Source organism: Streptomyces sp. NPDC034670, from assembly GCF_055574875.1.
Genome location: NZ_JBVITR010000015.1, coordinates 1 through 48,628, shown reverse-complemented (window position 1 = coordinate 48,628; position 48,628 = coordinate 1). Strand labels below are relative to the sequence as shown.

The 48,628-nt window shown below is 70.6% G+C and carries 40 protein-coding genes and 1 pseudogene; 24 read left to right on the top strand and 17 right to left on the bottom strand.

Annotation, left to right across the window (positions count from 1 at the left end):
- Window positions 1–110 precede the first annotated feature (110 nt).
- From ACZ56B_RS13460 to ACZ56B_RS13445, 4 genes are all read right to left on the bottom strand, one after another.
- Window positions 111–3,968: a multifunctional oxoglutarate decarboxylase/oxoglutarate dehydrogenase thiamine pyrophosphate-binding subunit/dihydrolipoyllysine-residue succinyltransferase subunit gene (locus ACZ56B_RS13460; protein WP_468789413.1), complete on the bottom strand. Its 3,858-nt coding sequence runs from the start codon at window positions 3,966–3,968 to the stop codon at window positions 111–113.
- A 291-nt stretch (window positions 3,969–4,259) separates the two neighbouring features.
- Window positions 4,260–5,369: a HAMP domain-containing sensor histidine kinase gene (locus ACZ56B_RS13455; protein ID WP_468789411.1), complete on the bottom strand. Its 1,110-nt coding sequence runs from the start codon at window positions 5,367–5,369 to the stop codon at window positions 4,260–4,262.
- Window positions 5,366–6,106: a response regulator transcription factor gene (locus ACZ56B_RS13450; protein WP_006134880.1), complete on the bottom strand. Its 741-nt coding sequence runs from the start codon at window positions 6,104–6,106 to the stop codon at window positions 5,366–5,368. The genes ACZ56B_RS13455 and ACZ56B_RS13450 overlap by 4 nt, the downstream gene beginning before the upstream one ends.
- Window positions 6,107–6,230: 124 nt before the next feature.
- Window positions 6,231–6,944, bottom strand: coding sequence for a spermine/spermidine synthase domain-containing protein (locus ACZ56B_RS13445; protein ID WP_468789409.1), 714 nt, complete (start codon window positions 6,942–6,944; stop codon window positions 6,231–6,233).
- Between the two features lie 198 nt (window positions 6,945–7,142).
- Here ACZ56B_RS13445 and lon point away from each other — a divergent pair, with 198 nt between their 5' ends.
- Window positions 7,143–9,557, top strand: coding sequence for an endopeptidase La (lon, locus tag ACZ56B_RS13440; protein ID WP_468789408.1), 2,415 nt, complete (start codon window positions 7,143–7,145; stop codon window positions 9,555–9,557).
- 107 nt (window positions 9,558–9,664) lie between these two features.
- On the opposite strand, the gene ACZ56B_RS13435 is transcribed toward lon, so the two are convergent.
- Window positions 9,665–10,489 carry a lysozyme gene (locus ACZ56B_RS13435; RefSeq protein WP_468789406.1) on the bottom strand — a complete coding sequence of 275 codons (825 nt, stop codon included), beginning with the start codon at window positions 10,487–10,489 and terminating at the stop codon, window positions 9,665–9,667.
- Window positions 10,490–10,625: 136 nt separating this feature from the next.
- Here ACZ56B_RS13435 and ACZ56B_RS13430 point away from each other — a divergent pair, with 136 nt between their 5' ends.
- The gene (locus ACZ56B_RS13430; RefSeq protein ID WP_468789405.1) at window positions 10,626–11,120 is read left to right on the top strand and encodes a MarR family winged helix-turn-helix transcriptional regulator; all 495 of its coding nucleotides are present in this window, start codon (window positions 10,626–10,628) and stop codon (window positions 11,118–11,120) included.
- Entirely contained in the window at window positions 11,117–11,260 is a 144-nt protein-coding gene (locus tag ACZ56B_RS13425; RefSeq protein ID WP_468789403.1) for a hypothetical protein, read from the top strand. The genes ACZ56B_RS13430 and ACZ56B_RS13425 overlap by 4 nt, the downstream gene beginning before the upstream one ends.
- Window positions 11,261–11,379: 119 nt before the next feature.
- On the opposite strand, the gene ACZ56B_RS13420 is transcribed toward ACZ56B_RS13425, so the two are convergent.
- The gene (locus ACZ56B_RS13420; RefSeq protein ID WP_468789540.1) at window positions 11,380–12,165 is read right to left on the bottom strand and encodes a protein phosphatase 2C domain-containing protein; all 786 of its coding nucleotides are present in this window, start codon (window positions 12,163–12,165) and stop codon (window positions 11,380–11,382) included.
- Between the two features lie 395 nt (window positions 12,166–12,560).
- Here ACZ56B_RS13420 and ACZ56B_RS13415 point away from each other — a divergent pair, with 395 nt between their 5' ends.
- The 5 genes from ACZ56B_RS13415 to ACZ56B_RS13395 are packed head-to-tail and all read left to right on the top strand — an operon-like array spanning window position 12,561 to window position 18,445.
- Window positions 12,561–15,623 carry a sensor histidine kinase gene (locus ACZ56B_RS13415; protein ID WP_468789401.1) on the top strand — a complete coding sequence of 1,021 codons (3,063 nt, stop codon included), beginning with the start codon at window positions 12,561–12,563 and terminating at the stop codon, window positions 15,621–15,623.
- The gene (locus ACZ56B_RS13410) at window positions 15,620–16,123 is read left to right on the top strand and encodes a roadblock/LC7 domain-containing protein (RefSeq protein WP_468789399.1); all 504 of its coding nucleotides are present in this window, start codon (window positions 15,620–15,622) and stop codon (window positions 16,121–16,123) included. The genes ACZ56B_RS13415 and ACZ56B_RS13410 overlap by 4 nt, the downstream gene beginning before the upstream one ends.
- Window positions 16,120–16,548 carry a DUF742 domain-containing protein gene (locus ACZ56B_RS13405; protein ID WP_468789397.1) on the top strand — a complete coding sequence of 143 codons (429 nt, stop codon included), beginning with the start codon at window positions 16,120–16,122 and terminating at the stop codon, window positions 16,546–16,548. Before ACZ56B_RS13410 ends, ACZ56B_RS13405 begins: the two co-directional genes overlap by 4 nt.
- The gene (locus ACZ56B_RS13400) at window positions 16,529–17,167 is read left to right on the top strand and encodes a GTP-binding protein (protein WP_468789395.1); all 639 of its coding nucleotides are present in this window, start codon (window positions 16,529–16,531) and stop codon (window positions 17,165–17,167) included. The genes ACZ56B_RS13405 and ACZ56B_RS13400 overlap by 20 nt, the downstream gene beginning before the upstream one ends.
- A 15-nt stretch (window positions 17,168–17,182) precedes the next feature.
- Complete coding sequence (locus ACZ56B_RS13395; RefSeq protein ID WP_468789393.1) at window positions 17,183–18,445, top strand: styrene monooxygenase/indole monooxygenase family protein; 1,263 nt, start codon at window positions 17,183–17,185, stop codon at window positions 18,443–18,445.
- Between the two features lie 48 nt (window positions 18,446–18,493).
- Here the strand turns inward: ACZ56B_RS13395 and ACZ56B_RS13390 are convergent, their stop codons facing one another.
- The 4 genes from ACZ56B_RS13390 to ACZ56B_RS13375 all read right to left on the bottom strand — a co-directional run bounded on the left by ACZ56B_RS13390 (window position 18,494) and on the right by ACZ56B_RS13375 (window position 21,752).
- Window positions 18,494–19,666, bottom strand: a complete 1,173-nt coding sequence (locus tag ACZ56B_RS13390) for a C40 family peptidase (protein ID WP_468789391.1) — start codon at window positions 19,664–19,666, stop codon at window positions 18,494–18,496.
- A 103-nt stretch (window positions 19,667–19,769) separates the two neighbouring features.
- On the bottom strand, window positions 19,770–20,084 hold the full coding sequence (locus ACZ56B_RS13385; RefSeq protein ID WP_468789389.1) for a hypothetical protein: 315 nt from the start codon (window positions 20,082–20,084) through the stop codon (window positions 19,770–19,772).
- A gap of 40 nt (window positions 20,085–20,124) precedes the next feature.
- A complete protein-coding gene (locus ACZ56B_RS13380; RefSeq protein ID WP_468789387.1) occupies window positions 20,125–20,778 on the bottom strand; it encodes a TetR/AcrR family transcriptional regulator in 654 nt (217 codons plus the stop codon).
- A 35-nt stretch (window positions 20,779–20,813) separates the two neighbouring features.
- A complete protein-coding gene (locus ACZ56B_RS13375; protein WP_468789385.1) occupies window positions 20,814–21,752 on the bottom strand; it encodes an AurF N-oxygenase family protein in 939 nt (312 codons plus the stop codon).
- 35 nt (window positions 21,753–21,787) lie between these two features.
- Here ACZ56B_RS13375 and ACZ56B_RS13370 point away from each other — a divergent pair, with 35 nt between their 5' ends.
- On the top strand, window positions 21,788–22,480 hold the full coding sequence (locus ACZ56B_RS13370) for a Uma2 family endonuclease (protein ID WP_468789383.1): 693 nt from the start codon (window positions 21,788–21,790) through the stop codon (window positions 22,478–22,480).
- A 94-nt stretch (window positions 22,481–22,574) separates the two neighbouring features.
- Here ACZ56B_RS13370 and ACZ56B_RS13365 read toward each other — a convergent pair whose 3' ends face one another.
- The 4 genes from ACZ56B_RS13365 to ACZ56B_RS13350 all read right to left on the bottom strand — a co-directional run bounded on the left by ACZ56B_RS13365 (window position 22,575) and on the right by ACZ56B_RS13350 (window position 26,572).
- On the bottom strand, window positions 22,575–23,084 hold the full coding sequence (locus ACZ56B_RS13365; RefSeq protein WP_468789381.1) for a DUF3291 domain-containing protein: 510 nt from the start codon (window positions 23,082–23,084) through the stop codon (window positions 22,575–22,577).
- 76 nt (window positions 23,085–23,160) lie between these two features.
- Window positions 23,161–24,618 carry a penicillin-binding transpeptidase domain-containing protein gene (locus ACZ56B_RS13360; RefSeq protein ID WP_468789379.1) on the bottom strand — a complete coding sequence of 486 codons (1,458 nt, stop codon included), beginning with the start codon at window positions 24,616–24,618 and terminating at the stop codon, window positions 23,161–23,163.
- Entirely contained in the window at window positions 24,615–25,976 is a 1,362-nt protein-coding gene (locus ACZ56B_RS13355) for an FtsW/RodA/SpoVE family cell cycle protein (RefSeq protein WP_468789377.1), read from the bottom strand. Before ACZ56B_RS13355 ends, ACZ56B_RS13360 begins: the two co-directional genes overlap by 4 nt.
- 89 nt (window positions 25,977–26,065) lie before the next feature.
- On the bottom strand, window positions 26,066–26,572 hold the full coding sequence (locus ACZ56B_RS13350; RefSeq protein ID WP_468789375.1) for a protein-tyrosine phosphatase family protein: 507 nt from the start codon (window positions 26,570–26,572) through the stop codon (window positions 26,066–26,068).
- 116 nt (window positions 26,573–26,688) lie between these two features.
- Here ACZ56B_RS13350 and ACZ56B_RS13345 point away from each other — a divergent pair, with 116 nt between their 5' ends.
- The 8 genes from ACZ56B_RS13345 to ACZ56B_RS13310 all read left to right on the top strand — a co-directional run bounded on the left by ACZ56B_RS13345 (window position 26,689) and on the right by ACZ56B_RS13310 (window position 35,924).
- Window positions 26,689–27,492, top strand: coding sequence for a nuclease-related domain-containing protein (locus tag ACZ56B_RS13345; RefSeq protein ID WP_468789373.1), 804 nt, complete (start codon window positions 26,689–26,691; stop codon window positions 27,490–27,492).
- 105 nt (window positions 27,493–27,597) lie between these two features.
- A complete protein-coding gene (ku, locus tag ACZ56B_RS13340) occupies window positions 27,598–28,602 on the top strand; it encodes a non-homologous end joining protein Ku (RefSeq protein WP_468789371.1) in 1,005 nt (334 codons plus the stop codon).
- A gap of 539 nt (window positions 28,603–29,141) precedes the next feature.
- Entirely contained in the window at window positions 29,142–31,361 is a 2,220-nt protein-coding gene (locus tag ACZ56B_RS13335) for a transglycosylase domain-containing protein (protein ID WP_468789538.1), read from the top strand.
- 54 nt (window positions 31,362–31,415) lie between these two features.
- Window positions 31,416–32,693, top strand: coding sequence for a polysaccharide deacetylase family protein (locus ACZ56B_RS13330; RefSeq protein ID WP_468789369.1), 1,278 nt, complete (start codon window positions 31,416–31,418; stop codon window positions 32,691–32,693).
- A 150-nt stretch (window positions 32,694–32,843) separates the two neighbouring features.
- Window positions 32,844–34,058 (top strand): amidase domain-containing protein, encoded by a 1,215-nt coding sequence (locus ACZ56B_RS13325; protein WP_468789367.1) that lies wholly within the window; start codon window positions 32,844–32,846, stop codon window positions 34,056–34,058.
- Window positions 34,059–34,222: 164 nt separating this feature from the next.
- A complete protein-coding gene (locus ACZ56B_RS13320; RefSeq protein WP_468789365.1) occupies window positions 34,223–34,528 on the top strand; it encodes a hypothetical protein in 306 nt (101 codons plus the stop codon).
- Window positions 34,529–34,543: 15 nt separating this feature from the next.
- Entirely contained in the window at window positions 34,544–34,825 is a 282-nt protein-coding gene (locus tag ACZ56B_RS13315; RefSeq protein ID WP_468789363.1) for a hypothetical protein, read from the top strand.
- Between the two features lie 235 nt (window positions 34,826–35,060).
- Window positions 35,061–35,924 (top strand): class I SAM-dependent methyltransferase, encoded by an 864-nt coding sequence (locus ACZ56B_RS13310; protein WP_468789361.1) that lies wholly within the window; start codon window positions 35,061–35,063, stop codon window positions 35,922–35,924.
- Between the two features lie 584 nt (window positions 35,925–36,508).
- Here the strand turns inward: ACZ56B_RS13310 and ACZ56B_RS13305 are convergent.
- Window positions 36,509–37,078, bottom strand: a complete 570-nt coding sequence (locus ACZ56B_RS13305) for a hypothetical protein (protein ID WP_468789359.1) — start codon at window positions 37,076–37,078, stop codon at window positions 36,509–36,511.
- A 1,630-nt stretch (window positions 37,079–38,708) separates the two neighbouring features.
- Here ACZ56B_RS13305 and ACZ56B_RS13300 point away from each other — a divergent pair.
- From ACZ56B_RS13300 to ACZ56B_RS13275, 6 genes are all read left to right on the top strand, one after another.
- Window positions 38,709–40,691 (top strand): hypothetical protein, encoded by a 1,983-nt coding sequence (locus tag ACZ56B_RS13300; protein ID WP_468789357.1) that lies wholly within the window; start codon window positions 38,709–38,711, stop codon window positions 40,689–40,691.
- Complete coding sequence (locus ACZ56B_RS13295) at window positions 40,691–41,056, top strand: hypothetical protein (protein WP_468789355.1); 366 nt, start codon at window positions 40,691–40,693, stop codon at window positions 41,054–41,056. Before ACZ56B_RS13300 ends, ACZ56B_RS13295 begins: the two co-directional genes overlap by 1 nt.
- A 407-nt stretch (window positions 41,057–41,463) precedes the next feature.
- Window positions 41,464–41,697 carry a hypothetical protein gene (locus ACZ56B_RS13290; protein WP_468789353.1) on the top strand — a complete coding sequence of 78 codons (234 nt, stop codon included), beginning with the start codon at window positions 41,464–41,466 and terminating at the stop codon, window positions 41,695–41,697.
- Window positions 41,698–41,720: 23 nt separating this feature from the next.
- Window positions 41,721–42,674 carry a NaeI family type II restriction endonuclease gene (locus tag ACZ56B_RS13285; protein WP_468789351.1) on the top strand — a complete coding sequence of 318 codons (954 nt, stop codon included), beginning with the start codon at window positions 41,721–41,723 and terminating at the stop codon, window positions 42,672–42,674.
- Between the two features lie 548 nt (window positions 42,675–43,222).
- Window positions 43,223–44,431 (top strand): DUF262 domain-containing protein, encoded by a 1,209-nt coding sequence (locus tag ACZ56B_RS13280; RefSeq protein WP_468789349.1) that lies wholly within the window; start codon window positions 43,223–43,225, stop codon window positions 44,429–44,431.
- 41 nt (window positions 44,432–44,472) lie between these two features.
- Window positions 44,473–44,925 carry a HEPN domain-containing protein gene (locus ACZ56B_RS13275; RefSeq protein WP_468789347.1) on the top strand — a complete coding sequence of 151 codons (453 nt, stop codon included), beginning with the start codon at window positions 44,473–44,475 and terminating at the stop codon, window positions 44,923–44,925.
- A gap of 20 nt (window positions 44,926–44,945) precedes the next feature.
- On the opposite strand, the pseudogene ACZ56B_RS13270 reads toward ACZ56B_RS13275, so the two are convergent.
- Both ACZ56B_RS13270 and ACZ56B_RS13265 read right to left on the bottom strand, forming a co-directional pair.
- Window positions 44,946–45,155 (bottom strand): annotated as a pseudogene (locus ACZ56B_RS13270) (transposase); the annotation flags it as partial.
- Window positions 45,156–45,254: 99 nt separating this feature from the next.
- Entirely contained in the window at window positions 45,255–46,310 is a 1,056-nt protein-coding gene (locus ACZ56B_RS13265) for an HNH endonuclease (RefSeq protein WP_468789345.1), read from the bottom strand.
- A gap of 457 nt (window positions 46,311–46,767) precedes the next feature.
- Between ACZ56B_RS13265 and ACZ56B_RS13260 the strand changes: the two genes are divergently transcribed.
- Window positions 46,768–48,204, top strand: a complete 1,437-nt coding sequence (locus ACZ56B_RS13260) for a hypothetical protein (RefSeq protein WP_468789343.1) — start codon at window positions 46,768–46,770, stop codon at window positions 48,202–48,204.
- Window positions 48,205–48,628: the final 424 nt, after the last annotated feature.

The window sequence follows — 48,628 nt, the reverse complement described above, 5'->3', positions numbered from 1 at the left end:
GACCGCGGGCAAGCAAAGGAAGAACACGGCAAACAACACAACCCCCCCCCCCCCCCCCCCCCCCCCCCCCCCCCCCCCCCGGCCGCGTACGGCTCGTGGGGGCGTCGGGACTAGGCCTCGAACACCTCACGCACCAGCTGCTCCTGCTCGGCCTGGTGGCGCTTGGCGGAGCCGACCGCCGGGGACGAGCTGTGCGGGCGCGAGATGCGCCGCAGACGCTCGGCGTGCGGGAGGTCGGCGCCGACCGCCAGGTCGAGGTGGTCGATCAGGTTGAGCGCGATGAACGGCCAGGCACCCTGGTTCGCCGGCTCCTCCTGGGCCCACAGGTACTTCTCGGCGTTCGGGTACTTCTTGATCTCCGCCTGGAGCTCGGCACCCGGCAGCGGGTACAGGCGCTCGATGCGGATGATCGCGGTGTCCGTCGCCTCGCGCTTCCTGCGCTCGGCCTCCAGGTCGTAGTAGACCTTGCCGGAGCAGAAGACGACCTTCCGCACCGCGGCCGGGTCGACCGTGGTGTCGCCGATGACCGGGCGGAACTGGCCCGTGGTGAACTCCTCCGCCTTCGAGGCGGCGGCCTTCAGGCGCAGCATCGACTTCGGGGTGAAGACGACCAGCGGCTTGTGGTGCGGGTTGTGCACCTGCCACCGCAGGAGGTGGAAGTAGTTCGACGGCGAGGTGGGCATCGCGACCGTCATGTTGTTCTGGGCGCAGAGCTGCAGGAACCGCTCCGGGCGGGCCGAGGAGTGGTCCGGGCCCTGGCCCTCGTAGCCGTGCGGGAGGAGCAGGACCACACCGGAGGTCTGGTTCCACTTCTGCTCCGCCGACGAGATGAACTCGTCCACGACCGTCTGCGCGCCGTTGACGAAGTCGCCGAACTGCGCCTCCCACAGCACGAGCGCGTCGGGGCGGGCCAGCGAGTAGCCGTACTCGAAGCCCATCGCCGCGTACTCGGAGAGCAGCGAGTTGTAGACGTTCAGCCGCGCCTGGTCCTCGGAGAGGTACTGCAGCGGCGTGTACTCCTCGCCGGTGCTGCGGTCGATGATGACCGCGTGGCGCTGGCCGAAGGTGCCGCGCTGGGAGTCCTGGCCCGCCAGGCGGACCGGGACGCCCTCCAGGAGCAGCGAGCCGAAGGCGAGGGTCTCGCCCATGCCCCAGTCGATGGTGCCGTCCTCGACCATCGCCGCCCGGCGCTGCAGCTGCGGCAGCAGCCGCGGGTGGACGGTGATGTGGTCGGGGATGTTGACCTGGGACTCGGCGATCCGCTTGACGACCTCCGTGGTCACCGCGGTGTTCACGGCGACCGGGAACTCGGCCTGCGGGTCGGAGGTCTCCACGGCGCCGGGCTGGCTGGTGGCCTCGCGGACCTCGGTGAAGACCTTCTCCAGCTGGCCCTGGTAGTCCTGCAGCGCCTGCTCGGCCTCTTCCAGGGTGATGTCGCCGCGACCGATCAGGGACTCGGTGTAGAGCTTGCGCACCGAGCGCTTCTTGTCGATCAGGTCGTACATCAGCGGCTGGGTGAAGGCCGGGTTGTCCGACTCGTTGTGGCCGCGGCGGCGGTAGCAGATGAGGTCGATCACCACGTCCTTGTTGAACGCCTGGCGGAACTCGAAGGCCAGGCGCGCGACGCGCACGACCGCCTCCGGGTCGTCGCCGTTCACGTGGAAGATCGGGGCCTCGATCATGCGGGCCACGTCCGTCGCGTACATGGAGGAGCGCGAGGACTCGGGGGCCGCGGTGAAGCCGACCTGGTTGTTGATGACGATGTGGACCGTGCCGCCGGTGCGGTAGCCGCGCAGCTGCGACATGTTCAGGGTCTCGGCCACCACGCCCTGGCCCGCGAAGGCCGCGTCGCCGTGGATGGCCACCGGCAGGACGGTGAAGTCCGTGCCGCCCTTGCCGATGATGTCCTGCTTGGCGCGGGCGACGCCCTCCAGGACCGGGTCCACCGCCTCCAGGTGCGAGGGGTTGGCGACCAGGGAGACCTTGATCTGCTCGCCGTCCAGGCCGGTGAAGGTGCCCTCGGCGCCCAGGTGGTACTTCACGTCGCCGGAGCCGTGCATCGACTTCGGGTCGAGGTTGCCCTCGAACTCGCGGAAGATCTGCGCGTACGACTTGCCGACGATGTTGGCGAGCACGTTCAGCCGGCCGCGGTGGGCCATGCCGATGACGACCTCGTCCAGACGGGACTCGGCGGCCGAGTCCAGCACCGCGTCCAGCAGCGGGATGACGGACTCGCCGCCCTCCAGGGAGAAGCGCTTCTGGCCGACGTACTTGGTCTGCAGGAAGGTCTCGAAGGCCTCCGCGGCGTTCAGCCGGCGCAGGATGCGCAGCTGCTCCTCGCGCTCCGGCTTGGAGTGCGAGCGCTCCACGCGGTCCTGGATCCACTTGCGCTGCTTGGGGTCCTGGATGTGCATGAACTCGATGCCGGTGGTGCGGCAGTACGAGTCGCGCAGCACGCCGAGGATGTCGCGCAGCTTCATCATCGACTTGCCGGCGAAGCCGCCGACGGCGAACTCGCGCTCCAGGTCCCACAGGGTGAGGCCGTGCTCGACGATGTCCAGGTCGGGGTGCTTGCGCTGCTTGTACTCCAGCGGGTCGGTGTCGGCCATGACGTGGCCGCGGACCCGGTAGGAGTGGATCAGGTCGAAGACGCGGGCGGCCTTGGTGACGTCGTCGTCGTGGCTGGCGTCGATGTCCTTGAGCCAGCGGACCGGCTCGTAGGGGATGCGCAGCGCCTCGAAGATGTCGTCGTAGAAGTCGTTCTCGCCGAGCAGCAGGTTCGCGACCGCGCGCAGGAACTCGCCGGAGGCGGCGCCCTGGATCACCCGGTGGTCGTAGGTCGACGTGAGCGTCATGACCTTCGAGATGCCGAGCTTGTTGAGGGTGGCCTGGCTGGTGCCCTGGAACTCCGCCGGGTAGTCCATGGAGCCGACGCCGAGGATCACCGACTGGCCGGGCATCAGGCGCGGCACGGAGTGGACGGTGCCGAGGCCGCCGGGGTTGGTCAGGGAGACCGTGACGCCGGTGAAGTCGTCCATCGTCAGCTTGTTGTCGCGAGCACGACGGACGATGTCCTCGTAGGCCTGCCAGAACTCGAAGAAGTTCAGCGTCTCGGCCTTCTTGATCGCCGCGACGACCAGCTGGCGGTCGCCGTTGGGCTTGACCAGGTCGATGGCGAGGCCGAGGTTGACGTGCTCCGGCTTCACCAGGGTCGGCTTGCCGTCCACCTTCGCGTAGGACCAGTTCATCGACGGCATCGCCTTGATGGCCTGGACCATGGCGTACCCGATGATGTGCGTGAAGGAGATCTTCCCGCCGCGGGCCCGCTTGAGGTGGTTGTTGATGACGATGCGGTTGTCGAACAGCAGCTTCACCGGGACCGCGCGCACGGACGTGGCCGTGGGCAGCTCCAGCGAGGCGTCCATGTTCTTCGCGACGGCGGCGGACGGGCCGCGCAGGGTCACCTTCTCGGGACCGGCCTTGACCTCGCCGTCGGGCGCGGCCTTGGCCTTGGCGGCGGGCTTCGCCGCGGCGGGCTTCGCGTCGGCCTGCTTCGCGGCGGGGGCGGCGGCCTTCGCGGGCGCCTGGGCCGGAGCCTGCGGGGCGGGGGCCTGGGCGGCCGGCCGGGCCGGAGCGGCGGGCGCGGACTGCGCGGCGGCCGGGGCGGGCGCCTGGGCCGGGGCGGGCGCAGGCGCGGGGGCCTGGGCCGGAGGGGTGGGCCGGGCCGTGGTGGTCCCCGCGGCCCCCGTGGCCGCGGTACCCGCCGGAGCCGAGGTCGCAGGCGCGCCCGGCTTGTAGTCGGCGAAGAAGTCCCACCAGGCTCGGTCCACCGAGTTCGGGTCCTGGAGGTACTGCTGGTAGATCTCGTCGACGAGCCATTCGTTGGCACCGAAGGCCGCAGCGGGGTTCTTCCCCGCTTGGTCGGTGTCGGTCGAGATGCTCGAGTTACTGGGGGACTGTGGCGACACGGCGTCAACCGCCCTCTTCCGCTTCGCAAGATGATGGACAGCGGGAATCAAGGCTACGCCTCCAGGAGCGAGAAGGTCAGGCCGGGCCCGTTCAACGTCGTGCAAGTCACATCTCGGAGGGTGTTTCGACGCTGGAAATGGCGGGAAACAAGCGTGGTTCCGCTGCTCCGGCCCCCTTCAGGGATCGCTCGGTCGTGACCCGGCGCGCACGGGACGCGGGCCTGTGCCTGATCACACGTGTCCATCAGCACGGACATGGATGGATCTTGTGACTCTGCTTCGAACTGTACGTCAAGCCGATGCGGAAGGCGTTCCCGGAAGAGTGACAAGGATCCGGCAACCCCGCTCGGATTCGGCCACTCCGATCCGGCCGCCGTGCAGGTCGACGGCCCAGCGGGCGATCGCCAGGCCGAGCCCGGTGCCGCCGTCGCTGCCGGGGCCGTGCGGCCGGGTGACGCTGCCGCGGTTGAAGCGCTCGAAGACGCGGTGCCACTCGGTCCGCGGGATGCCGGGCCCCTCGTCCAGCACCTCCAGCTCCAGCGACCCCGGCTGCGGCCCGCGGCGCGCCCTGACCGTCACCCGGCCGTGCGGCGGGCTGTGCTTGACCGCGTTGTCGATGAGGTTGGCGACGACCTGGTGGATGCGTTCCGGGTCGGCGTGCGCGGTCAGCTCGGGCGGCGTCACGTCGAGGTGCAGGTGGACGTCCGTGCGCGTGTGGCTGCCGGAGCCGGTGGCCGCGCACGCGCGGGCGGAGGCGACCATGCCCGCCTCCTTGAGCACGCCGGACAGGTACGGCCACACCTCGAACCGCCGCTTCTTCAGCGGGACGACGCCGTTGTCCAGGCGGGACAGGTCGAGGAGGGTCTCCACGAGGCGTCCCAGGCGCTCGGTCTGCCTCAGGGCCGTGCGCATCGTCTCGGGGTCGGCCTCGGTGACCCCGTCGACGATGTTCTCCAGCACCGCGCGCAGACCCGCGATGGGGGTGCGCAGCTCGTGCGAGACGTTGGCCACCAGCTCCTTGCGCTGACGGTCCTGGGCCTCCAGCTCGTCGGCCATGGCGTTGATGGTCTGGGCCAGGTCGCCCAGCTCGTCGCGGCGGTTCTCGCGCACCCGGCGGGTGTAGTCGCCGTGCGAGATGGACCGGGCCACCGCGTTCATGTCGTCCAGCGGGGCGGTGAGCGAGTGCGCCACGAACTGCGTGATGAGCAGCGTGGCGATCATCGAGAAGACCGTGATGAAGCGCAGCTCCGTCTCGGTGCGCACCGCGATCATCGACAGTCCGGTGGTGATCAGCACCGAGATGACGACCAGCGCGCCCAGCTTGGTCTTGATCGAGAAGGGGCGCGCACCGCCCCAGGGTGGCTTCCCGGGGCTCTTGCGTCGGGCCGGCCCGTCGCTCATGGCGTGGGCGTCTCCAGGGCGTAGCCCACGCCGTGCACGGTGCGGATGCGCTCGGCGCCGATCTTGCGGCGCAGCGCCTTGATGTGGCTGTCGACGGTGCGGGTGCCGGAGGCGTCGGCCCAGTCCCAGACCTCGGCCAGCAGCTGCTCGCGGGAGAGCACCGCGCGGGGGGTGTTCGCCAGGCAGACCAGCAGGTCGAACTCGGTGGGCGTCAGGTGGACGTCCTCGCTGCGCACCCGGACCCGGCGCTGCGCGTGGTCGATCTCCAGTTCGCCCAGGCGCAGGATGCCGCTGCGCGGCGTCGTGGCCGCGAGGGCCGCCCGCTCCATGCGGCGCAGCAGCACGTGCACCCGGGCCGCCAGCTCCCGCATGGAGAAGGGCTTCGTCATGTAGTCGTCGGCTCCGACGCCCAGCCCGACCAGCATGTCGGTCTCGTCGTCGCGCGCGGTGAGCATCAGCACCGGCACGGGCCGCTGGGCCTGCACCCGCCGGCAGACCTCCAGGCCGTCGAAGCCCGGCAGCATGACGTCGAGGATCAGCAGATCGGGCTGCCAGGCCTCCGCCGTGTCGACCGCGGACGGGCCGTCGCCGGCCGTTTGCACGAGGAATCCCTCGGCGCGCAGGCGGGTCGCGATGGCGTCCACGATCGTCGCGTCGTCCTCGACCACCAGGACCCGCCGCTGTGCGCCGGGGGTGGTCGTCGCCGTGCCGTTGTGGGAGGTGTGTGTCTGCTCCATCGCCCGCCCCTGAGGTGTGCTTTTCCGGAATCCGTGGGGTGATCCGTCATCTGCGCATGACTGCGATTGACGCTTGGATGATCCGCGCCAGAGCAGCAGCGTACGGGGAGTTACCGCGTGTCTGCTATCCAGGGCGGACGCCGAGGTGCACGACGTCCGGAACGCCCCGGGCAACGGGGACCTCTTCGGTACGCACGTGCCGGAACCCGGCATTCCGCAAGGTTCCCTCGAATTCCGGGGAGGGCTTGGCCGACCACACGGCGAGCACTCCGCGGGGCCTCAACACCCTTGCGCAGTCCGCCAGTCCGGCCGGCGAGTAGAGCCCGTCGTTGCCCTCGGTGACGGTCCAGTCGGGCCCGTTGTCGATGTCGAGGCACAGCGCGTCGAACGTGTCGGACGTCTCATTGACGTAGGCGACGAGATCCGCCTCGACGATCTCCGCGCGCGGGTCGGCGAGGGCCTCGGCGGAGATCCGGGCCAGGGGGCCCTCGCGGTGCCAGTCGATGACGGCCGGCTCGCGCTCCACCACGGTGATCCGCCCCCAGCGGGGCTGTGCGGCGGCGTGTGCGAGCGAGAAGCCGACGCCGAGCCCGCCGATGAGGGCGTGCGGGCCGGGGCGCGGGTCGCGCCCCCCGTCCGCGTCGGCGGCGTCGAGCGCGGCCAGGGCGGCGTCGACGAGCCGGCGCTCCGAGCGGCCGTCGGAGGTGTCCATCAGGAAGCAGCCGTTCGCGATGATCTGCAGCAGGTCGCCGTGCCGGCGCAGCGCGACCTCGCCGTACGGGCCTTCGCGGCGGTCCAGGACTTCGGGGGGTTCGGGAATGTCGTACGGGGTGGCCATCCGTTCATCTTGGCAGGCCCTCTCCCCGGGCCGCCGGGCCCCCGGATCACCGCATCACCGGATCGCCGGGCCGCCGGTGCGCGGAGGGCGTCCCGCCCGCCGCTGGGTGATCGCTCAGAGCGAACACGGCCTGGGAACATTCGGGGACTCACGAGCATTGAGTCGACATAACTCAACTTGACTGCCGAAGGGGAGATCATGGCTGCTGAGTCCACACCGCTCGCCCTGCCCGTGCTGCCGCTCGACGACGAGGTCGTGCTGCCCGGGATGGTGGTCCCGCTGGACCTGAGCGACGCGGAGGTGCGCGCCGCGGTGGAGGCCGCCCAGGCCGCCGCGAAGGACGCGCCGGGCAAGCCCAGGGTGCTCCTGGTGCCGCGCGTCGACGGGACCTACGCCGGCACCGGCGTCCTCGGCACGGTCGAGCAGGTCGGCAGGCTGGCCGACGGCGATCCGGGTGCCCTGATCCGCGGCCGGAGCCGGGTGCGGATCGGCGCCGGGACCACCGGGCCGGGCGCGGCGCTGTGGGTGGAGGCCACCCGGATCGAGGAGAACGTGCCCGAGCCGCTGCCGGGACAGGTGACCGAACTCGTCAAGGAGTACAAGGCGCTCGCCACCGCCTGGCTGCGCAAGCGCGGCGCCTGGCAGGTCGTCGACCGCGTCCAGGCCATCGACGACGTCTCCGCGCTCGCCGACAACTCCGGCTACTCGCCGTTCCTGACCACCGAGCAGAAGGTGGCGCTGCTGGAGACCGCCGACCCGGTGGCCCGGCTGAGGCTCGCGACCCAGCAGCTGCGCGACCACCTCGCCGAGCAGGACGTCGCCGAGTCCATCGCCAAGGACGTCCAGGAGGGCGTCGACAAGCAGCAGCGCGAGTTCCTGCTGCGCCGTCAGCTGGAGGCCGTCCGCAAGGAGCTGCGCGAGCTCAACGGTGAGCAGGAGGGCGGGGAGTCCGACGACTACCGCGCCCGCGTCGAGGCCGCCGACCTGCCGCAGAAGGTCCGCGAGGCCGCGCTCAAGGAGGTCGACAAGCTGGAGCGGGCCTCCGACCAGTCGCCCGAGGGCTCCTGGATCCGCACCTGGCTCGACACGGTCCTGGAGATGCCGTGGAACGAGCGCACCGAGGACGCCTACGACATCCAGGGCGCCCAGGACGTCCTGGACGCCGAGCACGCCGGCCTCGAGGACGTGAAGGAGCGCATCGTCGAGTACCTGGCGGTGCGCAAGCGGCGCGCGGAGCGCGGGCTGGGCGTGGTCGGGGGCCGACGCGGAGGCGCCGTGCTCGCCCTGGTCGGCCCGCCCGGCGTCGGCAAGACCAGCCTCGGCGAGTCCGTCGCCCACGCGATGGGCCGGAAGTTCGTCCGGGTCGCCCTCGGCGGCGTCCGCGACGAGGCCGAGATCCGCGGCCACCGGCGCACCTACGTCGGCGCGCTGCCCGGCCGGATCGTCCGCGCCGTCAAGGAGGCCGGGTCGATGAACCCGGTGGTGCTGCTCGACGAGATCGACAAGGTGGGCGCGGACTTCCGGGGCGACCCGGCCGCGGCCCTGCTGGAGGTGCTCGACCCGGCGCAGAACCACACCTTCCGGGACCACTACCTGGAGGTCGAGCTGGACCTGTCCGACGTGGTCTTCCTCGCCACCGCCAACGTCCTGGAGGCCATTCCGGAGGCGCTGGCGGACCGGATGGAGATCGTCCGCCTGGACGGCTACACCGAGGACGAGAAGGTCGTCATCGCCCGGGACCACCTGCTCCCGCGTCAGCTGGAGCGCGCCGGTCTCGGCGCGGACGAGGTGACGATCGAGGAGGGCGCGCTGCGCAGGCTCGCCGGCGAGTACACGCGCGAGGCCGGCGTGCGCAACCTGGAGCGGTCCGTCGCCCGGCTGCTGCGCAAGGTCGCCGCCCAGCACGAGCTGGGCGAGCGGGAGCTGCCGTTCACCGTGACCGAGGACGACCTGCGGGGCCTGATCGGCCGGCCGCACCACGTGCCCGAGTCCGCCCAGGACCCGGCCGAGCGCCGCACCTCCGTCCCCGGTGTCGCCACCGGGCTCGCGGTGACCGGGGCCGGCGGCGACGTCCTCTACGTGGAGGCGTCCCTCGCCGACCCGGAGACCGGCGCGGCGGGCCTGACGCTGACCGGCCAGCTCGGCGACGTGATGAAGGAGTCGGCGCGGATCGCGCTGAGCTTCCTGCGCAGCCACGGCGCCGAACTGGAGCTGCCGGTGGCCGATCTGAAGGACCGGGGCGTGCACATCCACTTCCCGGCGGGCGCGGTGCCCAAGGACGGCCCGAGCGCCGGCATCACCATGACCACCGCGCTGGCCTCGCTGCTCTCCGGCCGGCTGGTCCGCACCGACGTGGCGATGACCGGCGAGGTCTCGCTGACCGGACGGGTGCTGCCGATCGGCGGGGTGAAGCAGAAGCTGCTCGCGGCGCACCGGGCCGGCATCACCACCGTGGTCATCCCCAAGCGCAACGAGCCCGACCTGGACGACGTCCCGGCCCAGGTGCTGGACAAGCTCGACGTCCACACCGTCACCGACGTCCGCCAGGTGCTCGAGCTGGCGCTGACGCCGGCCGCCAGCGGCGCGGCGCCGGAGGTTCCGGTCGCGGTGTGACGGCGTGACCGGAAGGAGGGGAGGCCCGGGTCCCGTGAGGGAGGCCCGGGCCTCCGCCGTGCGCTTCCGCCGTGCGTCCTTGCCGTGCGGCCGCGCGGGGCCGCCGGTCAGCCCAGCGCGAGGGACCGCAGCTGGTCGAGCGTGCCGTTGAAGCGGTTGTGGTCCCCGACGGTCGGCCCGGTCGAGGTGTACTGCCACATCGTGTAGGTCCCCCAGCCGGCGGGGAGCTCCCCCGCGGTGGAGGCGTACCGGGCGACCCACAGCGGGCTGGCGGCGGCGAAGCCGGCGTGGTCGCCGGTGCACAGCGTCCACCAGCTGGTCGACGTGTAGATGACGGCGTCCCGCCCGGTGCGCGCCCGGTACCGGTCCAGGAAGTCGCCGATCCACTCCACCATCGCGCTCTGCGACTTGCCGTAGCAGTCGTTCCCGTAGGGGTTCCACTCCAGGTCGACCGCGCCCGGCAGGGTCCTGCCGTCCGCGGACCAGTCGCCGCCGCGGTCGACGAAGTAGTCGGCCTGGGCGGCGCCGCCCGAGGTGTCCGGGGTCGCGAAGTGGTAGGAGCCGCGGATCATGCCGACGTCGTACGAGCCGCCGTACTGCTGGGGGTGGTAGGGGTTGGTGTAGTACGTCCCCTCCGTGGCCTTCGCGTAGGCCCACCTCACCCCGCTGTCCCACAGGGTCTGCCACGCGACGTTCCCCTGGTGGCTGGAGACGTCCACCCCTTCCGTCCCGGCGGTGCGCCGGGTGGGGAGACCGCCCCGGCCGTCGTGGGCGACGACCCCCATCCCCATGTGGGCGGAGCCGCGCGGGGGGACGCCGGGGGAGGGCTCGTCCGCCGCGGCCGTGCGGGGGAGGGCGAAGAGGCCGAGCAGGACCGCCGCGACGGCGGTGTACACGTGTAAACGGGTGACGCCGGGTCTGTGCACGGGCATGACGTGTCTCCGAAGGATGGCTGACGGGGTGTCCGGAAGCTGCCGGTGGCCTACGCCTGCGAAATACTGGCGGAGCCGCAACGGCGTCGCCACTCGGCGAGAACCCTCAGGACCGGAAGACCGAGGCAGGGCCCACGTGCACGAAGACCGAAACGGCGGCGGGGAACGCGCCGCCGCCCCGGAGCCCGGAAGCGGTCTGGAGCAGCCCGGGCTCCTCGCGCTGGAGCGGGAGTTGACGGTGCTGCTGCGGCGTGCCCGGGCCAACCAGGGGGAGATGGCCCGCGAGGTCCACCCCGATCTGGAGCCGTCCGCCTACGGGCTGCTCGTCCGTCTGGACGAGTGCGGTGCGCAGCGGGCCACCGAACTCGCCGCCTACATCGGCGTCGGCAAGGCGACGATGTCGCGTCAGCTGCACGCGCTGGAGCGGCTCGGGCTCGTCACCCGCGCGCCGGACCCCGCCGACGGCCGCGCCTGGCTGATCGCCCTCACCGGGGAGGGGCGCGAACGGGTGAGCAGGGTCCGCGCGGCCCGCCGCGCGCGCTACGCCGGCCGCCTCGCCGACTGGGAGCCCGAGGAGGTCGCGGAACTCGCCCGGCTGCTGCGCCGGCTGAACCGCGGAATGGAGAAGTGACCGGGACGGGTCCGGGCGCGTACCGCCACCGGGAGCACCGGGAGCACCGGGAGCACCGGGAGCACCGGGAGCACCGGGAGCACCGGGGCGGCCGGGACCGCCGGGACCGCCGGGACCACCGGGACTGGCGGGACCGCTGAGACCGGCGGGGGCGCCGGGGCGACCGGGGCCACCGGTACCGCTGTGACCGTCGGTACCGCTGAGATCGCCGGGACCGCTGAGACCGCCGGTACCGGCGGGGATGCCGGGGCGGCCGGGATCAAAGCTCCGCGTAGACCACCGTCGCGTCGTCATGGACCTTGCCCGGCCGCGGCACCGGCCGGCCCGCCTCCGCCCGCTCCAGCGTCCGCACGCGGTCCACCAGGCAACGCGCCCCCTCCTTGCGGACGAGGGCGAGGCAGCCCGCCCAGTCGCCCTCGTGGAACCGCTCCACCCAGCGGGCCGCCCCGTCCGTCAGGGCGGCCAGGGAGCGCACCCCGTCGCGCGGCAGGGTGCCGGTGACCGCGCGGGCCGCCACCGAGGGGTCCGCCGCCGCCGTGAAGAAACCGCCCTCCCGGTTGCGCACCGTGGCGTCCACCAGGGCGTCCGTCGCCAGGGCCGAACGGGGCAGCCGGGCCAGCCGGTCGTCCAGCAGCGCGGTCACCGTCCCGTCGTCCGACTCGACCAGCAGGGCCGAGTCGGACAGGACCAGGTACTCGACCGAGTCCGGCGACCAGCGGGCCAGCGCCACCGTGGCCTGGGGCGTACGGGGGTGAGAAAGGTCACAGGTTGCCGCGTGGCTTCCGGCGGTACGCGTGAGGGCGCGTGCCAGCAGCTCGGCCAGGGGAACATCCGGGAGCGAAACGGTCAGTTCGGCCAGCGCCCCGCCGAGGCGCGCGGTGAACCAGGGAACGGAATGCAGACACCCGCCCCCGTCCTCCGGGGGCGTGACCCCGTCCAGCACGACGAGCGAACCGCCCTGCCCGGAGGCCGGAAGCGCGACGCTCGCGAAGTCCTCGTTGGGGCGGCCCGGGTCGCCGGGCTCCGAAACCAGTTCCATCCGCATCCGGCCAGTCTGCACGAGCCCTCCACGCGGACCGCGAAAGACCGGTCCCGGTCGCCGGACCACCGCAGCCGCGCAGGTCAGACGCCGGGTTTGGGAGGTAATGCAGTGCTCCGGGAACGCGTGGCGGCGAATCCTGCCACCGCCCGCCGCAGACGTCCAACCGGCGTCCCGCGCGCAGCCGCCGCACGGGGCGCCGGGACTTGCTCCCCAACTCGCGTCCGATGTTCACTCCTTTGAGTGGCGGGTCAGGTGATGCGCGCCCACTGCCCACGGGCGCTGGGAGGGTCGGGGGGCGATACGGGCGCCTCGCTGCCCGAGTGCGGTCCACGGCTCGGAGCGAGCGTCCACACCCGTTGACGGAGCGTCACCCGGACCCAGGGGTACACGAGTCAGGAATGCGAGCACCGGTGCAGAAGTCGCGGCCTCGTCGCACAGCCAAGCAGACGACCCCCACGGGGGACGCGGAGCAGACGCCCACCGTCGGCAGGGGCCGCCCCACTCACGTGCGCAATCGGCTCATCGTGGCCGTGGCGGTGGTGGCCGCCGCGATCGCCGGGGCCGGGACCCCGTCCGTCCTGACGGCCTCCGGTGAACTCAAGGACTCCCAGGACCTGGTGACGCTGGCCGAGCAGACCCGGGACGCCCTCGCCCTGGCCCACTCCCTCGCCGACGAGCGTGACGACGTCACCTCCTACATCGCGGCCGGCCGGCCCAGGTCGAAGGCCCCCTCGGAGGAGCACAGCGCCCGCGTCGACCGGCAGGTCGAGGAACTGCGCGCCGACACCGGCACCGCGGACCTCCTGCGGGACGACCTCGACGCCGTCGCGGCCGTCCGCCGCGCCGGGCTCACCGGCAAGAGCGGCGCGCTCGAGGCGCACCAGGCGTACTCCGCCGTCATCACCCGGCTGCACCGGCTCGCCGAGCAGCTCGCCCAGCAGACCCCGCCCCGCGCGGGTTCCGGGGCCCACGCGCTCGCCGAGCTGGACTCCGCCGTCCACCAGGCCGCCGCCGCCCGCGGTCTGCTGCTCGCCGCGCTGAACGTGCCGAGCACCCCGCAGACCGTCATCGACCCGATCACCGGCCTGCCGTCCACCTCCGCCGTCTCCTCGGAGGCCGACACCAAGCGGCGCGACGCGCTGACCGCCGCCGCGCTCCAGGCCCGGCTGCGCTCCGACGCCGCCCTCGCCGACTTCCGCGACACCGCGCCCAAGGCCGCCCGCGCCTCCTACGACTCCACGGTCACCGGCCCCGAGGTCAACTCCGCCGACAAGTACCTCGCGCGGCTCACCGACGAGCCGACGCTCTCCGACGACGAACTCGGCACCGACCCCAAGAAGCTCCGGGCCGCCCTCACCGCGCGCGTCGAGATGATGCGCGGGGCGGAGTCGGCGCTGTTCGACCAGCGCGTCAAGGACCTCGCCCAGCTGCGCGACGACGACGTCACCGCACTGGAGATCCGCGTCGCCGTCCTCGGCGCCCTGATGCTGCTCGCCATCGGCATCACCACCGGGCTGGCCCGCTCCCTCACCCGCCCGCTCTCCGTGCTGCGCCGGGGTTCCGCCCGGCTCGCCGGGGCGGAGGACCCCGGTGCCGAGGAGCCGATCACCTTCACCGGCCGCAACGACGAGTTCGCCCAGGTCGTCCGCTCCGTCAACGCCCTGCACGCGCACGCGGCCGGCCTCGCCGCACGGATCGCCACCCTGGAGGCCGACCGCAAGCACCTCGTCGGCCAGCGCCAGAAGATGGCCGACGCCCGCGAGGAACTGCGCACCGAGCTCGACCAGGCCGCCGCGCAGCTGGAGCGGCTGCGCACCGGCATCGGCGGCACCTTCGTCAACCTGGCGCTGCGCACCCTCGGCCTGGTCGAGCGGCAGCTCGGCGTGATCGAGAGCCTGGAGGAGCGCGAGGACGACCCGGAACGCCTGGCCACCCTGTTCAAGCTCGACCACTTCGCCACGGTCATGCGCCGGCACAGCGAGAACCTCCTGGTCCTCGCCGGCACCGAGCACGTCCAGCACACGGCCGGTCCCGTGCCGCTCGTCGACGTCGTGCGGGCCGCGGTCAGCGAGATCGAGCGGTACGAACGGGTCCGGATCGCCGCGCTGCCGCCGCACGCCCACATCGCCGGGTTCGCCGCGGACGACCTGTCCCACCTGCTGGCCGAGCTCATGGAGAACGCCACCTCGTTCTCCCCGCCCGACCTGCCCGTCGAGGCCTCCGGCTGGCTGCTGGAGGACGGCGAGATCATGCTCTCCGTGCGGGACGAGGGCATCGGCATGACCGCGGAGCGGCTGGAGCGGCTCAACTCCCGCCTGTCCGAGTTCGACCCGGCGGCCGGCTACGACCAGGAGACCGAGGACGGTCTCGGCCTCGGCCTGTACGTCGTGGCCCGGCTCGCCCACCGGCACGGGATGCGGGTCCAGCTGCGGAAGCAGAAGCAGGGCGGTGTCACCGCGGTCGTGGTCCTGCCCAAGGCCCTGCTCGCCTCCGCCGAGCCCGCCGCGACCCCCGCCTCCGGTCCCGTCCCCGGCGGCACCCACACCTTCTCCCTGCCGGGCGCCGACGCCGAGGCCAACTCCAACGTGCTGCCCGGCCGCCGGGAGAGCGACGACCCGCTGGTCGCCCTCGCGGAGAAGGCCGTGCGCCACCAGGAGTCCACGGAGGCGGACGCCCCGGAGGAGACCGGTGCGGAGTCCGGGGACGGCGACGCCGCGGAACCCGCGGGGGAGCGCACGCGGAGCCGCGACGCGGACGTCGCGGCGGACCGCGACGGGGAGAGCGGTGCGGAGCCCGCCGGCACCCCCGGGACGGAACCCGCGACGGAGGAGCCGGCCGGGGACGCGGACGCGCAGGACACGCAGGCGCCGTCCCCGCACCCCGCCGAGACCACGATGGAGCTGCTGCTCCCGCCCCCGGCGGACGCGGTCGGCGACGCCCCGGCGGCACGGACCGCGCCGTCGGCGGGCGCCGCGGGCACCGGGGGCGCGCCCGCCCCCGACGAGACCGAGCACACGGCCGCCGAGGCCGCCGACGACACCCGGACCGCGCCCGACGCCCCCGCGGACGCGGAGACCCCGCGGCGGTCCGGACCGCAGACCCGGCCGGCGACCCCCGACCGGCCCGAGCCCGAGGCCACCCCCGTGGCCGCTCCCGCCCGCGGCACCGGCGACGAGCACGCGCGCGTGCCCGACGGGCCGGCGGAGGACGAGCCGGTCACCGCCAAGGGGCTGCCCAAGCGCACACCGAAGATCACCGCGCCCGCCCAGGTTCCACGGCCCCGCACCGGTTCCGTGGACGCCGAGACGCTGCGCCGCCGTCTCGGCGGCTTCCGCCGGGGGGCGGAAGCCGGTTACCGGGACGTCGAGGCGGAGATCGCGGAGCGGACGGGCCGGCACGACACCCCGTCCGCCACCACCGAAGAAGCCACGGGGGGCACAGTCGAGGAGGCAAGCAGTTGACCGCGCCCAGTACCTTCGGACTGAGCAGTGAGGCCCGCAACCTGCACTGGCTGCTGACCAATCTCGTCGAGGAGGTGCCCGGCATCCTCTCGGTCGCGGTGGTCTCCTCCGACGGCCTGCTGCTCCTCTCCTCCGACGACGACCGCAACCTCGAGGCCCGCGGCCCGAAAGCGGAGCCCCGCACCGGCCCGCGCGGCTCCGCCGCCGACCTGGCCACCGTCGTCTCCGGCATCGGCAGCCTCACCGTCGGCGCCTCGAAGCTGATGGACTTCGGTCCGGTCAAGCACACGATGGTCGCGATGGACGAGGGCAGCCTGTTCGTGATGTCGATCAGCGACGGCTCGCTGCTCGGCGTGCACGGCTCCGCGGACTGCGACATGAGCGTGGTGGCGTACCACATGGCCCTGTTCGTCGGCCGGGCCGGCCACGTCCTCACCCCCGAACTCCGCAGCGAGCTGCGCAAGTCCCTGGAGGCCGAGCCCACCGGGAGCCACCGATGAGCAGTGCGCCCAGGAAGCGGCTCCCGGTGCGCGGCGGCGACCGCAAACCCGCCCGGGTCCGTCCCTACTCGCTCACCGGGGGCCGCACCCGCTTCGGGCACGTCCTGCTCGTGGAGACGTTCGTCGGCAGCACGGTGAGCACGGCCGCGCTGGAGGCCGCCGGGGAGCGCAGGGAACTGACGCACGGCGGGCTGTCGGCGGTCATGCCGGAGGCGCGGGCCATCGTCGAACTGTGCCGCCGGATGCGCACGGTGGCCGAGATCGCCGCGCTGCTGAGGATGCCGCTCGGCGTGGTCCGCGTCCTCCTGAGCGACCTCGCCGACCAGGGAAAGATCCGTGTCTACGGAACGGGGACCGGCCACGGCACGGGCCGCCCGGACCGCGCGCTGCTGGAAAGGGTGCTGAATGGACTCCGTCGTCTCTGACGCCGCCCGAGGCGTCTCCCCGCTCGTCGAGGACGACGAGCCGTTGCAGCCCTGGCAGACGGACCGCACCCGCGCACCGGTCGCCACGAAGATAGTCGTGGCGGGCGGGTTCGCCGTCGGCAAGACCACCCTGGTCTCCTCCGTCTCGGAGATCACGCCCCTGCAGACCGAGGCGCTGATGACCGAGGCGAGCGAGGAGACCGACGACCTCACCGCCACGCCGGGCAAGCTCACCACCACCGTGGCCATGGACTTCGGCCGCCTCACGCTCGACGACGACCTCGTGCTCTACCTCTTCGGCACGCCCGGTCAGCAGCGGTTCTGGTTCATGTGGGACGACCTGGTGCGCGGCGCGATCGGCGCGGTCGTCATGGCCGACACCCGGCGGCTGAAGGACTGCTGGCCGGCGCTGGACTACTTCGAGAGCTGCGGGCTGCCGTACGTCGTGGCGGTCAACCACTTCGAGGGCAGCGAGCTGTTCGAGCCGGAGGACGTGCGGGAGGCGCTGACCGTCCCGCGGCACATACCTGTCATGATCATGGACGCGCGCCGCCGGATCTCCGTGATCGAGACCCTCCTGGCCCTGGTGGGCCACGCGCTCGACGAAACCCCCGAGTAGGAGAGACATCCCCGTATGCGGAAGATACTCGTCGTCGGAGCCGGGCAGTCCGGTCTCCAGCTCGCCCTCGGTCTCCAGTCGCACGGGTACGAGGTCACCCTGATGTCCAACCGGACGGCGGACGAGATCCGCACCGGACGGGTGATGTCGACGCAGTGCATGTTCCACACCGCCCTGCAGCACGAGCGCGACCTCCGGCTGAACTTCTGGGAGTCCCAGGCCCCGAAGATCCAGGGGCTGGGGCTCTCGGTCGCGGCACCCGGCTCCCACGACCCGGGCCCGACGCAGCGGGCGGTCAACTGGCTGGGCAGGCTCGAGGGGTTCGCGCAGTCGGTCGACCAGCGGGTGAAGATGGCCGGCTGGATGGAGACCTTCGCCCAGCGCGGCGGCCAGCTGGTCATCCACGGCGCGGCGGTCGGCGACCTCGACTACTTCTCGCGTGCGTACGACCTCGTGCTCGTCTCGGCCGGCAAGGGCGAACTCGTGCAGATGTTCGGCCGCGACGCGTCCCGCTCCCCGTACAGCGAGCCGCAGCGCGCCCTGGCGGTGGCCTACGTCCACGGGATGGAACCGCGCCCGGAGCACCCGGACACGGAGGCCGTCCGCTGCAACATCGTCCCCGGGGTCGGTGAGATGTTCATCATGCCGACGCTCACCCTCTCGGGCCGCGCCGACATCCTGTTCTGGGAGGGCGTGCCCGGCGGCCCGCTGGACGTCTTCAAGGACGTCAGGGACCCGGCGGAGCACCTCTCCCTGACCCTGGAGCTCATGGAGAAGTTCCTCCCCTGGGAGTACGCGCGGGCCACGAAGGTCGAACTGACCGACGCCGGCGGCACCCTGGCCGGCCGCTACGCCCCCACGGTCCGCCACCCCGTCGGCCGGCTGCCCGGCGGCGGGGCGGTCCTCGGCGTCGCCGACGTGGTCGTCGCCAACGACCCGATCACCGGCCAGGGCTCCAACTCCGCCTCCAAGTGCGCCGCCTCCTACCTCGCCTCGATCCTCGAGCACGGCGACAAGCCGTTCGACGAGGAGTGGATGCAGCAGACCTTCGACCGCTACTGGGAGACGGCCCGGCACGTCACCAAGTGGACGAACGCCATGCTCGCCCCGCCCCCCGAGCACGTCCTGGACCTCCTCGGCGCCGCCGGGCAGGTCCAGTCGGTCGCCGACCGCATCGCCAACGGCTTCGACGACCCGGCCGACTTCGAGAACTTCTTCTTCGACCCGCGGAAGACGGAGGCCTACCTGATGGAGGCCTCGGGCGCCACGGGCGCGTAGCCCTCCCGCCGACGCCCCGCGCCGCCGGCCTCCCCCGGCGGGGCGGCCCTACGGAACCGCGGGCCCGGTCCGCCCGGCGGGGCCCGCCGCGGGCGCCGCGGATCCCGCGTACCCCGCGTCCGAGCCCTCCGTCGCCCCCTCGGGGAGCTCGGGCGGCGCGTACCGGCGCAGGGGCTCCCCGTCCGGGTCGGGGCGCACGGCGCCCAGGACCGGGTTGGCCGCGAGGGGGGAGACCTTGATCCGCGCGCCGGGCCGGGGCGCCTGCACCACCCTGCCGTCACCGAGGTAGAGGGCGACGTGCGTGGCCTCGGGGAAGTACACGACGAGGTCTCCCGGGCGCAGCTCCCGCAGCGGGACGCGTGCCAGCCGCGCCCACTGCTCCTGGCTGGTCCGGGGGATCGGCCTCCCGGCCGCGCCCCACGCCTCGGAGGTCAGCCCCGAGCAGTCGTAGGCGTCCGGCCCCTCCGCACCCCACTCGTACGGCTTCCCGAGCTGTTCCACGGCGTACCGCACGGCCCGTTCGCCCGCCCCGGTGGGCGTGCGGGCGCCGCCGAGCGCGCCGGAGGCGAGCAGCTCCTCCTGCTCCCGGGCCACCCCGGCCCGCTCCAGCTCGTCCAGCGCGGCCAGCTCCTCGCGGGTGAGCGAGGCGAGCAGCTCCTCGACCTCGCGGAGCCGCTCGCGCACCTCGTCGCGCTCCCTCCCGCGCCGCTCGGTGAGGGCGCGCCGGGCGTCGAGGGCCGCACGCGCCCGGCGGGCCAGTCCGTCGGCCCGCCGCTCGTCACCGGTCAGCCGGCCCACCGCCCGGGCCCGCTCCCGCGCCAACCGCCCGACCACGTGGCCCTGGTCGAGCACCGCCTGCGGATCGCGTGCGAGCAGCAGCCGCACGTACGGGGAGAGGCCGGTGTCGCCCTGGTACTGCTGCCGGGCCAGCCGGCCGGCCGCGCCCCGGCTGTCGTGCAGGGAGAGCCGGGTCCGGGCGAGGGCGTCCTCCAGCCGTTCGGTCTCGGCGCGCTGCCTCCTCAGCAGCTCCTCGGTGGCGTTGTAGGCCTCGGTGGCCTTCTCGGCCTCCCGGTACAGGGCCTGAAGGTCCGTCAGCAGCCCGGCCACGGAGCGGCCCCCGGGGTCGCCCGGTCCGGGGACGGCCGCCGCGGACGCGGGTGCGAGAACGGTCCCGGCCACCAGCGCCGCCGTGCACACCAGACGCGGAAGCATTCCTGACACGCCATCACCTCCGACGCGGAACGGCCCGTCCGCTCCGCGTCGCGAGCATCGGGCGTGCCGCGCGGGCCCGCGCGCCGAGTGTGCGCGGTCCGGCGCAACGGGATCACCCGTGCGTGTCGTCCGGCTTGCCCCCCGGCGTGGCGTCCGGCGCGGCCCCGGGCTTCGACCACGGCCACCTCGGGCGGCCGCCCGCCCGTCCCGTGGGGTCGTAGAGGTACTTCCAGCCCCGCGTCAGCCCGGTCCGCCCGCTCCGCTCCCGGGGCACGCGCCGGTAGACCAGCACCGTGGGCGCGCCGCCGTCCGGGGCCGGGACGGGGATGCGGTACGTCTTGGGCGGGTGCCCGGTGATGCCCAGCAGCACGGGCAGGACGCGCCCGTCCATGGGGCCGCCCTCGAACGGGGTGTCTTCGCTCTTCACCCCCTCAGTGTCGGGCATGCGCCGCCGCCGTCCGCTCCGGTCAGAGGTCCGCCACCAGCTCCCGGACCAGCGCCTCGGTCTGCGCGTCGCGCCGCGCGGTCACCTCCAGCGCCGCCACGAACTGCTCCACGAGCCAGTCCCGCAGTTCGTCCGCCGGCGGCTGCCCGTCCTCGTCGAGCCAGATCAGCGAGGCCGCCTCGACGGCCGTGATCCACATCCGGACGGTCATCCGCAGCCGGGGCCCGGGCCCGGCGACCCCGAGATGACTGAGGATGTGCTCGACGGCGGCCCGCCGCACCCCGTCGACGATCGCGGTCGTGCGGGAGGTCTCCACGACGCTCCCGCCCTGCAGCAGCGCGCTGAACCCGGTGCCGCGCCGGTCGACGAAGGCGAGGTAGCGGTCGAGGGCCCGGGACAGCCGGGGCAGCCGCGGGCCCTCGTGCGGTTCGTCGAAGCAGTGCCGCAGTTCGTCGGCGGCCGACCTCAGGGCGGCCTCGTAGAGCTGCTGCTTGCCGCCCGGGAAGTACCGGTACACCAGGGGCCGTGACACCCCGGCCGCCTCCGCCACGTCGTCCAGGGACACCTCTTCCGGGGTGCGGCGGGCGAAGAGGGACAGCGCGGCGTCGAGCAGCTGGCTGCGGCGTTCCTCGACGCTGAGCCGCCGGTAGGCGGGGGTGGGAGCCTGCGGGGTCATGTCCCGCAGCGTAACCGCCCGCCCCCGGCCGGTGCCTAGGCCAGCAGTCCGGACGACTTCCACAGCCTCCGGCCGACCCCGCGCAGCACGCCGATGTCGTCCAGGAAGTCGGTCAGCCGCTTGGAGCCCTGCTGCATCACGTCCCGCCGGTGCCCGCTCGCCCTGACCTGGGCCACGGCCTCGCGCCGGTCCAGACCGACGTTCGTGTAGACCTCCGGGTTCACGAACGCCACGGAGAAGACGCGGGCGAACTCGCCGGAGGTGATCCGGGTGAACTCCTGCGACCACTTGGGCGCGGTCACCATCTGGCGCCGCAGCTCCTCGCGGGCGTAGCGCACGTGCCGCGCCTCCTCGATGACGTGGATGCGCGTGACGCCCCGGATCAGCGGCTGGATCCGCTCGTCCGGGAAGGTGAGCCGCTGCATCCAGTCCAGGACCTCCTCGCCGAGCAGGGTCGCGGTGAAGGAGCCGGGGGTGGTGGAGATCGTCTTGAACAGCCGGCCGAGGTGCTGGTGGACCCGGCTCACCGGGTACCAGGGGGTGCCGCCGCGGGTGATCAGCCGGGCGAACATCTTGGAGTGCCGGCACTCGTCCTCGATCTCGGTGAGCGCGTAGCGCACGTGCGCGCTCGTGGCGGACTTGTCGTAGATGTGCCGCACCAGCAGCTGCATGAGGATGATCTCGAACCAGATGCCGAGCGAGGCGAGCGCGGCGGCCTCGTGCCGGGAGAGCAGGAGGCGCTGCTCCTCGCTCATCCGCTTCCACATCGGGGTGTCGTACAACGACACCAGCTCCGGCGGCCAGAACCACTTGCCCTCCTCGAAGGGGGCGTCCCAGTCCAGTTCCTCGTCCGGGTCGAAGGAGTGCTTGGCGGAAGAGTCGAGCAGTCGCTGGGCCACCTGCTCGCGGTCCTTGAGCAGGCCGAGCGCGTCGCGCAGGCCGTCGAGCGCGTCGGCTTCCGTCAGGGTCGTCATGGGGGTTCCACCTCGTGGTGCGGGGGCGTCTCGGGATGCGTCCGGGGTCCGGGTCACCGGCGGTTCACCCCACTTATGAGACTGCTTGTCAGCAAGGCCGTCAATCCCCTGCGCGGGACTTGTTGACGAACGGTCTACCTGGCGGGGGTGTCGACGGCGCGCTCCCCGTGGAGCGCCGTACGGGAATCCCCCCGGGTGCGCTGACCGCGTCAGCCGGACGCCGGCACGGGGGAGCGATCACGAGCGCCGCACGCGGCCACGGGCTGGACGACGACTACGAGTGGCCCCGTCCGCCGGAGGGCGGCTGGACGGCGGACGGCCTTCCCCGCCTGCCTCCGCACACGGAGCTGATCGACGGGAGCCCCGTCTTCGTGAGTCCGCGGACCGCTTTCCCCTCACGTGTCATCCGCTCGCCGGGCAACGCCCTGCCGGTCCAGGTGCCGGACGGGTGGGACGTCGTCCGTGAGATGACCGTCGAGCTCGACGAGCGCGACCGGCCGGAGCCCGATGCCCGGGCGGTCCGGGCGGACGCCGGTGCCGGCCCGGAGCGGACCCGGTCCCGGCCGGAGGACGTCGTGCTCGCCGTGGAGGTCGTCTCCGGGGCTCGGAGGAACGGGACCGCGAGGCCGAGCCCGGCAGGTGTGCGGCCGCGGGCATCCCCCACCACCGGCGCGTCGAGGAGAACGACGGACTGCCGGTGGTCCACGTCCACGAACGGGACCCGGTGACCGGGTCCTGCGTCCCCCGGGTGTCTTCCACCACCGGCTCAAGCCGGCCGTGCCGTTCCCGTCGGCATCGGCCTCGCCGCGTCGCCCGCCGCCGTCAGACCGAGCAGCCCAGCTCCTCCGGCACCTCCCCGGCCACCGGCACCGACGCCCCCGGCGGGAAGGGCGTCCGCAGTGTGAACGCGTACGGCGTGGGTCCGTTGGCACGCAGGTGGAGGAGGCGGGACTCGGCCTCCGCGACCGTGGGGCGGTGGCCGGCCGGGACCCACCAGAGGGTCACCATGGCCTCCTCGACACGCTCGAACCACTCCCTGCGCCGCGCCAGCATCCCGCGGTGGCGGCCCTGGTACATGAAGGCCGTCAGGGCGTTCGTGTCGCGCCACACCGACATGTTGACGATCAGCCACGCGTCGCCGAAGGCGGTGATGTCCGTCGCGTTGCCCCCCTCGCTCTTGAGGCGCCAGACGAAGCCGTCGGCGGCCTCGGCGTCCGCGTTCACCGGGTCGAGGCCGTCGACGAAGTCCTTCAGCTGCGGGGAGTCCAGCGGAGCCCGGAGGCGGGCGATGTTCACCTGGGCGAGTTCGTACGCGGCGTCGGGTGCGGTCATGGACCGGACGGTAGGCGGAGAGCCGGGGGTCCGGTAGCCCCGTCTCAGCACCTGGGAAGCAATTCCCTCCAGGGGTTTATGAGTTGAGCACCGCCTCCATCACCGCCCGCGCGATCGGGGCCGCCGTCCCGCCCCCGCTGATCTCCCCCCGGTCCGCCGCCGCGTCCTCGACCACCACCGCGACCGCCACCTTCGCCTCCATGTCCTCGCGGCCCTGCGCCCAGGCGACGAACCAGGCGTACGGGGTCCCGGAGTTGCCCAGGCCGTGCTGGGCGGTACCGGTCTTGCCGCCGACCACGGCGCCGGGGATCGCGGCGTTCGCGCCGGTGCCCTTCTCCACCACGTCCCGCATCAGCTCCCGCATCCGCAGCGCCGTCGACGGGTGCATCGCCCGCCGCGCCGGGCGGGAGCCGGACGCCGACACCGTGCCGCCGCCCGCCCGGGTCGTCCGCTCCACCAGGTACGGCTCCCGCAGCTGCCCCCCGCTCGCGACGGCGGCCGCCACCACCGCCATCTGCAGCGGTGTGGCCCGGGTGTTGTACTGCCCGATCGACGCCAGCGCGAGCTGCGCCCGGTCCACCGTGGTGTCGAAGGTGCTCCGCGCCACCCGGAACGGGACCCGCACCTCCCCGTCGTCGAAGCCGAAGGCCTGCGCCGCGGCCGTCATGTCCGCCACACCCGTCTCCACGCCCAGCTTGGCGAACACGGTGTTGCAGGACAGGGTGAACGCCTCCCGCACCGAGGCGTCCGCGCAGCCCTCGGACCCGTTGGTGAGCCGTGTCGTCGTGCCCGGCAGGCGGTACGGGTCGGGGGAGTCGGTCGGCTCGTCCAGGTCGGTCACCACGCCCGCGTCCAGCGCCGCCGCCGCCGTCACCACCTTGAACGTCGACCCCGGCGGGTACGTCCGCTGCACCGCCCGGTTCAGCATCGGCCGGTCGGGGTCGGCGTTCAGCCGCGTCCAGGCGTCCCGCGCCGTCCTGCCGTTCCCCGACAGCAGCCCGGGGTCGTACGAGGGGACCGACACCAGCGCCAGGATCCGGCCGGTCGACGGCTCCACCGCCGCCACCGCCCCCTTGAGCGAGCGCAGCCCCTCGTACGCCGCGCGCTGCGCCGCCGGGTCGATCGTGGTCGCGACGTCGCCGCCCGCGTTGCGGGAGCGCGTGAAGTCGTTCCACAGCGGCAGCGGGGCGAGCACCGGGTCGGAGCCGGACAGCAGCCCGTCCTCCGCGTGCTCCAGCAGTGTCGTCCCGTACGCCTGCGAGGCGAAGCCGGTCACCGGCGCGTACAACGGCCCGTCGCTGTACGTCCGTTCGTAGCGCAGGTACTCCCCGGTGTCCCGCGAGCCGGTGACCGGGCGGCCGGCGACCAGGATGTCGCCGCGCGGCTGCCGGTAGCGGGCGATGGCCTCGCGGCGGTTGGCCGGGTTGTCGTCGTAGGCGTCGGCCCGCAGGACCTGCACGCGGGCCGCGTTCACCAGCAGGGCCGCCAGCAGCAGGGCGCAGAAGAGGCGGGCGCGCCGGATGTGCCGCGTCACCGGACGGCACCCCCGCCCGCCCGGCGGCACGCCGAGTCGCTCAGCCGGACCAGCAGCGCCACGATCGTCCAGTTGGTCACCACCGACGAGCCGCCCTGCGCCAGGAACGGCATCGCCATCCCGGTCAGCGGGATCAGCCCGGTCACCCCGCCCGCGATCACGAACACCTGGAGCGCCACGAGGGAGGCGAGGCCCACGGCGAGCAGCCGGCCGAACGGGTCGCGCAGGGCGAGCCCCGTCCGGTAGCCGCGTTCCACCAGCAGCCCGTAGAGCAGGAAGATCGCGGACAGTCCGGCCAGGCCCAGCTCCTCGCCGGCCGTCGCCAGGATGAAGTCGGACTTGACCGCGAAGCCGATGAGCACGGAGTGCCCGAGTCCGAGCCCGGTGCCGAGGGTCCCGCCCTCCGCGAAGGCGAACAGGGACTGGGCGAGCTGGTTCGCGCCCTCGCCTGCCTCGATGGAGGCGAACGGGTGCAGCCAGGTCTCGATCCGGTGGTGCACGTGCGGCTCCAGCCGGCCCACGGCCACCGCCCCCAGCGAGGCCAGCAGCAGGCCGACGGCGATCCAGCCGGTGCGGCCGGTGGCGACGTACAGCAGCACCACGAACAGGCCGAAGAACAGCATCGAGGTGCCGAGGTCCCGCTCCAGCACCAGCACGCCCACGCTGATCAGCCAGACGGCGACGATCGGGCCGAGCACCCGCCCGGTGGGCAGCTGCAGTCCCCAGAGACGGCGGCCGGAGTAGGTGAGGGCGCTCCGGTTCGCGGCGAGGTACGCGGCGAAGAAGACCGCCAGCAGCACCTTCGCGAACTCGCCCGGCTGGAGGGAGAACCCGGCGACCCGGATCCAGATCCGGGCCCCGTTCACCGCCGGGAAGAGGATCGGGGCCGTCAGCAGGACCAGCGCGGCGGCGGCGCAGGCGCGGGTGTGGCGCTGGAGGGGCCGGTGGTCGCGCAGCACCAGCACCACCACGGTGAACAGCGCCACGCCCAGGGCCGACCAGACCAGCTGGGTGGGCGCCGCCGGGGCGTCCGGCGTCTCCAGGTCGAGCCGGTAGATCAGCACCAGGCCGAGACCGTTGAGCAGGACGCCGATGGGGAGCGGCAGCGGGTCGGCGTGCGGGGCCCGCCAGCGCACCGCCAGGTGCGCGACCAGGGCGAGCACGCCGAGCCCGGCCCCGTAGCCGGCGGCGCCGGGCGGGACCGAACCGTTCCTGGCCAGGCCGACGGCGCAGTACCCGTACACCGACAGCAGGACGGCCAGGACGATCAGGGTGAGCTCGATGCCACGGCGTCCGGGGAGGCGGACGGTGGGCGCGGGCGGATCCGCCGTCGCCAGGATGATTCCGGCCTTGCTCATGTCCGGAACTTATCCAAATGTGATGCCTTGTGTGCTTCGCTCCTCGGTACCAGCGTGGCGCGGTGCCGCCGGGGCGGGCCGCCGTCCCCCTATTCCGCCGGCTCCCCCGGCGGCCGGGCCGGGGCGAGCCCCGCCCGCAGGTAGGCGACGAACAGCTCGTTGTGCAGGGCCCAGGAGGAGCGCCGGGCCCGGATCAGCCGGATCGCCGCCTCGGCGGTGCCGCCCCGGCGCATCAGCACATGCCCGACGACCAGACCGGAGCGGTTGTACCCGTGGTAACAGCGGACGAGGACCGTACGGCCGTCGTCCAGCGCCTCGAACGCCGCCTCGGCCAGCCGGGCGACGCCCGCGAGCTGCGTCTCGTCGAGGGGACCGTCGGGAATCGGCCACACCTGGTGCTCCACCCCCGGGCCGGGCCCGTGCCCGGGCAGCCGCAGCAGCGTCTGCACGAGGTCGAACTCCCGGCCCACCACCGCGAACTCCAGCCCCCCGGAAGGGCCCCGGAACTCGTGTCCGCCCATCCACAGGCCGGGCACGATCTCGTTCCAGGGGCTGTCCGGGGCCGGCACGTCGGACTGCTTCCCGCGGGTACGCAACGGCGCCTCCCGGCATCCCGCTCGTGGGTCTGTCCGGCTCCTCCACGGTAGCCGGTTCTCCCCATTTCTTGCCTCGGTGCCCCCGCCTTGTTCCCATGGTCGTGGGGTGATGCTGCATGGACGGACTGCGCGTCGTACCGGCCTGGCGGCACGGCCGGGAACGGCTGTACGTCTGCCTCCCGGACGGCAGGAACATCGCCTGGTACGACCGGGAGGCGGCCCGCGTCAACCTGCTCGGCGCGGACCACGAGGAAGACGTCCTCCGGGCGCTGGGCCCCTTCCTGACCGGTCCGGTCACGGTCGGCCCGCCCCCGGTCCCGGCCCCCGCCGACCTGGCGCGCCTGTGCCTGCACCCCGACGACGACCTCGCGCCGAACCGGCCCGGCGAGGCGCTGCTGGTCGCCCTCGACCGCGACCCCGGCCCCACCCGCCTCTTCCGCCCCGACCCGCGCCGCAGGGCGCTCACGGCGGAGCAGGCGGTCGGCGAGGCCCTGGACCGCATGGACGGCGCGGGATGGCGCGCCCTGCACTCGGTCCCGCTCCCCGGCGGCGACCGCATCCACCACCTGCTCGTCGGCCCCGGCGGCCTGTACGCCGTCCACGCCCTGTACGCCCACGGGCAGCGGGTGACGGTCGCCGACCCCCTGGTCGGACTGGGCCGCCACGCGCTGCGGCCGCTCCTGGACCGCCTGCGGTCCGACGCGGGGCGCGCCGCCCACGCCCTGACGGCCGAGGTCCGCCCGGCGCTGGTCCTGGTCGGCGCGTCGCAGGTGTCGGTCCCCGCCCCGCCGCGCGAGGTGCGAGTTCTGACGGACGGGGAGGTGGCGGGCCTGGTTCGCCTCGGCGGCGTGCTGAAGCCGGCCGACGTGGAGGCCCTGTACGCGACCGCCCGGGACCGGAACACCTGGACGCGGGTGTGAGTCGTCGCCCCCTCCGGCCCGGTGGCGGGCGCCCACGATGAAAATCTTTATAAAGTAGGACAAACTGGCGGCAGTGACCGGCGGACGACCGGAAGGGTGCTGCACGTGAGGTCCATCTGGAACGGCGTGATCTCGTTCGGCCTGGTCAGGATCCCGATCAAGCTCGTGAACGCCACCGAGAGCCGCGCGGTCCCCTTCCGCGAGATCCACACCGAGGACGGCGGCCGGATCCGCCACCGCAAGTTCTGCGAGCTGGAGGACCGCGAGGTCACCGCGCAGGAGATCAGCAGGGGGTACGAGGAGGCGGACGGCACGATCATCCCGATCACCGACGAGGACCTGGCCCACCTGCCGATCCCCACCACCAAGACCATCGAGATCGTCACCTTCGTCCCCGAGGACCGGATCGACCCGCTCCAGATGGGGGCCGCGTACTACCTGGCGGCGGGCAGGGCGCCGGCCGCCCGGCCGTACGCGCTCCTGCGGGAGGCCCTGAAGCGCAGCAACAGGGTGGCCGTCGCGAAGTTCGCGCTGCGGGGCCGCGAACGCCTGGGCATGCTCCGCGTGGTCGGCGACGCGATCGCCCTGCACAGCCTGCTCTGGCCGGACGAGGTCCGCGGGCCCGAAGGGCTCGCCCCCGACGCGGACGTCGTCGTCCCCGACCGGGAGCTGGACCTCGCGGGCGACCTGATGGACGCCCTCAGCGAGGTGGGCCTGGAGGACCTGCGCGACGAGTACCGCGAGGCGGTGGAGGAGGTCGTCGCCGCCAAGATCTCCGGCGAGGCCCTGCCCGAGCCGCCCGAGCCGGAGCGCCCCGGCAGGGTGCTGGACCTGGTGACGGCCCTGGAGCGGAGCGTCCAGGCGCTCCGCGAGTCCCGCGGCGGGAAGGCGGACGGGCCGGCCCGGTCCGGGCCCGGGCGGCCGTCGCCGCGCGGGGCGCCCCGCGCGGCCCCCGAGGAGACCGGCGGCGGGACGCCGGCACCCACGGCGAAGAGGCCGGCGGCGGGGAAGCCGTCCGCCGAGACGGGACGCGACGCGAGGAAGACGGCCGCGAAGAAGGCGACCGCGAGGAAGGCGACCGCGAGGAGCGCGGCCAGGAAGGCCCCCTGAGATCCCGCGACCCCCGCGCCCGCTGGCCTCGCGAAGAAGGTCCCTGAAGGCTGAGGTGAGGCTCCCGCGGCCCCGCGGCCCGCGAAGAAGGCGAAGAGGGCCCGGCGAAGGGGGCGGCCTCCCGCCTCCGCCGCGGGCCCCGACGGGCGGCGGGTGCCGGGGCGGCGGACACCGGGAGGGCGGCGCTCGTCGCGACCACCGTGCCCCCGCGCGCCGTCCGTGCTTCCACGCGCCCCGGTTGCTGCGCCTCCAGCATCCGGGCCGTCCCCGAAGGGCCGTACGGCACGCCATCGTTGCTGGATCCGGCGCTTCTGCCCGAATCTCTGTGGGGACTTTGCGGAGAGTTCCAGTAATTTTAGAGTACTGCGAGGCCTGTGGGGTGGGGGAGAGTCGGGGGTTACGGCCGCCGTTGAGGCCATCACCATCTACTCTCGTACGTTTGTGTGAACAGCGCGGAGGGAGACACAGGCGTGGCCCGATCGGGGCGGGGGGAACGTGATCAGGGTGGCGACGAGGTGCCTCTCGAGCCGGACACCACCATGCAGTTGCAGGTACCGCCGCCCCGGGCGGCGGCGGACGAGACCATGCAACTGCGCGTCCCCGAGGGGGGCGTACCGGACGGCTTCGGCGCACCCGCCGGCTCCGCCGCAGCCGCCGGGCCGGAGGAACCGGCGGCGCCCGACACCCCTTCCGCCACGTCCGGCGCCCCTTCCCGCCGTCGCCGCAAAGCCCCCCGCCCTTCCCCCGCCGCCCGCCTCGCCGCGGCCCTCGGCCCCCGGCTGGCCCCCGTCCTCGGCCCCGTCGCCGCCTGGCTCGGTCCCCGTGCCCGCCGGCTGCGCCCGCACTACCCCCGGCCGGGCCGCACCGGATGGCGCCGCTGGGTCCCCTCCTGGCGCCAGACGCTCGGCGGCTTCCTCGCCTCCTTCGGCCTGAGCACGCTCTTCCTGGTGGTCGCCTACGCCGCCACGGACATCCCGCAGGACCTCAACACCCACGCCACCCAGCAGGACAACGTGTACTTCTGGGCCGACGGCACCCCGATGGCCCGCACCGGCTGGGTGCAGCGGCAGGCGATGCCGCTCGAGGACATCCCCGAACACGTCCGCTCCGCCGTGCTCGCCGCCGAGAACGCGAGCTTCTACAGCGACCCCGGCATCTCCGTCGAGGGCCTCGGCCGCGCCCTGTTCCGCACCCTCGGCAAGGGCGAGACCCAGGGCGGCTCGACCATCACCCAGCAGTACGTCAAGAACGTCTACCTCGACCAGGACCAGACGCTCAGCCGCAAGTTCAAGGAGGCGATGATCGCCCTCAAGCTCGACAACGAGATGAGCAAGGACGAGATCCTGGAGGGCTACCTCAACACCAGCTGGTACGGCCGCGGCACCTACGGGATCCACCGCGCCGCCCAGGCCTACTACGGCAAGGACGTCAGCAAGCTCAACGTCAGCGAGGCCGCCTTCCTCGCCTCCCTGCTGAAGGGCGCGGGCCTGTTCGACCCCACGCTCGGCGCGGCCAACCGCGAGCGGGCCGTGGAGCGCTGGACGTGGATCCTCGACCGCATGGTGGAGATCGGCGAGCTGTCGCCGCAGGAACGCGCCGGGTACCGGACCTTCCCCGAGCCGCTGAAGAGCAACCCGCTGTACAACACCGGTGAGCAGAGCGACTACCTGGTGGAACTCGTCGCCCAGTACGCCAAGAAGAACGCCGGCATCTCCGACCGGGAGTTCGACCTCGGCGGCTACGAGATCCACACCACGTTCGACAAGAAGCGCATGGCCCAGCTCACCGACGCCGTCACCAAGGCCCGCAAGCAGGCGCAGAAGGACCACCCGAAGGCTGCCAGGACCGCCCACTACGGCGCCGCCTCCGTCGCCGCCGACGGCCGGATCCTCGCCGTCTACGGCGGCCCCGACCACCGCAAGCAGGGCTACAACGAGTCCAACGCGACCACCGTGCCCGCGGGTTCGGCGTTCCTGCCGTTCGTGTACGCGGCCGGACTGGAGCACGGCGTGCGCAAGACGCGCGACGGCGAACGCACACCGGTGACCGGGGAGAGCGTGTACAACGGCGACGACGGCGTGCCCGTCACCACGCCCGAGGGCCCCTACTGGGACCGCAGCGGCCGCAAGGTCGCCGCACGCAACGACGGCGGCAAGTCCTACGGGCAGATCTCCCTGCGCCGGGCGCTCGCCCTGTCCGTCAACACCCCGTTCATGCAGCTCGGCATGGACACCGGGCTGGACAAGGTGCGCGCCACCGCCGTGGCCGCCGGACTGCTGCCCTCCAGCATCGGCGCCCGGGTGCCGGACCTGTCCACCGGCAGCTCCACGCCCAGCGCCATCCGCATGGCCAGCGGCTACGCCACCTTCGCCGCCGACGGGGTGCACACCGAGCCCTACTCGGTGCGGCGGATCACCCACAACGGCCACAAGGTCGACCTCGCCGAGCCGCCCGCCCGCCGCGCGATGGGCGCCGACACCGCCCGCGAGGTCCAGGCCGCGCTCGCCGACGCCTTCCGCGCGGCCCACCCGGACGCCGCGCCCGCCTCCGCGGACGTCGCCGGGAAGGCCGGCACCACCGAGGACTCCGTCGCCGCCTGGTACGTCGGCACGGCGAAGAAGGTGTCCACCGCGGTCGTCGTCTACCGCATCGACCTGGGCAAGAGCCTCGAACCCCTGCCGCTGGAGGGACTGGACGGCACGGCCGCCGACAGCGTCCCGTACGGCATCTGGTCACGTGCCATGCGTCCGCTCGGCTGACCACCGGCGCGACCGGCACGCCCGATCCCCTGTCCCCGAAAGATTGAGCCGCAGATGAAACAGCCGTCGGGCCGCCGCCGCAAGGCCCGCGAAACCCGCCGCCCCACCGCCCGCCTGGGGTTCCTCACCCTGGCGGCGTTCCTCGTCGTCAGCTCCCTCGTCGCCGGCTACCTGGTGCTCTCCCGCACCGACAGCACCGCCGCGACGGCGAAGGACGGGGCGGACCAGCCGGCCTCGCGCGCGACCGAGGAGCCGGAGTGGGACGGGAAGACGAAGGTGCTCGGCGACGGCTCGACCTCCTACACCGGCCCCCAGAAGGACCAGCTGGAGCCGAAGCCGCTCAAGCCCGGTGAGAAACCGCCCCAGTTCGTGGTCTTCTCCTGGGACGGCGCCCTCCAGGGCGACGACAACCTCTTCGCCCACTACCGGGAGATGGCCGAGAAGTACGACGCCCACATGACCTTCTTCCTGACCGGCATCTACCTGGTGCCCAAGAGCAAGAAGGAGCTCTACTCCCCGCCGCAGCACCCCCAGGGCAGCGCGGCGATCAGCTTCCCCACCGACGAGCACATCCGCACCACCCTGGAGCAGCTCGCCGGGGCCTGGAAGGACGGCCACGAGATCGGCACCCACTTCAACGGCCACTTCTGCGGTGAGAAGGGCGGCGGCTACTGGAGCGTCGAGGAGTGGAAGAGCGAGATCGACCAGTTCTACGGGTTCGTGGAGAAGTGGAAGACCAACACCGGTTACACCGACCTCGACCCGCTGCCCTTCGACATCAGGAAGGAGGTCACCGGCGGCCGCGCCCCCTGCCTGGAGGGCCAGGCCAACCTGCTGAAGGCGGCCAAGGACTACGGCTGGCGCTACGACGCCAGCTCCGCCGGCGACTTCCAGATCTGGCCGAGGAAGAAGGACGGCATCTGGGACTTCCCGCTGCAGATGCTCCCGTACGAGGGCGGCAAGTACCAGGGCCTGTCCATGGACTTCAACTTCCTCTACAACCAGTCCGGCGGCGAGACCGAGGGCGACCCGGCCATGTACCCGCAGTGGCAGCAGCAGACCGTGAACACCTACATGAACGGGTTCAACCGCGTCTACTACGGCAGCCGCGCCCCGCTGTTCATCGGCAACCACTTCGAGCAGTGGAACGGCGGCATCTACATGAAGGCCGTCGACGAGGTCATCAAGAGCGTGTGCCCGAGGAAGGACGTCCAGTGCGTCTCCTTCCGGGAGCTCGCCGACTGGATGGACGTCCAGAAGCCGGCCACGCTGGAGCGGCTGCGCACCCTGGACCCCGCGCAGTCCCCGGACTGGTCCACGGTCGTGAAGTGACCCTCCCGGCGGGTCCCGGAGCGGCGGGTGATGACGTTCCCGTAACTCCCGCCCGGCCGGAGGCACAACCCCCTTCACAACAGCCACACACGGCATGCGAGACTCCGCTTACCTCGGCATCCAGCCGCTGAGGAAAGAGGGGAAACACCAGTGAAATCAAGAAAATTGAGCCGTACGCGGCGTCGCGCGACGATCCTCACGGCGGCCTCCGCTTCGGTCGTCGCGGGCGTGGCGCTGCTGCCCAACTGGAGCGCGGGCGCGTCCACCGCGGCGGAGCCCGAGGTGGACGCCAGGACCAAGGCCACGTTCCAACGGCTGGCCGACGCGGTCTTCACCGACCGCACCAACGCGCTGGTCGACAAGGGCCGCACGGGGAAGCAGCCGCTGACCAACGGCTTCTCCGGCAGGGTCGCGCTCTCCTCCGACGCCGTCCGCACCGAGGACAGGGCCCTGGACCGGCTCGGAGACCGCAGGAACCGGCTCGCGAAGCACGGGGAGAAGTACAGCGCGGCCGACACCACGGTCACCCTGAACCGCACCCGCGTCGACGGCCGCAAGGCCGTCGTCACGGTCACCGAGACCACGACGCTGACGTACAAGAAGGTCCGCGGCGACGAGCCGAAGACGACCGGGTTCCAGGCGAACCACGAACTGACCTTCCGGGCCGACCGGCGCGGCAACTGGCGCCTGACCGGCATCCGCGAGGCCGGCGACGACCAGCTCGCGGTCAACCGGCCCGAGCAGCCGACGGTCGGGGCCACGCCGACGCCCACCCCCACGCCCACCGCCTCCGCGTCCACCACCGCCGCCACCAACACCACGCCGTCGTCCCCGCGGGCGGCCATCACCCAGCCCGCGCCGGCCGCCCCGAAGAACCTCACGGGCGGCGAGTACGACTACAAGGCGATGGCCGCCTACGCGGAGAAGCACTGGCGCGACTACAACCCGGACTACCCGAGCTTCGACGGGCGGGGCGCGGGCGGCGACTGCACCAACTTCGTCAGCCAGGCCCTGAAGGCGGGCGGCTGGAAGCACGTGCCCGGCTACGTGTACGACTACACCCGGTGGTTCGGCAACGCCGAGATCCAGTCGCACTCCTTCGTCGGCGTGAACGAGTGGTCCTGGTTCGGCCTGAACTCCAAGCGCGTCACCAGCCTCGCCAACGTCTACCAGATGGACGTCGGCGACGTGCTCCAGGTGGACTTCGACCGGGACGGGTCCAAGGACCACACGATGATCGTCACGTACCGCAGCCCGCAGGGCGTGCCGTACCTGACGTACCACTCCACCAACACCTACCGCCGGTCGGTGGCGAGCATCATCGCGTCGTACCCGAACGCCGCGTACTACGCCTACCGCACCTGACCCGCACCACCGAGGCCGGCCCCGCCTTCCCCGCCCGCTTCCTCCGGGCGGGGAAGGCGGGGCCCCGCGTCCGCACCCCCGTGCTCCCGAGCCCCGCCCCCCGAGCCCCCGCCCCCCGGTACTCCCGGGCCCCCGCCCTCCCGAACCCCCTGGAGATTCCCCGCATGCTGCTCGCGGTCGCCGCCCTCGGGATCACCCTCTTCTGCCTCACCCTGTGGTGCACCGTCACCGTCGCCCGGATGCGGGACCTGCCCGGGTGGCGCAGGCTCCTGCCTCTCTCCCTCCTCCTGGCCGCCACCGGAGCGAGCCTGCTGCGCTCCGTCGACATCCCCCAGGTGGCCGACGCGGTCGCCTTCCCCCTCAACCTGGCCGCCCTCCTCCTGTCGCTCGGGGAGATCCGCGCCCGGCGCCACCGGCACGGGACCGTCCGTCCCGCCCCCCGGAAGGCTCCCGAGGGCCGCGCCCTGTGACCCGTGGAGGACCCCGTGGACCTGCTCCCGCTCCTCGATGAGGCGGTGGCCGCCCTCAAGGCCCCGCTGGGGGAGGACGACCGTGCCCAGGGCTGGACCGACGACCTCCGCAGAGAGGTGCAGGAGGAGATCTCGGTCAGACGCTCGGTGCTGCGCCGCCACGGGGTGAGGACGGCGACGTACCTGCGCCCCCGCTTCGACGAGTGGCTGGACCACGAGGACGTGCGCCCCGGACGCCTCCGGAACCTGGTGGGCGACGTCCAGCGGGCCCTCGTGGCAGCCCGGACCGTGCGCTGAGGCGCGCCCCTCCCGCAGGCGCGGGCCGGAACCCCGGCGGAGCAGCCGGCGGAACGGCCGACACCGTGACCGACGGCGCGAGGCGAACCGGCACGGACCGCGACAGACCGGCAGGGACCGACAGACCGGCGCGGACCGGAGCGGGCCGACAGAACCGGCGCGGACGGACAGGACCGGCAGGGACCGGCAGGATCGCCCGGCCCCCGGGTGCGACCCGTACGGCACCATGGGACGCATGGCCGAGAACCGGATCGCGAACACCCATCAGTCCGAGGCGTGGAACGGCTACGAGGGCCGGCACTGGGCCGACCACCAGGCGCGCTACGACGCCCTCAACGACCCCGCCAACGCCCCGCTCCTGGAGGCCGCCCGCCTCCGGCCCACGGACGCGGTCCTGGACATCGGCTGCGGCAACGGGCGCCTGACCCGCCTGGCCGCCCGCACCGCGCACCGCGCCGTCGGCGTCGACCTGTCCGCCCCCATGCTGGAACGGGCCCGCGCGAGCGCCGCCGCGGAACACCTCGACAACGTCACCCACCTCCGGGCCGACGCCCAGGTGCACCCGTTCGAGCCGGCCGCCTTCGACGTCGCCCTGAGCCGCTTCGGGGTCATGTTCTTCGCCGACCCGGTCGCCGCGTTCGCGAACATCGGACGCGCCCTGCGGCCGGGCGGCCGGCTCGCCTTCGTCTGCCCGCAGTCCTTCGACCGGATGGACCAGTCGGTGATCTTCGCGGCCGTCGCCGCGCACGTGCCCCTGCCCGACCTGACGAAGGAGGCGGAGACCGGCCCCGCCTCCTTCGCGGACCCCGCCCGCCCCACCCGCGTCCTGCGCGACGCCGGCTTCGACGAGATCACCGCCGAGCCGGTCGAGGTGCCGCAGACGTGGGGCGCGGACGCGGAGGACGCCGCCGCCTTCCTCTTCGGCTGGGGCCCGATGCGCCACTGGCTGCGCGACACCGCCCCCGAGGCCGTCGACCGGGCCCGCCGGGGCGCCGTCGACGCCTTCCGCCCGTACGAGACCCCCGAGGGCGTCCGCCTCACCGCCCACCACTGGCTGGTGACCGCCACCTGGCCGGGATCCCCGGCGTCCGCGCCGTAGAACGTCCCGCCACGGGGCCGGACACGTCCGCGTACGCGGCCTCGAGGACATACGTGACCCCGAGACAGCCGCCCGTCGGAGGCACCGGAGGGCGTGCCGGAAAATCTTCCCAAGGGCTATTGACTCATCGCACAACCTGCCTAACCTGATGAATAGGCCATAACACCGGAAGAGTCGCAAAGTCGACGATGACGTCCAGTCGGCGGAGCGACCCGGACAGGATGTGGTTCAGGCCCCCGGCAAGCCGGCGCGATACCGGAGCGACGGTGACGACTGAAGCTCCAGGACACGTGCAGCACTACCGGGGACTGTTTTCGCCCCCGCAGCCTTCGCACGGCCGGAACGCGGTGCGAAGGCTGCGCCATGCCCACGGAGCCACCGCCCGGCCCCGGCACGGGCGGCCACACCGGGGCACCGGGCTTCCCGGACCGACCACCACGTCACCACGTGTACGCCCCTTTCCGGGTGCCGCGAGCGTCCGCCCCCCGGAGTCCTCTCCGGGGGGCGGACGCTTCACGGAGCGCTCCGGTCTCACGTGTGGGTGCCCCGGGGCCGGGTGGCTGGCACAGGGCCGACACGGCGGATCACCCCACGGCGGTGCGCGGCAGGCCGGTGCGGTCGAGCAGTCCGTGCAGGCGCTCGGCGGACAGCCCGGGGTCGGCCGCCGCCCCCTCCGCGGTCTCCGGGTCGTCCAGAAGCCTCTCGACCAGGCCGGGAGGCAGGAGCAGATTGGCGGCGGCAGCCCGGCGCACGCCGGCGTCCGTGTCGGTGAGCAGGTGGACGGGCGGCCGGTCCGGCGTGGGATCGGCGGCGGCCAGTCCGCGCACCCCCGGGCCCGCGTGCTCGAGGAGGTGCCGCAGACCGGTGCGGGGCAGCCGGGACGGCGTCAGGAGGTACGGGCGCTGCCGCGCAGTGGCGACGAAGGCGTCGAGGACGGTCCCGGGCGGCGCGAGCGGGTGGTGGTAGGCGCAGGTACCGCACCTGAGGACCGGGGTCCTCGGCCAGACGCCGCACCAGCTCCCGGGGAAGCCGCGGACAGGCCGCGGCGACCCGGCGGAGCAGGGGGGCGCGCGGATCGGGGTGACGCGCGAGACGCGCGACGACGTCGGCGGGCGTGTGACGGTTGTGCGCCAGGGCCCACAGGTCCCGTCCACCGGCGAGGCACGCCTCGGCCACGGTGCGGGAGACGGCGTAGGTGGTGAGCAGGAGCCCCCGGTGGTGGCAGTCGGTTTCCGGCAGCTCGGCCTCCATGGCCGCGGGATCGAGAACGCGGCTCTGTTCGCGCGCGGCGTCGCGCACGTCCGGGTCCGGATCGGCCAGCAGGGCGTCACGCTGCCCGGGAGTGAGCCAGACCCACCAGCCGGCCGCCTGCACCCGCAGTTCGGGATTCCGGTGAGCCCACATCCCACGGTGGAAGGACCTGGGTATCTGCCCGGAGGTCGCCAGCTCATGCCTGATCTCGTCGGCCGTGACCGACTGATCCCCGTCGGGATCGTCCTGCCGGGTCAGCAGGATTTCGACGACGTCGTCGGGGAGCGCATCGACCCGCCCGAACCTCGGACGGGGGCCGGAGGCGAGATCGGCGCGGACGAAGGGATCGGGATCGTCGAGCAAACGGCTCCGCTGCGCCGGGGTGGCGTGGTGATTACGGGCGAGGAACCGGCGGACCGACCGTTCCGGATGCGCGACCACCGCGTCGACCACGTCCGCGGGAAGGGCCCGCTCCTGGCACAGGACCTGCCAGGCAGCGCGCGCGGCCGGGTGCAGCAGACGCCGCAGAACGCCGGACGGCGCAGCCGTGTTGGCGGCCACGCCACGGAACCACGGTTCTGTGAGGGAGGAGGGGGACGATATCGAAGCATCGTCGCAGCGATCACCCAACCGCGTCGACGCACTCGGCGGTCCCCGCCGAGCCAGACGTCCGAGCTTCCCGGGGACCGACTCACCTGTACTGATGCCCAAGGCCTCATCCAAGCCTCGCCCACGAACCCTGACCTACGGCCGCTCAGGTCAGCACACGCCTGCGCATACGCGAAGACCCCGCTCTCAGCGTTTCCGCTGGTGACGGGGTCTTTGGGCACCTCATACAGGGTGCCCCCGGCAGGATTCGAACCTGCGCACACGGCTCCGGAGGCCGTTGGCGTACCTCACGTATGTGCAGCTCACGCCCGTGCATCCGCTCGGGCTCGGGCTACCAGTCCACGGATGGTCCGCGGTGCAGCACACCGGGGTCACGGGGACCCACGGCCGGAGCTGACGTCGGCAGGGCATTGCCGAAGTAGCGACGTGAGTTTGGCCGGGATCGGGCAGTTTAAGTGAAGGGCAGCGGCCGCCGCCCCGGTAGGTCCGACCAGAATCCGGGTGGCCTTGCCGCGCGCACATCGATCCACATGAACCGTACCCACGCACTGAGGGCAGCCCACAGGCTTATAGCCCCGGACCTGATGATACGTCAAGTAGCTTAAAAAAATCGGCATTTAACTTGCATGGCATCTTCATGAGGGCTGAGACTGCTGCGCAGTGACGCGAGACACGCGTGACTGCGCCCTCCTGCGAAGCGCCGACTTCTGTGGAGTGCAGCGAGGCCCACCCCCACCGCTCGTACGCGAGTGTCGAGGCCGGACTAGCGCAGTCTGGATGCGTTTCGTGCCGCTCCCACCGATGCGGGCCGGATCCGCGGGCGTGGGTGCGAGGGCTGGTGTTCGGCGTGCCTGGCTCCCGCGTGTAGTGACACCGTGGGAGAACGACTCTCGCGGTGCAGGGAGCCCGCAAGGAGGCCCTCTCATGGCATCCAACCCCTCAACCAGCGGCGAGCCGACCGTCAACGGCGAACGGACCGAGCTGTCCAAGCCTCTCCGTCGCGTTCCTCCCATTCCCGACCCCGCCCTGCACAAGGACCTTCGCGCCGCCCTGAAGAAGCGGGGGATGGCGGATCGCGTGGCCGGCGCAATCTCGACGATCTGGACCGATCCGGCTGCGGTGCTACCCCAGGTGGATAACCCCCAGCGCCGTCGGATCCCGGGCGCGTACCTGCTCGTGATTTCGGGCTCGGTTTACACGTCGCGGCTCGTGCCCGATCCGCTCAACCCGCGCAACCTGGACCATGTTCAGTTCGCGCTTGCCCAGGCCAAGGGCGCGCCGCCGGCCACCCTGGTGCCGGCCGTACAGGAGGGTGAGGGCGAGCTGGCTATCCGCGTCGAGAGCCGCGACGCGCTTATCGAACAGGTTGACTGGGCGATCGAGACGACCCGCAACCGCAACAGTCCGCAGCCGGACATTGCTGAACAGGGCATCATGGACCCGCCGATCGGCGTGGCTACGACCGTGTTCTACGACGACACGGACGAGACACCGACCACGCACATCTTCGTCCGTGAGGGCTCCAGTCGGACCAGCCACGGCCTGTACAACGTGGGCGCAACTGCTGACGAGGTTCTCTTCTCCCTTCCTCGTAACGCCAGTTCAATGCAGGCCCACATCGACAAGATCAACAGCTACGTCAGCAAGCCTGCCGAGGACATCTCCGCGACGGAGAAGGGCGCGATCCGCTGCGCCGTCACGGACTTCGAGCTCATCATCGGCGTGGTGCCGGACGTAGCCGGAGCGGTGGACCTGTCGCAGGCCATTAAGGCCCGTGTGGCCCAGGACCACCTCAACACCAAGGAGCCCTGGACCGACGCAGCCAAACACACCGCCCTCGCCGAAGAGTGCCTGCTCTCTGCCCGCGCTGCAGGGGTCATTTCCAGTGATGCGGAGGCAGACTGGCTGGGAGGTCGCCTCACCCCCAAGGAGGCTGAGGCACGCAAGATCGTTGCGTTCGGAGACGACCGCGCGGCCCGTGCGGTTCACCTGTTCACCACCGATGACAAGCAGATCCACAACGCCGTCCGTCAGCCGATCGCCCTGGTCCTCACCAACGAACCGACTGGCCGCAAGCGCACCCGAGTCACCACCAAGACCAAGCTGCCCCTGGCCGTTGAGCTCATCGTCAGGGAAAAGAGAGGTGCTTCGTCTGACGGCGAGCTTGACCGCTTCCGCAAGGTGCTTACGGAAGCCCTTCCCGCCGACCTGCAGAAGACGCCGTGGCGCCCGACCAAGCGCTCCCCCGAACAGCTCTATCAGGCAGCTCTCAAGGAGATCGAGGAAGCCAAGGACGAACGGCCTGCCGGTATCGAGCTGTGGGTACGCGCCGCCTACGTCCTCGCTAAGCACAACGCCATCAGCGGGCCGCGCCATGACGTGGGGGCCGGCGGTGACCGCCGTCGAGCCGGGGCTGTCATGGAGGCCCTGGCCGACACTGAGCCGGGACTTCGCCACCTGCGCCAGGTGATCGAAGACGATCGGGCCGGGCTCCCGCCCCGCCAGGTCGATGACCAGGGCCAACCGCGCAAGGACGGCGAGGGCAACGACCTCCCCATCGACAACGACTTCCTGCGCACCAAACTCGCGCCGAAGGGCGGACAGACTCCGCCGCCCCTGAGCCCTGACAAGGCCGTGCACGAGCACTACAAGCGCGGCGTGCTTGCCACCAAGGACGCCCTCCGCAGCCTGGAGGCGGAGATGCGCAACCTTGCCGGGCTGGTAGACGACGACGGCGTGCCGCTGATTGAGCGAGAAGGAAAGTCCCACGCCCGGCTCCTCATGGACAAGCTGCAGAACCTTGCTGCCGAAGCCCAGGACTGGTGGGAGAAGGCGGTGGAGGCGCAAAGCACCTCATCGTCGTCCCTCGTGGCCGAGGGGGAGGACAACGAGGACGAGGCCGCCTGATGAAGAAGGGCACCTACACGGCGCTTGCGGACCTGTGCGAGCCTTACCTGCTGTCCCCCATGCCGGAGAGGCTGATGCCCGATCCTGAGGCCATGCCGCCCGCCTCGTGCGCGGTGTACGTAGCGGTCGACGACCGCGGCGCCGTCTGTTACGTCGGCTCCGTGTGCAGGCCCAGCGACGAGCAAGGACTCGGCAGCCACGTTGCTGAATACCTGGCGGACCTTCCCAAGACGGAGAAGTGGGCTGGGGTGTACGTCCTTCCTCTCAGGTCTGACACGCCTGAGCCCGAAGTAAGACGCATCGGTGGGGACATCGCCGGATGGCTTCTGCCGTACGACCGCGAACGCTGGCCGCAAGCGGGTTAGCGAACAAAATGCCGGGTGGCCGCAGCAGAATTACAGGCCACCCGGCGCCCGATGTAGCGCTCGTTTCATCTAGCACAAAGAAGGCAAGCAGAGAATTATCTCAGAGGTGACACCGCTAGTCTTCACCACTTTAGTCTGCGGGAGTGAAGTAGTTACAGGAATTACAAGGGGAGAGGTATTGCAGCTCATCGTTGTCAATAATGCTGCTGCCTCCACTGTAAGGGTCTCGGCTCAACAGGGCAGGCAGCTCGGGATCTCCGGTTCAAATGGGCAGTTGCCACCGATTCCTCGCCGCTCTTTCCTCACCCGAATTCTTAAATAGTGAGCTGGAATCCTCGAGACCGTTCCGCTCACGGAAAAATCGTTGGGATCCTTCCAACGCCTTGCGTTCATCATAACCAGCTGCCGTGACCCACCAGGATGCCCAGTCGCATGATGTCGAGAAGAACGGCGGCGTCACAAAGGTGACGTACGAGCTGCTCAGGCTGACGCCCTGGTCTCCTGATGGAGCATCGGCTGTGGTTGCCGAGTACCGGACGCAATCGCAAGAAACGCAAGGCTGCTGGGCAGTCAAACTCGGGCTGATCCCAGACGTCTATCCAGGGTCGATAAAGCACCCCATTTATACGCGTTCCTATTGAGCCTTGTCAGAAGGGTATTCGCCATGCTGGCATCCCAGCCGCCGCTGTTTCCTACTGTGCCTGACACGTCACCCGACCCCCAGCTGGAAGTCGTCAAGGCTGCCATCCTGGCTTCTGATCCAGACGGTGCAAAGTTCGGCGCCGCTTTGCGCCGCACCTTTGACATGCTCCTTGACGGCCAGCACACCGGCCGCTTTCGCTGGGAGCAGCTGCACAAGACTGAAAAGACCCATGCTGGCACCCTTGTCGAGATCAACCTCCAGCGATCTTTCGATTTCGCGGACGGTGACAAGATGGACTACGCTATCGAGGGCATCGATGTTGACTGCAAATACTCTCAGGAAATCGGAAGATGGATGATTCCTCCGGAGGCCATGGGACATCTCTGCCTGGGAGTCTGGGCGAACGACCAGGCTGGAATCTGGTCGGCGGGGCTCTTCAGGGTCACTGAGGAAGTGCTGACTAAGAGGGAAGGCAACCGTGACGGCAAGCGGTCCCTGACTGCGGCTGCCCGCGAGACTGCAGTCCACTGGCTTTTCAGGAATAAGCGGCTCCCGGACAATGTCCTGCTGCGTCTCTCGCATGAGGATATTGACGCGATATTCTCCTCTGACTATGGGACCCAGCGGGTGCACGAGTTGTTCCGTCGGACCCAGGGCCGTGTGGTTTCCCGTAACGTGGTAGCGACTGTGGCGCAGCAGGATGACCCTATGAAGCGAGTGCGTTACAACGGCGGCTCCCGCTCGGCCCTTCAGCCGGAAGGCATAGTAATTCTCGGTCAGTACGGAAATCACCAGGCCGTGGCTAAGGACCTGGGACTGCCGGTGCCCGACGCAGGTGAGTTCGTCAGCGTACGTTTGACGCCGTGGACACCAACGCATGCGGATGTGCCGTGGGTGGAGCTGGAGGGCGGCAAGTGGGTGGTGGCACGGGATGGTGACCCGGAGGTGGAGGCCCCCATGCTGCCGGAGCGGTGACGGCCCGAATGCCTGAAATGCGGCCGGCCGGAGGCTGGCGCTGAAAGACCTACTTTAGGCTCCCTCGTTCGTGGCCCTAGTAGTGCCAGTCGTTGAGTGAGTGTTGCGGAGCACCTGGTCGTTGACGGCTGCAACTTAGGCGGCTGTAGCTCCGGCGGTCTTAGAGCCGGCACCGATCAGCGCTCCGGAGGCCCCTTGAGTCCCAGTCCTATCCGCAGGTCACGCTCTTCCGTGCGGCCGTGTGGTGTCCTCTGGTCCACAGATAGCCCACGACGCCTTGCTACCGGCCGCCGTGCGAGTAAGTGGAGGCTAGTTCTAAGCGAGACGGTACGTCCACCGCGCGTACCTGTCTCGTGGTTCAGCGACTCCGCTCCAGGCAGAAGCATGCGGTTCGTCCGCGCAATGAGCCAAACGCTGCTTCGCTTAACGATCTATGACATATGCGAACTATTGGGGCAATGACGGCAGCCGCGTCCATGAAAGATCGACACAAAGCCTGCAGAACCTAATAAGATGTCAGGTCAGTAGTCGACGAAAGGTAGTACAGAGTGGGCCACGCGGACGAAAATTCGAATCTGACTTCGAATTCTGACGAAGAAGCCGAGCAAACGGTAATTCTCGATCCTGAGCAGGATGAGGACGAGGATGACGTTGAGGTTGAGGTTGGCCCCCCCTCGGCGGAGGAGTCACTCCGCTACTTTGGAGTGGATTTCGACGTTGACGGTCTGGTGCGCAGGTTCAAGCAAAAGGAAATTATCGTCCCGCGGTTCGATCCTGAAGAGCCCGAGAATTCAGGTACTGGGTACGCTGGATTCCAGAGGAACTTCGTTTGGAAAAAGCGACAGATGGATCGATTCGTCGAATCCATTCTCTTGGGGTATCCAGTTCCGGGAATTTTCCTCGTTGAACTGCCGAATCGGCGATACATCGTACTTGATGGGCAGCAGCGACTCACCACACTGCGGGACTTCTTCAATGGTTCGTACAAGGCGAAGAACGGTGAACGTCCCTTCGCTCTCGATTACGCTGCTCCACCATTCCAAGGGCAAACCTACGCCACCCTCCAGCCCGCGGATCGCCGTCTTCTGAACAACGCTTTGATTCAGGCCACGGTTGCCCTTCCTATTGGCGAAAGCGGGAAGCTTGCCGTATATACATTGTTCGAGAGGATCAACAGCGGCGGAACTAAGCTAAACGAACAGCAGATTCGGGTCGCCATCTTCCCGGGAGGCGCCACTCAACTTGTGCGTCGCCTAAATAGGGATCCGAATTGGCGTCAGCTGTTCGGGAATGTACACAGGGACCTTAAGGATCAGGAGCTGATTCTCCGCTATCTCGCGCTCAAGCGAGTGGCCGCTGGAGAAGCTGACCGCAAGGGTGAACCTGTCCAGTACAGAGCTCCAATGGCCACTTTCATGAGCCAGTACCTCAGCGATAACGAGGACATGAGCGAAGAAAGGGCCGAGGAGGAGGAGCGCGATTTTGCTGCTGCCTGCCGACTCCTTGTGGAGGCTGAGGGGGCGAGCGCGTTGAAACGTAATCGAGCCATCAACGCGGCGCGAGCTGATTCGGTTCTAGTCGGTCTGTCTCTCGCTGTCCGTGAGAATCCGGGTATCAATGCATCCAAAGTTCGCTCTGCCATGGCAGAGCTAGAGGCGAATGACGATTATGTGGAGAAGACACAAAAGAGCACCTCGCACAAACTGAGCGTGACGGGGCGGCTGAGCGCGGCAGTTTCTGCATTCACGGGACGCTAATGATAACGACCAGAGCTGCCGCCCGTGTCGAGATCCATCGTATGAAGTCTGCGCTGGACGCTACGTATGACCGGTACAGAAGATCTCTTTTAGAGGTGCCGCTTGACCTGCAACAGGACTTGCATCTCTATATGTGCATCCGCCTGTCAGGCTACCTTGAGCAGCTGATGTATCAAGCGATCTGCGGGTATGTCTCGGACGCTTCTGGCGGGGCTGCTAGAGAGTTTGCTCTGTCATGGTTCAGGAACGCGCCAAACCTCGGCCCTACTGCACTCGAAAACCTCATTGAAAGATTCGGTGAGGACTGGCGCAACGATCTGAGAGACTTCCTGAACAAGGAGAATAATCGCGGTTCACTGGGAACCTTGATCAAGATCAGGAATGATACCGCGCACGGCAAGAGTTACGGTGGCGCTCTGGCCAACGTTGCCTCGTATAAGAAATTGGTTGATGACATACATGAGTGGGTGCATCAACGAATGATCGACGATTAAGCAGACGTCGGCCCAATGGAGTCCCGCAACCTGCGCCAGCACGTCATGCCGGAGCCGAAACCGAACTCTTGAGGCAGATGCTCCCACTGGACTCCGGTGCGCAGCACATACAGGACCCCGCAGAGCACCTCCCGGTGTCCCGGCCACGGCTTGCGGCCGGGACACCGGGAGCGCCGCTCGCGCTGCCGCGGCAACGGCTCCAAGCGGTCCCACTGCTTATCCGACACGATCTACGGCGATACCCCCACACAGGGGCGGACGCTCAACTCTTACCCCGGACGTGGCCGTCACCGCCTGCCCACCTCATTGTGTTGGCTGCTCTAAGACAGTCATCCCCCGTCCGTGGCAGGGCGGGTGGCCTTCGCGCTCTGCTGATCGGAGATGCGCGCCACTGTGCCCCGGTGACTCTGGATGAGGTGCCGCAGTTCCTTCGGAGTCGGCCAGGGCGCACAGCGGTGGATCATGCGGTGGCAGTTTGCGCAGATGAGTGCAAGGTCGCTGAGCTTGGTCCGGCCCTCGCCAGCCTCGTGCAGGGGTACGACGTGGTGGCACTCGATGTAGCCGCTGCCGCGGGCGCCGTAGACCTCCTCGAAGTCGAAGCCGCACGCCTCGCAGGCCAGCGTTCCGCCTTGCCTGAGGACCGCGGCGATCTTCTTCTTCCGCAGGCCCTTGTTCCGCTCCCGGCGCCTGTGCCGGCTCATCAGCAACCGGCCTTCGGGCGCGCTGTAATCGTCCAGGTCCTCGTCATCGTCCAGCGGCAGTGCCTGGAGGTCCCCCGCGGTGACGCCCTGCCGGATGAGCTGGGCCGCCTCGGTCATCTCGGCCGGCCGGGCCAGGAACTCGTGCAGCACCTCAACATCGAGGGCACCGCCGTTGGTGGGCTTGCCCCGGTAGTCCGGGTGGCGCGTGGCGATGTCGAACGTCTTGCGGGCCACCCCGTTAGGGTTGCGGAACTTCTCGTTGCGGTCGGCCTCGGCGTGGATCGGCATGAGCTGCAGGAGGCCGGACAGCTCGATGACGCGCGGGTCGTTGGCGTCCAGCCCCTTCCACCCGTTGGCCATCACGAGGTGGCAGGCCAGGATGATCTCATCGCGGGCCCAGTCGGGGTTCTTCACCGACTTGACCTCGAACCCGGCCCGCTTGAGCCAGGCCGCGGCGTGGTCCTTCCCGCCGCTGAACTCCTCCGGCAGCAGCGCCCGGCCGTGGTCCCACCTGTGCGCCACCCCGGCAATGGGCTTCGAGTCGTACTCCCGTCCCTCGTGCAGGAGGAGGTACGAGCGGGCCTCGCTGAAGCGGTACTTGGCCAGGAACCGCGCTCGGCCTAGCTCGTCGTACTCAGCGACGGCCTTGAGGATGGCATCACGTGTGATCGCACCTTTGCGCATCCCGCAAGCCTACGTGCGCGACTGATAGCGCAGCTCCCAAGTCTGTTGACTCCCCGGTACGTTGGCGGGCTGGTGTCGGTGGCCGTTCATCACGGTTCCCATCGGTGGCCAACCGTGGCGTGAGGCAGATCGTCGCGAGCTGCGTATCGCGGGACTCCGTCACAGTGGCGACGCTGATCGCCTTCGGCTTCGTGGCTGATGAGAGCGTCAACTCGCAGCAGAATTCGTACACCTGATCGGTTGCCTGGCTGTGGCGTGACGTGTTGTCAGTGGCGCCACCTAACATCACCAAGTGGCGGCCTCTCGCATGCGGACGCGGCCCACGGACGCATGCTTTACAGCGGAGGGTGACCGCGAGAAAATGATCAGGGGTGGCAGGTTTCACTGAGCAGGGGGAGTCATGACGCGCGTTTCCGAGTACTACTCGTTGGGGCGAACTCAGGGCACGCTGGATTTCGTGGACGTGGACACTGTCAACGATATCCGGGTGTACGTGGATCCCGGCTCAATTCGGTACCTTGAAGATGACTGGGGCAAGCAGTGCCTGAGAATGCTTGAGACTTTCTTCGACAGTGTCCTCGATTCCGTCCGCTCCAACGACAAACGCCGCACGGTGTCCCTGCTTAGTCAACTGCGTGAGCCGAATGAGACCCACCTGGGAATTTCGCGCGGCCGAAGCGCCGGCAGGGGATTCGGTAGTAAAATGGGTGCTGAGCTCGCGGATAAGCTGGCGAAAAGTGAGGCTGCGCGAACTGGTCTGATTCAGGACCTCGAAGATACTGCATTCTTCATCGGGGGTGTTGACATGGATATCATCTCCGATGTCACCACAAACATCATTCGTGGTCCTCTGATTACGTATACTCAGCAGATGGCGGAACTCTTCGGTATTCCGCTGACGGACGGCGTCGTAAGCGGTCCTGTTTGGAACCCTGTCAGCTTGGAGTGGGAAAACGGGTTCACTGAGCTACCGACACCTGACGGTAATAAGCTGTTGCTGGTGCCCAAGGTGATTGTGCGTCGGTCCATGCACATGTCCCGTAGCGAGTATTATCGAAATCACTTGGTTCCCGTACTTCAGGAAGAAGAGGAAAAGGCAGCCAGTAGAGGTCTTGCAGAGACGGTCCGCTCGCGCGGTAAGTTCCGGGTAACCAAGAAGGAGATTAAGAAGAAGTACGGCAGCACTAAACCTGACGTCACCCGTGAAACACTTAAGCGGCCGTCCGTTTACGAGAATTACAGGAATATCAAGAGGCAAGTTGCACCTCAGCCACTCTCTCATAGGGAACTGGCGGACACCGCGGATTCGCCGCTGCCTGACTACGAGCAACTCCTGCAGGACGTTCTGGATGTTCCGCCCGGTAAGGCTGACGCAACCCGATACCACGATGCCGTCGAATCGCTCCTGAGTGCGATCTTTTACCCTTCTTTGTCTATGTCGGAGAAGGAGTTTGAGATTCATGACGGACGTAAGCGAGTCGACATTGTTTATACGAACACGGCCAGGGACGGCTTCTTCAGGTTTCTTGTACGTCAGAGGATTCAGAGTCGCTATGTATATGTCGAGTGCAAAAACTACGGGAAGGAAGTAGCGAATCCAGAACTCGATCAACTCTCTTCGCGCTTCTCGGCGTTCCGTGGAGAATTTGGCATTCTCGCGTGCCGCTCGTTTCAGGACAAGGATCTCTTTCTTCGCCGCTGTCGGGACACGGCTCGGGACGGGCGAGGATTCATCGTTGCTCTCGATGATGAAGACCTGAAAAGGATTGTTGCAGACGTCTTGGCTGCTTTGAAGCCTGCCCCAATCGATCCGGACGATCCGGACCCTGCCCCGATCCGCCCCGTGCACGACTACCCGCTGCTGCATGAGCGGCTCAGGGAACTGCACACTTAGACACCCGCAGATGATCAACGGCGGACACAATCAGCGGACGCCTTAGCGATTGTCGGTCTGGCGTGCTGCCTCACACAGAAGGTCGGCGGAGCGGCTTTGGGCTGGAGCTGCTTTGGGGCGAGTGATCATGGCCCCGTAAGCTTCCGGCGGGTCGGGCAGTCTGTGGACCTGCCCGTTAAAGCACGACGTTGGGGCCATGATCTTCGAGGCTCGCGCCAAAGTGGCTGCCTAAAGCCGTGGAGCCGACCGCCCCAGCCACAGAGGGTTTTTCCTACCTTCGCCCGCATGCACGCAGCGCGCCGCCGGGGGGGGGGGGGGGGGGGGGGGGAAGGGGGGGGGGGAGGGGGGGAAGGGGGGGGGGGGGGCGGGTGGTGGGGGGGGGGGGGGACGTATAAGAGAGGCGCGGCCGACCCTCCTCTCGGTT

Excerpts from the sequence above, each read along its gene's own strand:
- ACZ56B_RS13455 (WP_468789411.1), bottom strand. The coding sequence starts at position 5,369 with ATGAGCGACGGGCCGGCCCGACGCAAGAGCCCCGGGAAGCCACCCTGG.
- ACZ56B_RS13450 (WP_006134880.1), bottom strand. The coding sequence starts at position 6,106 with ATGGAGCAGACACACACCTCCCACAACGGCACGGCGACGACCACCCCC.
- ACZ56B_RS13445 (WP_468789409.1), bottom strand. The coding sequence starts at position 6,944 with ATGGCCACCCCGTACGACATTCCCGAACCCCCCGAAGTCCTGGACCGC.
- lon (WP_468789408.1), top strand. The coding sequence starts at position 7,143 with ATGGCTGCTGAGTCCACACCGCTCGCCCTGCCCGTGCTGCCGCTCGAC.
- ACZ56B_RS13435 (WP_468789406.1), bottom strand. The coding sequence starts at position 10,489 with ATGCCCGTGCACAGACCCGGCGTCACCCGTTTACACGTGTACACCGCC.
- ACZ56B_RS13420 (WP_468789540.1), bottom strand. The coding sequence starts at position 12,165 with ATGCGGATGGAACTGGTTTCGGAGCCCGGCGACCCGGGCCGCCCCAAC.
- ACZ56B_RS13415 (WP_468789401.1), top strand. The coding sequence starts at position 12,561 with ATGCGAGCACCGGTGCAGAAGTCGCGGCCTCGTCGCACAGCCAAGCAG.
- ACZ56B_RS13405 (WP_468789397.1), top strand. The coding sequence starts at position 16,120 with ATGAGCAGTGCGCCCAGGAAGCGGCTCCCGGTGCGCGGCGGCGACCGC.
- ACZ56B_RS13400 (WP_468789395.1), top strand. The coding sequence starts at position 16,529 with ATGGACTCCGTCGTCTCTGACGCCGCCCGAGGCGTCTCCCCGCTCGTC.
- ACZ56B_RS13395 (WP_468789393.1), top strand. The coding sequence starts at position 17,183 with ATGCGGAAGATACTCGTCGTCGGAGCCGGGCAGTCCGGTCTCCAGCTC.
- ACZ56B_RS13380 (WP_468789387.1), bottom strand. The coding sequence starts at position 20,778 with ATGACCCCGCAGGCTCCCACCCCCGCCTACCGGCGGCTCAGCGTCGAG.
- ACZ56B_RS13375 (WP_468789385.1), bottom strand. The coding sequence starts at position 21,752 with ATGACGACCCTGACGGAAGCCGACGCGCTCGACGGCCTGCGCGACGCG.
- ACZ56B_RS13370 (WP_468789383.1), top strand. The coding sequence starts at position 21,788 with ATGCGTCCGGGGTCCGGGTCACCGGCGGTTCACCCCACTTATGAGACT.
- ACZ56B_RS13365 (WP_468789381.1), bottom strand. The coding sequence starts at position 23,084 with ATGACCGCACCCGACGCCGCGTACGAACTCGCCCAGGTGAACATCGCC.
- ACZ56B_RS13355 (WP_468789377.1), bottom strand. The coding sequence starts at position 25,976 with ATGAGCAAGGCCGGAATCATCCTGGCGACGGCGGATCCGCCCGCGCCC.
- ACZ56B_RS13345 (WP_468789373.1), top strand. The coding sequence starts at position 26,689 with ATGGACGGACTGCGCGTCGTACCGGCCTGGCGGCACGGCCGGGAACGG.
- ACZ56B_RS13335 (WP_468789538.1), top strand. The coding sequence starts at position 29,142 with ATGCAGTTGCAGGTACCGCCGCCCCGGGCGGCGGCGGACGAGACCATG.
- ACZ56B_RS13330 (WP_468789369.1), top strand. The coding sequence starts at position 31,416 with ATGAAACAGCCGTCGGGCCGCCGCCGCAAGGCCCGCGAAACCCGCCGC.
- ACZ56B_RS13320 (WP_468789365.1), top strand. The coding sequence starts at position 34,223 with ATGCTGCTCGCGGTCGCCGCCCTCGGGATCACCCTCTTCTGCCTCACC.
- ACZ56B_RS13310 (WP_468789361.1), top strand. The coding sequence starts at position 35,061 with ATGGCCGAGAACCGGATCGCGAACACCCATCAGTCCGAGGCGTGGAAC.
- ACZ56B_RS13300 (WP_468789357.1), top strand. The coding sequence starts at position 38,709 with ATGGCATCCAACCCCTCAACCAGCGGCGAGCCGACCGTCAACGGCGAA.
- ACZ56B_RS13295 (WP_468789355.1), top strand. The coding sequence starts at position 40,691 with ATGAAGAAGGGCACCTACACGGCGCTTGCGGACCTGTGCGAGCCTTAC.
- ACZ56B_RS13285 (WP_468789351.1), top strand. The coding sequence starts at position 41,721 with ATGCTGGCATCCCAGCCGCCGCTGTTTCCTACTGTGCCTGACACGTCA.
- ACZ56B_RS13275 (WP_468789347.1), top strand. The coding sequence starts at position 44,473 with ATGAAGTCTGCGCTGGACGCTACGTATGACCGGTACAGAAGATCTCTT.
- ACZ56B_RS13265 (WP_468789345.1), bottom strand. The coding sequence starts at position 46,310 with ATGCGCAAAGGTGCGATCACACGTGATGCCATCCTCAAGGCCGTCGCT.